The 57373-nt window shown below is 68.3% G+C and carries 49 protein-coding genes (1 of these 49 cut by a window edge); 20 read left to right on the top strand and 29 right to left on the bottom strand.

Annotated elements, in window-relative coordinates; translation table 11 throughout:
- Positions 1–423: 423 nt before the first annotated feature.
- Both HUA78_RS31090 and HUA78_RS31085 read left to right on the top strand, forming a co-directional pair.
- The gene (locus HUA78_RS31090; protein ID WP_254614407.1) at positions 424–1287 is read left to right on the top strand and encodes a TonB C-terminal domain-containing protein; all 864 of its coding nucleotides are present in this window, start codon (positions 424–426) and stop codon (positions 1285–1287) included.
- A gap of 53 nt (positions 1288–1340) precedes the next feature.
- Entirely contained in the window at positions 1341–1841 is a 501-nt protein-coding gene (locus tag HUA78_RS31085) for a hypothetical protein (RefSeq protein WP_174459170.1), read from the top strand.
- A 19-nt stretch (positions 1842–1860) separates the two neighbouring features.
- Here HUA78_RS31085 and HUA78_RS31080 read toward each other — a convergent pair whose 3' ends face one another.
- The gene (locus tag HUA78_RS31080) at positions 1861–3018 is read right to left on the bottom strand and encodes a fatty acid desaturase (RefSeq protein WP_174477788.1); all 1158 of its coding nucleotides are present in this window, start codon (positions 3016–3018) and stop codon (positions 1861–1863) included.
- A 323-nt stretch (positions 3019–3341) separates the two neighbouring features.
- On the opposite strand from HUA78_RS31080, the gene HUA78_RS31075 reads away from it, so the two are divergent.
- The 3 genes from HUA78_RS31075 to HUA78_RS45990 all read left to right on the top strand — a co-directional run bounded on the left by HUA78_RS31075 (position 3342) and on the right by HUA78_RS45990 (position 7080).
- Positions 3342–4559 carry a type I restriction endonuclease gene (locus HUA78_RS31075; protein WP_174459172.1) on the top strand — a complete coding sequence of 406 codons (1218 nt, stop codon included), beginning with the start codon at positions 3342–3344 and terminating at the stop codon, positions 4557–4559.
- Positions 4560–4582: 23 nt separating this feature from the next.
- Positions 4583–6379 (top strand): SIR2 family protein, encoded by a 1797-nt coding sequence (locus HUA78_RS31070; protein WP_174477787.1) that lies wholly within the window; start codon positions 4583–4585, stop codon positions 6377–6379.
- A gap of 302 nt (positions 6380–6681) precedes the next feature.
- A complete protein-coding gene (locus HUA78_RS45990) occupies positions 6682–7080 on the top strand; it encodes a hypothetical protein (RefSeq protein ID WP_174459174.1) in 399 nt (132 codons plus the stop codon).
- Between the two features lie 179 nt (positions 7081–7259).
- On the opposite strand, the gene carB is transcribed toward HUA78_RS45990, so the two are convergent.
- The gene (gene carB, locus HUA78_RS31060) at positions 7260–10514 is read right to left on the bottom strand and encodes a carbamoyl-phosphate synthase large subunit (protein WP_141641247.1); all 3255 of its coding nucleotides are present in this window, start codon (positions 10512–10514) and stop codon (positions 7260–7262) included.
- Positions 10515–10664: 150 nt separating this feature from the next.
- Here carB and HUA78_RS31055 point away from each other — a divergent pair, with 150 nt between their 5' ends.
- Entirely contained in the window at positions 10665–11543 is an 879-nt protein-coding gene (locus HUA78_RS31055) for a hypothetical protein (RefSeq protein WP_174477785.1), read from the top strand.
- Positions 11544–11595: 52 nt separating this feature from the next.
- Here the strand turns inward: HUA78_RS31055 and HUA78_RS31050 are convergent, their stop codons facing one another.
- The 5 genes from HUA78_RS31050 to HUA78_RS31030 all read right to left on the bottom strand — a co-directional run bounded on the left by HUA78_RS31050 (position 11596) and on the right by HUA78_RS31030 (position 16095).
- Positions 11596–12786, bottom strand: a complete 1191-nt coding sequence (locus HUA78_RS31050; RefSeq protein ID WP_174459176.1) for a pyridoxal phosphate-dependent aminotransferase — start codon at positions 12784–12786, stop codon at positions 11596–11598.
- 51 nt (positions 12787–12837) lie between these two features.
- The gene (gene coaD, locus HUA78_RS31045) at positions 12838–13320 is read right to left on the bottom strand and encodes a pantetheine-phosphate adenylyltransferase (RefSeq protein ID WP_141646023.1); all 483 of its coding nucleotides are present in this window, start codon (positions 13318–13320) and stop codon (positions 12838–12840) included.
- A 45-nt stretch (positions 13321–13365) separates the two neighbouring features.
- A complete protein-coding gene (gene rsmD, locus HUA78_RS31040; RefSeq protein ID WP_174477784.1) occupies positions 13366–13923 on the bottom strand; it encodes a 16S rRNA (guanine(966)-N(2))-methyltransferase RsmD in 558 nt (185 codons plus the stop codon).
- Between the two features lie 26 nt (positions 13924–13949).
- Positions 13950–14987 carry a hypothetical protein gene (locus HUA78_RS31035; protein ID WP_174477783.1) on the bottom strand — a complete coding sequence of 346 codons (1038 nt, stop codon included), beginning with the start codon at positions 14985–14987 and terminating at the stop codon, positions 13950–13952.
- A 112-nt stretch (positions 14988–15099) separates the two neighbouring features.
- Positions 15100–16095 (bottom strand): cation diffusion facilitator family transporter, encoded by a 996-nt coding sequence (locus HUA78_RS31030; protein WP_174459178.1) that lies wholly within the window; start codon positions 16093–16095, stop codon positions 15100–15102.
- A gap of 107 nt (positions 16096–16202) precedes the next feature.
- On the opposite strand from HUA78_RS31030, the gene HUA78_RS31025 reads away from it, so the two are divergent.
- From HUA78_RS31025 to typA, 3 genes are all read left to right on the top strand, one after another.
- Positions 16203–17786 (top strand): sigma 54-interacting transcriptional regulator, encoded by a 1584-nt coding sequence (locus HUA78_RS31025; RefSeq protein WP_141646027.1) that lies wholly within the window; start codon positions 16203–16205, stop codon positions 17784–17786.
- Positions 17783–18724: an alpha/beta fold hydrolase gene (locus HUA78_RS31020; protein ID WP_174459179.1), complete on the top strand. Its 942-nt coding sequence runs from the start codon at positions 17783–17785 to the stop codon at positions 18722–18724. The genes HUA78_RS31025 and HUA78_RS31020 overlap by 4 nt, the downstream gene beginning before the upstream one ends.
- Positions 18725–18937: 213 nt before the next feature.
- Entirely contained in the window at positions 18938–20785 is a 1848-nt protein-coding gene (gene typA, locus HUA78_RS31015; RefSeq protein ID WP_141646029.1) for a translational GTPase TypA, read from the top strand.
- A 195-nt stretch (positions 20786–20980) separates the two neighbouring features.
- Here typA and HUA78_RS31010 read toward each other — a convergent pair whose 3' ends face one another.
- Complete coding sequence (locus tag HUA78_RS31010) at positions 20981–21436, bottom strand: MarR family winged helix-turn-helix transcriptional regulator (protein ID WP_174477782.1); 456 nt, start codon at positions 21434–21436, stop codon at positions 20981–20983.
- 157 nt (positions 21437–21593) lie between these two features.
- Here HUA78_RS31010 and HUA78_RS31005 point away from each other — a divergent pair, with 157 nt between their 5' ends.
- On the top strand, positions 21594–22073 hold the full coding sequence (locus HUA78_RS31005) for a DUF1772 domain-containing protein (RefSeq protein WP_174462037.1): 480 nt from the start codon (positions 21594–21596) through the stop codon (positions 22071–22073).
- On the top strand, positions 22070–22831 hold the full coding sequence (locus tag HUA78_RS31000; protein WP_174477781.1) for an SDR family NAD(P)-dependent oxidoreductase: 762 nt from the start codon (positions 22070–22072) through the stop codon (positions 22829–22831). Before HUA78_RS31005 ends, HUA78_RS31000 begins: the two co-directional genes overlap by 4 nt.
- Before the next feature lie 12 nt (positions 22832–22843).
- Here the strand turns inward: HUA78_RS31000 and cglE are convergent, their stop codons facing one another.
- The 14 genes from cglE to HUA78_RS47320 all read right to left on the bottom strand — a co-directional run bounded on the left by cglE (position 22844) and on the right by HUA78_RS47320 (position 39651).
- On the bottom strand, positions 22844–23446 hold the full coding sequence (gene cglE, locus HUA78_RS30995; RefSeq protein WP_174466517.1) for an adventurous gliding motility protein CglE: 603 nt from the start codon (positions 23444–23446) through the stop codon (positions 22844–22846).
- Positions 23447–23614: 168 nt separating this feature from the next.
- Entirely contained in the window at positions 23615–25663 is a 2049-nt protein-coding gene (locus HUA78_RS30990) for a TonB family protein (protein ID WP_174459184.1), read from the bottom strand.
- 51 nt (positions 25664–25714) lie between these two features.
- On the bottom strand, positions 25715–26008 hold the full coding sequence (locus HUA78_RS30985) for a hypothetical protein (protein ID WP_141646035.1): 294 nt from the start codon (positions 26006–26008) through the stop codon (positions 25715–25717).
- 181 nt (positions 26009–26189) lie between these two features.
- Entirely contained in the window at positions 26190–27686 is a 1497-nt protein-coding gene (locus HUA78_RS30980; RefSeq protein WP_174459185.1) for a lipopolysaccharide assembly protein LapB, read from the bottom strand.
- Positions 27683–31345, bottom strand: coding sequence for a tetratricopeptide repeat protein (locus tag HUA78_RS30975; protein ID WP_174477780.1), 3663 nt, complete (start codon positions 31343–31345; stop codon positions 27683–27685). Before HUA78_RS30975 ends, HUA78_RS30980 begins: the two co-directional genes overlap by 4 nt.
- A 225-nt stretch (positions 31346–31570) precedes the next feature.
- On the bottom strand, positions 31571–33112 hold the full coding sequence (locus HUA78_RS30970) for a tetratricopeptide repeat protein (protein WP_174459187.1): 1542 nt from the start codon (positions 33110–33112) through the stop codon (positions 31571–31573).
- 25 nt (positions 33113–33137) lie between these two features.
- Positions 33138–34391 (bottom strand): outer membrane beta-barrel domain-containing protein, encoded by a 1254-nt coding sequence (locus tag HUA78_RS30965; RefSeq protein WP_174477779.1) that lies wholly within the window; start codon positions 34389–34391, stop codon positions 33138–33140.
- Between the two features lie 15 nt (positions 34392–34406).
- Positions 34407–35228 (bottom strand): outer membrane beta-barrel domain-containing protein, encoded by an 822-nt coding sequence (locus HUA78_RS30960; protein ID WP_141646040.1) that lies wholly within the window; start codon positions 35226–35228, stop codon positions 34407–34409.
- Between the two features lie 385 nt (positions 35229–35613).
- Positions 35614–36288, bottom strand: a complete 675-nt coding sequence (gene rplC / locus HUA78_RS30955) for a 50S ribosomal protein L3 (protein WP_141646041.1) — start codon at positions 36286–36288, stop codon at positions 35614–35616.
- 147 nt (positions 36289–36435) lie between these two features.
- A complete protein-coding gene (locus tag HUA78_RS30950; RefSeq protein WP_141646042.1) occupies positions 36436–37206 on the bottom strand; it encodes a hypothetical protein in 771 nt (256 codons plus the stop codon).
- A 65-nt stretch (positions 37207–37271) separates the two neighbouring features.
- Positions 37272–37745: a hypothetical protein gene (locus tag HUA78_RS30945; protein ID WP_174459189.1), complete on the bottom strand. Its 474-nt coding sequence runs from the start codon at positions 37743–37745 to the stop codon at positions 37272–37274.
- Positions 37746–37803: 58 nt separating this feature from the next.
- A complete protein-coding gene (locus HUA78_RS30940) occupies positions 37804–38880 on the bottom strand; it encodes a HupE/UreJ family protein (RefSeq protein WP_174459190.1) in 1077 nt (358 codons plus the stop codon).
- Between the two features lie 49 nt (positions 38881–38929).
- A complete protein-coding gene (locus tag HUA78_RS30935; RefSeq protein WP_174459191.1) occupies positions 38930–39496 on the bottom strand; it encodes a hypothetical protein in 567 nt (188 codons plus the stop codon).
- Positions 39493–39651, bottom strand: coding sequence for a lmo0937 family membrane protein (locus tag HUA78_RS47320; RefSeq protein ID WP_141649494.1), 159 nt, complete (start codon positions 39649–39651; stop codon positions 39493–39495). The genes HUA78_RS30935 and HUA78_RS47320 overlap by 4 nt, the downstream gene beginning before the upstream one ends.
- Positions 39652–39958: 307 nt before the next feature.
- Between HUA78_RS47320 and HUA78_RS30925 the strand changes: the two genes are divergently transcribed.
- The 7 genes from HUA78_RS30925 to HUA78_RS30895 all read left to right on the top strand — a co-directional run bounded on the left by HUA78_RS30925 (position 39959) and on the right by HUA78_RS30895 (position 49296).
- Complete coding sequence (locus HUA78_RS30925; protein WP_141647217.1) at positions 39959–40696, top strand: lytic transglycosylase domain-containing protein; 738 nt, start codon at positions 39959–39961, stop codon at positions 40694–40696.
- Positions 40697–40920: 224 nt separating this feature from the next.
- Positions 40921–41241, top strand: coding sequence for an STAS domain-containing protein (locus HUA78_RS30920; protein ID WP_141647218.1), 321 nt, complete (start codon positions 40921–40923; stop codon positions 41239–41241).
- 84 nt (positions 41242–41325) lie between these two features.
- Entirely contained in the window at positions 41326–42309 is a 984-nt protein-coding gene (locus HUA78_RS30915) for a MoxR family ATPase (RefSeq protein WP_141647219.1), read from the top strand.
- Positions 42306–43277, top strand: coding sequence for a DUF58 domain-containing protein (locus tag HUA78_RS30910; protein ID WP_174477778.1), 972 nt, complete (start codon positions 42306–42308; stop codon positions 43275–43277). Before HUA78_RS30915 ends, HUA78_RS30910 begins: the two co-directional genes overlap by 4 nt.
- A complete protein-coding gene (locus tag HUA78_RS30905; RefSeq protein ID WP_174477777.1) occupies positions 43274–45328 on the top strand; it encodes a DUF3488 and transglutaminase-like domain-containing protein in 2055 nt (684 codons plus the stop codon). The genes HUA78_RS30910 and HUA78_RS30905 overlap by 4 nt, the downstream gene beginning before the upstream one ends.
- 459 nt (positions 45329–45787) lie before the next feature.
- Entirely contained in the window at positions 45788–46675 is an 888-nt protein-coding gene (locus HUA78_RS30900) for an RNA polymerase factor sigma-32 (protein ID WP_141647222.1), read from the top strand.
- A gap of 158 nt (positions 46676–46833) precedes the next feature.
- Positions 46834–49296 (top strand): OPT family oligopeptide transporter, encoded by a 2463-nt coding sequence (locus HUA78_RS30895; protein WP_174467529.1) that lies wholly within the window; start codon positions 46834–46836, stop codon positions 49294–49296.
- Positions 49297–49375: 79 nt separating this feature from the next.
- Here the strand turns inward: HUA78_RS30895 and HUA78_RS30890 are convergent, their stop codons facing one another.
- The 4 genes from HUA78_RS30890 to HUA78_RS30875 all read right to left on the bottom strand — a co-directional run bounded on the left by HUA78_RS30890 (position 49376) and on the right by HUA78_RS30875 (position 51244).
- Positions 49376–49804, bottom strand: coding sequence for a hypothetical protein (locus HUA78_RS30890; RefSeq protein ID WP_174459194.1), 429 nt, complete (start codon positions 49802–49804; stop codon positions 49376–49378).
- A gap of 51 nt (positions 49805–49855) precedes the next feature.
- Positions 49856–50419, bottom strand: coding sequence for a hypothetical protein (locus HUA78_RS30885; protein ID WP_174462028.1), 564 nt, complete (start codon positions 50417–50419; stop codon positions 49856–49858).
- Positions 50420–50427: 8 nt separating this feature from the next.
- Entirely contained in the window at positions 50428–50826 is a 399-nt protein-coding gene (locus HUA78_RS30880; protein WP_141647226.1) for a hypothetical protein, read from the bottom strand.
- A gap of 79 nt (positions 50827–50905) precedes the next feature.
- Positions 50906–51244, bottom strand: a complete 339-nt coding sequence (locus HUA78_RS30875) for a hypothetical protein (protein ID WP_174477776.1) — start codon at positions 51242–51244, stop codon at positions 50906–50908.
- A gap of 178 nt (positions 51245–51422) precedes the next feature.
- Between HUA78_RS30875 and HUA78_RS30870 the strand changes: the two genes are divergently transcribed.
- Positions 51423–53186, top strand: coding sequence for a HEAT repeat domain-containing protein (locus HUA78_RS30870; RefSeq protein WP_174462027.1), 1764 nt, complete (start codon positions 51423–51425; stop codon positions 53184–53186).
- 4 nt (positions 53187–53190) lie between these two features.
- Complete coding sequence (locus tag HUA78_RS30865) at positions 53191–54501, top strand: HD-GYP domain-containing protein (RefSeq protein ID WP_141647229.1); 1311 nt, start codon at positions 53191–53193, stop codon at positions 54499–54501.
- On the opposite strand, the gene HUA78_RS30860 is transcribed toward HUA78_RS30865, so the two are convergent.
- The 3 genes from HUA78_RS30860 to HUA78_RS30850 form a co-directional block, all read right to left on the bottom strand.
- Positions 54482–55522 (bottom strand): RluA family pseudouridine synthase, encoded by a 1041-nt coding sequence (locus HUA78_RS30860; RefSeq protein ID WP_174467530.1) that lies wholly within the window; start codon positions 55520–55522, stop codon positions 54482–54484. The genes HUA78_RS30865 and HUA78_RS30860 overlap by 20 nt on opposite strands.
- A 10-nt stretch (positions 55523–55532) precedes the next feature.
- Positions 55533–55796 (bottom strand): hypothetical protein, encoded by a 264-nt coding sequence (locus HUA78_RS30855; protein WP_141647231.1) that lies wholly within the window; start codon positions 55794–55796, stop codon positions 55533–55535.
- Between the two features lie 84 nt (positions 55797–55880).
- A protein-coding gene (locus HUA78_RS30850; RefSeq protein ID WP_174477775.1) for a helix-turn-helix domain-containing protein crosses the window boundary here: on the bottom strand, positions 55881–57373 show its 3' portion. Its footprint extends 217 nt past the window's final position; 1493 of the gene's 1710 nt are visible here — the last part of the coding sequence; its start codon lies beyond the right edge, outside the window — the gene reads right to left on this strand; its stop codon occupies positions 55881–55883.

Raw genomic sequence — 57373 nt, 5'->3', positions numbered from 1 at the left:
CCGCCCGCCGAGCCCCCTCCTCCTGCTCGCGAGAACGCTGAAGCCTCAGCCCAGCCCCCAGAAGCGGCCTCCAACAGCGTCGCCTCGCGGCCCGGAACACCGCCCGATGCCGTGACCGAGGGGCAAGAACAGGCCCCCGAGGCCGTATCTCCAGACGCGCTGTCCCACCCGACCGCTGCACGTGACTCCCCGACGACAGCACCATCCGAGGGCTCCCTCGATGCGCGACCCGAGACACGTCCTCTCGCGATGGGCCCCACGGAGGCCAGTGCGTCTCCACACAACACCCCGCCTCCTGTCGCCGCGCGCGAAGAGCCCGAATTTCGGCACGCGGACACTCCCATGGGTTTGCTCGCCGGAGAGACCGCTCCTCGCGGTCCACGTCGTCCTGCGGACCAGCTCTTTCCCCTGCCCTCCACGCTCATGCCCGGAGGAGATTCCAGGCCCTCGGGCATCCCCATTCAGAGTGGGCGCACCCTGCGCCCCGGAGACGCAGGCCCGTCGCGCGAAGCCCTCGCCGCCGAGGAACGCGGACGTGTCAGTGGCCGAGTACAAGGCGTCATCGACGACCAACAGGCCACCCTGCGCGTGGCGAACGGGTTGATCGACCCGTACTTCAGTCGACTGCGCAAGGCGCTCGAGAAGGGCCTCGAGGACGCTCCGGTGTTCCCGGGCACGAGCCTGCTCCATCAGGCCAAGACCTCCTGGGCCTCGCAATCGAAGAACTACGGAGCCACGGGCAACCCGGGCGGCCCCACCCCCAACGCCCCTACCGGGTCAGAGCAACTCCAGGCCCTCCAGAATCGCTTGGGCGACTCCTCCGGCGACTATTCGATGGAGGGCCTGCGCGGTCGCGTCCAGGCGGGCGACGAGATGCAGAAACTCGCGGGCGGTGGAGGGGCGAAGCTCATCGTCACCCTTGAGTTGCATCAGGACTCGGATGGCACCTTGCGTGACGCGAAGCTCGTGACGCTGAGCGGCAATCCGGCCTACGACGCCTTCGTGCTGAATGGCGTGCCCTCCTCGCTCGCGAAGCTCGGTGCTCCTCCCGATGGGGCGCGAGGCGTGAAAGCCACTGGCATCCACACGCTCTGGTCCGTCGAGGGGCGCGTCGTCTACTTCCGCAAGCTCAAGGAGCTCAAGGGACAGGACAGCCTCTACGTCGCCTCAGCCGTGGCCGCGGGCCTCCTGGCGGGCCGCTTCGAGGAGACCACGGGCGAAATCGAGGTCATCGACTTCCGCAACCCGCGCTTCGTCTGTCAGCCCAGGCTCCTGCGGGTCTACTGACCCACCGGCCCCCCATTGGCTCGACTCGGGCGGGGGGACTAGGCTGTGCGGCCATGGCTCGCCGCAAGAAGGCTGATGAGATAGCCGACCGCGTCCGCAACCTGCTTGCAATGGACGCCGCCGGCATCATGCGCCGGCTGGAAGCTCGACGTGACGAGATGTTCGCCCTCTTCTCGCGCCTGCGCAGTCGAGAGCCGCTGCTCGACACCATCGCCTCGCGCTACGCCGACGGCGCGTTCGAACAGCTCATCCACCTTCCGGAGCAGGAACAGGCCGTCATCGACCGGTACTACAGCAACCTGGACGAGCTGCGCTGGTACTTCACGTACACCGAGGACATGCCCGGCACCGCGCAGGTGAACTTCATCAAGCTGCACAAGCGGCTGGAGGAGGCGTACCGAGTGTTGGTGGTGACACTCGGCCCCCCTGCCTCCGCGGATGGCGCACGAGTCGTCGACGTCGAGGTCCTCAGCCGAGAGGACAAAGAGAGCGTCCCGGAGAAGACCCTGGTCCGGCGCGCGCTCCCCAGGCAGCGCCGCGCATCACCAGGCTGACTCGCGGCGGGCACGGCACTCAGGCTACGTGGGCCTGGAGCACTTCCTCGGCGTCAACGGGCGCTTCCGAGCGCTCACGAGGCGCGAGCTTCCGCATGGAGGCCTTGCCCACCACCACGTCGATCATCTTCCGCACGCGCGTCCAGACACTCTCCTGCACGTAGGGGATGCCGTACTTCTCGCAGAGGGCTCGGACCTTCGGTTGCGCCTCGCGGTACTTGAGCATCGGCAGGTCGGGCCAGATGTGGTGTTCAATCTGGTAGTTGAGCCACAGGTGCGCGAAGTCGTTCAGGTCTCCGCCCGTCCGGTAGTTCGCGCTGCCGATGACCTGCTGGACGTAGCGCTCGCCCTTGTTCGCGGGCTTGTCGTCGAAGCGGTACAGGTCCTCGCCGGTGTGGTTGGGACCGACCACCAGGAAGGTGTGGACGCTGGTGAGCACGTCCGCCATCAACGAGTTGCAGAACGCGCTGAACGCGGCCCACGGGCCGATGACGAGGAACAGCGCGGGGAAGAGCACGAACTGGACGGCGGCATACGGCAGGTAGCACTGGAGCAGGAGTTCCTTCCACTCGGCGCCCGTGAGGGCCCCACCGTCACGGCGGCCCTTGCGGCGCAGGGCGCTCAGCGTCTCGGGGGCGTAGTACGAGGCGCGCCAGGTGAGCGCCAGCAGCGTGAGCTGGATGTAGCGCAGCGCTAGCGGCCGGGACGGGTTGCGCAGCGTGCCTTCGGCGTTGCGCTCCAGGAGGTCCGGGTCCGCGTCCTCACCGGTGTGCGAGTGGTGCAGGACGTTGTGCTCGAAGACCCAGGCCTCGGGCAGCATCCAGTCGAGCCAGTCGAGGTAGCGCCGGCCGCCCTTGGCGAAGCCCTTGCCAGTGCGTGACGCGGGCAGCCCCGGGACGCGGTCATAGCCTCGGTGTCCCACGTGGTGCATGAGGAGCCAGCGCGTGGAGCGGCCCAGGCTGAGCGCGGCGGCGCTGAAGGGATTGGGGGCGAGCCAGCAGGTGGCGATGCCGAGCAGCGTGCCCACACGGCCCCAGCGCTCGATTTTACGAAGGTGCTTCGCGTCCGCTTCCCCCAGGTTCGCGTCGAGTTCCTGCCGCAACGCCTTCAGCTCTCGGTGGAAACCCTCCACGTCCACGGTCGCGGGATTGAAGGCGGGGGGCAAGGACGACGACATGCGGCGGGCTCCTCGGACGAGGCGTCAGACAGGGGGGCGGAGCAACGCGTCAAAGGGTAGCCGCCAGAGAGGGGCCCGGGAAGCGTTTCCGACCACCCTGCCCTAGCCTGCACCTACCATGTGGGGCCTGGCCCCACGGCCAGAAGGCAGGACTCCTCGGGCCCCAGCGAAACTCCCTGCCCGGCAGGGTCAAATCCCAATGCGGTGTCAATGCCGACCTTGACGCCAGACATTGTGGATGCCTGGTGTTTGGGAATCGGGAGCGCGCTGCGTTAGCGTCAGCGTCCCGTGGCGACCCGCCACGCGGACTCTGGGGGAATGACATGGGCCTTGGTGAGGATTTGCGACTTCTCTCGGAGCAGGTCCGGAAGCGTCAGGCGTTCATCAAGGGCGAAGAGGCCACGAAACAAGCCCTCATCCTCCCCTTCATTCAAGCGCTCGGCTACGACATCTACGACCCCACGGAGACGCAGCCCGAATACGTCGCTGACTTCGCCAAGAAGCGCGGGGGCGTCATGGAGAAGGTCGACTACGCACTGCACCTGAAAGGGCAGCCGGCCCAGTTCATCGAGTGCAAGGCCACGGATGCCGCTCCGGAAGACCATGATGGCCAGCTCGCCCGCTACTTCAATGCCACGCCTTCCGTGCGCATCGGGGTGGTGACGAATGGCATTCGCTACCGGTTCTTCACCGACCTTCAGTCTCCCAATGTGATGGATGCGGTGCCCTTCCTGGAGTTCAACGTCCTCGCGTTCACCGACCGGGACGTGGAGCTGCTCCGTCCTTTCACCAAGGAGTTCTTCGACGCGACATCCATCCAGGGCCACGCGGAGGAAATCATCTTCGTGGGCAAGGTGACGGCACTCATCAACGAGCTGCTCCGAAACCCTTCGGAGAGCTTCGTCCGGTTCCTACTGGCCGAGGTCGAGCTGGTCTCGGGGCGCGTCACGCGCAGCGTCGTCGAGCGGTTCGTTCCCATCGTCAAGAAGTCCATCCAGACGACCCTGCTGGACATGATGACGAAGTCCATCCAGCAGGAGATCGCCCAGAACTCGCCTCCCCCGCCGACCGTCACGGCGATTCCGGCGGAAGCCCTCCAGCGCGCCGCGGAGGCCAGCGAAGCACCCGGCGTCGCCCAGGTCGAGACGACCGAGGTGGAACTGGAGATCTTCCGGATCGTCCAGCGCATGTGTTCCGAATCCGCGCTCAGGCAATCCATCAGCTACAAGGATTCGACGACCTACTTCGGCATCAACCTGGGCAAGGTGACGTCCTGGTTCCTGCGTGCCTTCACCAACGGGAAGAAGAAGTCCCTGGTGACGAGACTCCCGCTGGAGCAGGCCGCGATGCTGTCCCCTGGCTTCGAGGTCGAGTCGGCGCCGGATGGCATCGGCAAGAGCCGCGTCTACTTCAATGCGGCCACAGACATCGAGAAGCTCCGCTCCTTGGTCCTGGTCGCCTATGAAGAAGAGGCACGGCGCCAGAGCAGCTCCCCCGTCGACGGAGGTGGCTCCACCTCCGAATCCGCTTCCGGAGCCTGAAGCGTCGGAGCAGCGCACCGCACATGTCAGCAGAATCCACTGAACGACTGGAATCGCTTGATGCGCTCGTCCACGCGTTGAGCATGGGGCGCAAGAAGATCGCGCTTCTCGTGGGATCTGCCCTGTCCATGGCAGACAAGCCCGGGGCCCCTGGAGTCCCCGGCACCACCGAGATGCTCAAGGTCGCCCAACGGGCAGTCGGCACCGAACTCCAGGCGAAGTTCGAGGCCGCCATCGCCCAGGATGACGGCACCCAGAAGTACCAGCACGCCATGCGATTCCTGCTGAAGTGGCATGATCAGCAGACCGTCAACCAGGTCGTCCGCGAGGCCGTGCTTCAATCGCGGCTCGACCCAGCCGCCAGCGGCGTACGGCCCGATCAGGAGCTTGATCGGGACACGCCCGGATGGGCCCCTCCAGCGGCAACGCGGGATCTCGGCAGGCTGGTCGTCGCACATCGCGACCGCTTCGGGCCCATCCTGACCACGAACTTCGACCCACTGCTCACCATCGCCATTCGCCAGGCCGGCGGCCGAGTCTCCCAGACCATCCTTCATGCGGACGGGCGCCTGGATGCGGTCAGAACCGAAAGCGATGACCACGCTATCGTGCACCTGCACGGATACTGGAACGGCGCGGATACGCTCCACACCAAGGCTCAGTTGACCCAGGAGCGAAACCACCTCAAAGCCTCCATCCACACGCTCCTTCGCGAGTACACGCTCCTCGTCGTCGGGTACGGAGGATGGGACGACATCATCACTCGCGCCCTCGCGGAGTGTGGTTACGACACCCTCGCGAATGTCGACATCGTCTGGGCTTTCTACGAGTCAAAACCGGAAGAGATACAACATCGATACAAGCGGCTCTTCTCAAGCATAAGCTCGCTCTATGGCCGCGGGTGGTTTCGCGAGTACGGAGGCATCAACTGCCACGTGCTTTTCAAGGCCCTACATGACGCCATGGACCGTCGCGTGGGCGTCTCGACTCGGCCCGCCCTCCCCATCGTCGCTTCAGCACCACCTGCCCCGTCCAGCCCGACGATAGGCGACCGGGGAGCCGTTCTGCCCGCGCCTCCCCATGCGCCCTCCGTGCCCAGCCCCGCGCCTGAAGCTACGGTGAAGCGTCCCCGCAAGGCGCGCTCGGTCAAGGCAGCCAAAGACGCGACGCCTCCTCCTGAGTCCCGGCCACACACAGCCTGGCTCCTGGCGAGTCTGGCACTGGTCGGGGTGGTGGGAACCCTGGGCCATGAGTGGGTGACGCGTGCCCCTGAACGAAGCCCTCAAGGAGACCGGCCTGGGACCGGGCTCGACCCTGTCGTCCGGCAGCCCGCCAGGGTCGCACCTCCGCCACGTACCGAGAGCCCCATCACTCTCGCCCCAGTCCCCTTCGGTCCGCCCGCTACCCTGGAGGCATTGCGAACGCAGAATCGAGTCAGGCTCCTGGTGCGAAGTCCCCAGGGAATCCGAACGTCGGAGATGCCCGACAGAAGCTACGCATTCGTGTCCCTGGACCAAGCCTATCTGCTGCGCTCGGCCAGAATCCTCGAGAAGTCCTCGGCGGAGGCGTTCGAGATTCATCACCTCCAGGGCGACGCGTTCTGCCTGGTGGGCTACGTGCAACCGACCACTGCCAAGGCGCTGGACATGGGCCGTCCGGTCAATGTCGTCATGTCGCCCAGGGCCACTGCGGACAGAAATCAGGTCGTCAGCATCCCCTTCAAGCGAATCGTCACCATCGAATCCAGGACAGACGATGGACGAAGGGTCCTGCTCCTCAATCTCGAGGAGAGCGGCCGTCAGGCGATTTGGGGGCCCTGACGTCCCACCAATTCTCAAACTTTCAACGAAGCTCTTCCTCTTCAAATCCATCCATGTACAGAACCCTGGTCGTCGTCGTCCTGGCAACGCTACTCATCGGAGCAGACGAAGGCGGTTGCGGAGACTCCTCCGACCCCGTGCCACTTCCCCTGGTGGAATGCACACCCGACTCATGCACGGGATGCTGCCAGGGCACCACCTGCATCGCGGGCACCGCCACGAGCGCATGCGGAAACAGTGGTGTCTTCTGCTCGGCATGCCTCGGCCTGACCATCTGCAATGTCGAGCGCCGTGAGTGTGAGGTGGACTCCGCCGCTCTCATCGCCATCCAACCCACCCAGGCAGTCCTCTCTCCCCGAGACCCGACTGACGACAGCGACTGGGACCTGGACGGCTCCGTCCCCGACGTTGTCGTCGAGCTTCGCTGTCCGAATCCTGGCGGCGAACCGCTGGTCACTCGCACACCCGAGATCTCCAGCCTGACTCCTCAGTGGACCACGGGCGGCTGCAGCGTGTCGGCGGAGCTGCTGCTCACCCACCCCATTGAAATCAAGGTCTTCGACATCGACACCCTGTTCGACGACGAGGTCGCGACGCTCAGCCATACCCTGACGCGCGAAGAGCTCAAGGTAGGAACGATCTCCGTGTCCATGTCTCCTGCCATCAACTCGCTGACACTGACCTTCACACGGGCGCGTTGAGCCGAACTCCACGGCCCTCAGCGCCGCATACCCCACGATTGTCTTTCAGCCCGCCAAACTCCGCTAGACGGACTCTGCCTCTAAAACCCGCCTGGGAGAGCCGATGCGCGGAGGCATCAACGCAAACGGCCCCGCTCCCACGGGGGAACGGGGCCGTTCGGAACATCCCGAAGCGCGTCCTACCGCCGAGTCTTGCCCGGCACCGTGCTGGTGATGCCCAGGTACTCCTGCAGCGGCTTCACATCCAGGTCCGTGCGCTTGAGCGCCTCCAGCGCGCCCACCGCCATGCGCGCCGCCTGCACCGTCGTGTAATACGGCACCGAGTGCATCAATGCCTCACGGCGGATGGAGAAGCTGTCGGAGATCTCCTGCTTGCCGAAGGTCGTGTTGATGACCAACACAATCTCCCCGTCGACAATCTTGTCGACGATGTTCGGCCGGCCCTCCTTCACCTTCTGCACCACCTGCGCGTCGATTCCCTTCGTCGCCAGGTACTTGTGCGTCCCCGCCGTCACGATGAGCGAGAAGCCCATGGACCGCAGCCGCCGCGCCAAGTCCACCACCGCCGGCTTGTCGTCATCCTTGACCGAGATGAACACCTTGCCGCTCTTGGGCAGCTTCACCCCCGCCGCCAACTGGCTCTTGGCGAAGGCCGTCGCGTAGTCCTGCGCCAGCCCCATCACCTCGCCCGTGGACTTCATCTCCGGCCCGAGAATCACGTCCACGCCCGCGAAGCGCGCGAAGGGGAACACGCTCTCCTTCACCGCCACGTGCCGCATCTCCGGCTCCTGCGTCGCGTTGAGCTCCTTCAGCGTCTTGCCCACCATGCACAGCGCGGCAATCTTCGCCATCGCCACACCCGTGGCCTTCGAGATGAACGGCACCGTGCGGCTCGCACGCGGGTTCACTTCCAGGATGTAGATGGTCTTCCCCTGGATGGCGAACTGCACGTTCATCAGGCCCACCACGCCCAACTCCCGCGCGAGCGCGATGGCCTGGTCCTTCATCCGCTCCACCAGGTCCGGCGGCAGCGAGTGCGGCGGCAGCGTCGCCGCCGCGTCACCCGAGTGCACACCCGCCTCCTGGATGTGCTCCAGCACCCCGCCAATCATCACCGCACCCGTCCGGTCCGCGACCAGGTCCAGGTCCACCTCAATCGCGTCCTTCAGGAAGCGATCAATCAGCACCGGATGCTCGGGCGACGCACTCACCGCCTCGCGCATGTACCGCTCCAGGCTGGACGCGTCGTACACCGTCTCCATCGCGCGCCCACCCAGCACGTACGAGGGACGCACCATCACCGGGTAGCCGATGCGCTCGGCCACCTTGAACGCCTCCGCGTGGCTGCGCGCCACCCCGTTCTCCGGCTGCGTCAGCCCCAGCTTCTCGATGAGCGTGCTGAAGCGCTCGCGGTCCTCCGCCCGGTCGATGGCGTCCGGCGACGTGCCGAGAATCGGCAGGCCCGCCTTCTCCAGCGGCACGGAGATGCGCAGCGGCGTCTGTCCGCCGAACTGGACGATGGCGCCCACCGGCTTCTCGCGCTGCGACACCTCCAGCACGTCTTCAATCGTCAGCGGCTCGAAGTAGAGCCGGTCCGACGTGTCGTAGTCCGTGGACACCGTCTCCGGGTTGCAGTTGACCATCACCGTCTCGTACCCGGCCTCGCGCAGCGCGAAGGCCGCGTGCACGCACGCGTAGTCGAACTCGATGCCCTGACCGATGCGGATGGGCCCGCTGCCCAGGATGAGCACCTTCTGGCGGTCCGTCGGCGGCGCCTCGTCCTCTTCCTCGTAGGTCGAGTACAGGTACGGCGTGAAGGCCTCGAACTCCGCGGCGCACGTGTCCACCCGCTTGAACACGGGACGGATGTTGCGCGCGTGCCGGTGCGCCCGCACCTCCTCCTCCGGGTAGCCGAGCAGCTTGCCCAGGTACTTGTCGGAGAAGCCGTGCGCCTTCGCCTGCCGGAGCACCTCGTCCGGGAGCTGATCCAACCGGCCGTACTCCTGGATGGACTGGCCCTCGCGAACCAGCATCTCGATGTAGCGCAGGAACCACGGGTCGATGTTGGACAGCGCGTTCACGTCCTCCACCGTCAGGCCCTCGCGAAACGCCTGGGCCACGAACCAGGGCCGCTCCGGGCGCGGAATCCGCAGCGCCTCGCGCAGCACCTTCTCGCGCTCCTCCTTCTCCACGGGCAGCTCGGGCGGCTCCAGCCCCACGCGCCCCAACTCCATGGAGCGCAGCGCCTTCATGTACGCCTCGGGGAAGGTCCGGCCAATGGCCATCACCTCGCCCACCGAGCGCATGCTCGTGGTCAGCGTCCGGTCCGCGTGCGGGAACTTCTCGAAGTTGAAGCGCGGAATCTTCACCACCACGTAGTCCAGCGTCGGCTCGAACGAGGCCGGCGTGTCACGGGTGATGTCGTTGCGCAGCTCGTCCAGCGTGTAGCCCAGCGCCAGCTTCGCGGCGATCTTCGCGATGGGATACCCCGTCGCCTTCGACGCCAGCGCGCTGGAGCGCGACACGCGCGGGTTCATCTCGATGACCACCATGCGGCCATCTTTCGGATGGATGCCGAACTGGATGTTCGAGCCACCCGTCTCGACGCCAATCTCCCGGATGATGGCCAGCGACGCCTGCCGCATCCGCTGGTACTCGCGGTCCGTCAGCGTCTGCGCGGGCGCCACGGTGATGGAGTCACCCGTGTGCACTCCCATCGGGTCCAGGTTCTCAATCGAGCAGACGATGATGACGTTGTCCGCCGTGTCGCGGACCACCTCCAGCTCGTACTCCTTCCAGCCGAGCACGCTCTCCTCCACGAGGATGGTGGAGTTGGGGCTCGCCTTCAGGCCCGAGCGGCAGATGCTCTCGAACTCCTCGCGGTTGTAGGCGATGCCACCGCCGGTGCCGCCGAGCGTGAACGAGGGGCGGATGATGGCCGGGAAGCCAATCTCCTCCACCAGCGCCATCGCCTCCGTCAGCGTCGTCGCGTAGCCGCTCTTCGGCAGCGCCACGCCGATCTTCTGCATGGCCGCCTTGAAGAGCTTCCGGTCCTCCGCCTTGTTGATGGCCTCCAGCGAGGCACCAATCAGGCGCACCCCGTACTTCTCCAGGATGCCCTGCTCGGCCAGGGCCTTGGCCAGGTTGAGCGCCGTCTGACCTCCCATCGTCGGCAGCAGCGAGTCCGGCCGCTCGGCGGCGAGGATGCGCTCCGCCACTTCCACGGTGATGGGCTCGATGTAGGTGCGAAAGGCGAATTCTGGGTCGGTCATCACCGTGGCGGGGTTGCTGTTGAGCAGCACCACCTCCACGCCTTCATCCCGGAGAGCCTTGATGGCTTGAGTACCGGAGTAGTCGAACTCGACGGCCTGGCCGATGACAATCGGGCCCGAGCCAATCACCAGAACCTTGCGGATATCGGTACGCTTAGGCATCGGGGCGCCCCAATACCAACGTCTGACTCCGCATGCACGGATGTTATGTGGCACGTGACGTCCGTCCGCCCGGACGCCCGGTTTCCACAGCCGACTCCCAGACGCCCGGTGCCCAGGCTCTGCTACGCTCCGCCCGTCCTCGGAGGTCGCATGCGTCGCTGGTCCCTGGCCCTCATCCTCTCCCTCTCCGCGCCCGCGCTCGCCCAGGCGCCGGAGACTCCCGAGCCCGCCGCCGCGCCGCCCGCCCAGGAGCCCGCCCCCCAGGCACCCGCCCCCCAGGCACCCGCCTCCTCGGCCCCCGTGAAGGCCGAGCCCCCTCCCGCCCCGACCCCCAAGCCCGTCGAGGCCGCGCCCACCCCGGCCCAGCCCGCCGCCGAGACGACGCCTCCCCCCGCGCCCAAGCCCGCCGTGGAGAAGGCTCCTGCCCCCAAGCCCGCCGCGGAGACGACGCCTCCCGCGCCCAGGCCCACCGCGGAGAAGACTCCCGCGCCTCCTCCCGCGCCCAAGCCCGCGACAGCGGCCACGCCGCCACCCGCCCAGCCCATGGCGCCGCCCACGACGGCCGCCATGCCACCGCAAGCCCAGCCCAAGGCCGACCTCGCGCTGCCCCCGCCCGTTCCGGATGAGGGACCGGTGTCGGCGACAGAAGTGAAGATGCGCGACATCCAGACGAGCGCGCGCTTCCTCTTCCAGTGCCTGCTGACGGGCGACGTGCGCAGCACCGCCAACGAGCTGTTCTACCCGTTCCAGCTCGAGGAGAAGCGCTTCGGCACACCCGAGGAGCTGGTGGCCGCGTGGGTGAAGCAGCTGCGCCTCAAGCGCACGGACCTGGTCACCCTCTTCGACGTGGAGGTGATGACGCTGGAGGCGATGGAGAAGAAGTATGGCAAGGCCCCCGCCCGGCTCGGGCTGGACCTGCGCAACATGAAGGACATCTGGGTCGCCGTGGGCAACCTCTCCGGCCGCGCCGGCGTCTTCGTCTACAAGCCGTACGGCGACGAGCACCGCGCCTTCGCCTACACGGATTGAGCCTCACCCCGGCGACACCCTCTGGGGGACGCCGGGGCTCGAAGCCAGGGTTTCAGCGCAGCGCCTGGACCAGCTCGCCCAGCCGCGTAAGCCCCTTGCCGAGCACCTCGCGCGAGGTGGCGAAGCTCATGCGGATGTACCCCTCCGCGCCGAACGGGTCTCCCGGCACGGCGGCCACGCGGAAGTCGTCGAGGAGGATCTCCGACAGCTGCAGGGAGCCCGTCACGGCCTTGCCCTTGTAGGGCCGCCCGTAGAGGCCCCGGACGTCCGCGAGCGCGTAGAAGGCGCCCTCCGGCATCCGGCACCGCACCCCGTCCAGCGCGTTGAGGCCGCCCACGAAGAAGTCCCGGCGCGCGCGGTACTCCGTCACCATCATCGCGATGGTGTCCGGCGGCCCCTGCAGCGCCGCCAGCGCGGCCTTCTGGCCAATGGACGAAGCGTTGGAGGTGGACTGGTCCTGCACCAGCTGCATCGCGGACAGCACCGGCCGGGGCCCCGCCGCGTAGCCCATGCGCCAGCCCGTCATGGAGTACGCCTTGCTCATCCCGTTGACGACCACCAGCCGGGGCACCAGGTCCGGCGCCACGTCGCTGATGCCCAGCCGCTCGCCCGTGTAGAGGAGCTTCTCGTAGATGTCGTCCGTGACGATGAGGCAGTCATGGCCGCGCACGGCGTCGGCGATGCCCTCCAGCGCGGCGCGCGAGTACACCGCGCCCGTGGGGTTGCCCGGGCTGTTGATGATGACGGCGCGCGTGCGCGGCGTGAGCGCGCGACGGATGGCGTCCGGGTCCGGCGCGAAGCCGTCCTCCTCGCGCGTGGCGACGATGACGGGCGTGGCGCCCGCCAGCCGCACCATGTCCGGATAGCTGACCCAGTACGGCGAGAAGATGAGGACCTCGTCGCCCTCGTCCAGTACCGCCTGGCAGAAGTTGTAGAGCGCCTGCTTGCCACCGGACGTGACGAGCACCTGTTCCGGCGTGAAGCGCAGCCCGTTGTCGCGCTCCAGCTTGCGGCAGATGGCCTCGCGCAGCTCGGGGATTCCCGCCGTGGCCGTGTACTTCGTGAAGCCGGCCTTCAGCGCGTCGATGGCCGCCTGCTTGATGTAGTCCGGGGTGTCGAAGTCCGGCTCGCCGGCCGCCAGGGCCACCACGTCCACGCCTTGGGCCGCGAGCGCCTTGGCGCGGGAGTTGAGAGCGAGCGTTGGAGACGGCTTGATGGCCTGGAGCCGACGGGCGAGTTTCATGCGCGAATGCGTAGCGCGGCGGCGCCGGCCCGACAAGTGCCGCGAAGGGGGCTACGTCTTCCGCGCGAACTTCGCCTTCAGGGCCTCGTGCACGTTGGGCGGAACCAGCCCCGTGACGTCACCGTTGAAAGAGGCGACTTCCCGCACGAGCTGGGAGGAGATGTAGAAGTAGTCCTCCCCGGTCATCATGAAGACAGTCTCCACCGTGGGCGCCAGCTTGCGGTTCATGTTGGCGAGCTGGAACTCGTATTCGAAGTCCGACACCGCCCGGAGCCCCCGGACGATGACGCTCACCCCCCGGCGCTTGACGTAGTCCACCAGGAGACCGTGGAAGGCGTCGACCTCCACCCTCGGGTCCTTCACGGCGTCGCGAATCAAGTCGCGTCGCTCGTCCTCGGTGAAGAGCGGGGTCTTCTTCGGGTTCACCGCGATGGCGACAATGACCTTGTCGAACATCTTCAGGCTGCGCTGAATGAGGCTCAGGTGCCCGTTGGTGAGCGGATCGAACGAACCTGGGTAGATGGCGACCGGCATGTGACAGGGAGTCTCGAACGGCCCCGGATGCCGGTCAAGCAATGGTCAGGGCGCCCGGTAGAAGCTCACCAGGGTGTCCCCGAACCGACGCTGGTCCTCCAGGGTCAACCCCGCATGGGCATCCGGGGCATTCTCCCGCTTGTCGTGCTCCACCACGAGCATTCCGCCCGGCGAAAGCAGCGCCGCTCCCGTCACCCCGTCCAGCACCGTCTCGACGACGCGCGCGGCATAGGGCGGGTCCGCGAAGATGAGCTCGAAGCGCTCGTTGCGCCGCTGCAGGAACGCGAGCGCCCGGACCACCGGCTGGGCGAGCAGCTCCACCTGGCTCGTGAAGCCCAGCCCGTCCGTGTTCTGCCGACAGAGGGCCTGGGCCTCCCGGTCCTGGTCCACCAGCACCACGCTCCCCGCGCCCCGGGACAGGGCCTCCAGGCCCAGCGCGCCGGTGCCCGCGTACAGGTCCAGGACTTTCTGCCCGTCCAGGAACTGGCCCAGCACGTTGAAGATGGTCTCCCGTACACGGTCCGCCGTGGGGCGGATGTGAAGCGATGTGGACTTGGGGCCGGCAATGGCCCGGCCCTTCGCGGAGCCTGAGACGATTCGCATGGCGGCCCTTCTACACCGCGCGGCGGCTACTCGCCCCGGTTCTCCGCGAGGAAGCGCATGACAGCGTGGCCCGTGCCTACCGCGCCCAGCGCGGCGAAGACCTCCGACGCCTCCGCGAACGACAGCGCCTCCAGTCGCTCCCTCGCCTTCGGCTCCAGGGGCGGCAGGCTGTCCTCCAGCACGCTCAGCAGCTCCCCGGCCGCCACACCCGAGGCCGCCGACTTCTCCTCCACGCTCGCGCGGATGTCCGCGGACCAGGAGCCCAGCGCGAGCCGCTCGAAGGGGCCCACGCAGTCCACCTTGCGAGCACCGGCCGCGACATATGTCGGCAGCGTCCGGGGGAAGCCCTCGCGCACGTCGCCCACACAGACCGCCGCGCCGTACTCCGCGGCCAGGTCCACCACGGAGCGCAGCATGCCCACGTCCGGCTCGCCGCCGCCCAAATCGCGCTCCGAGACTCGCACGAAGCGCACCGGCACCTTCCACTGCTTGAGCCCCTCCAAGAGCGTGCGGTACGCGTCCAGCAGGCCGCCATTCGCCGGGGCCGGGGCGCTCAGCTCCAGGGACAGCTCCCGCTCCGTCACGGGGCCCACCAGCGCGTTGACGGCCTCCACGGCGGCGTAGGAGTCCAGCCGCGACAGGTCCAGGGACACCAGCGAGAAGCCCGCGTCCACCACCCGGAAGATGCCCTCGCGCAGCGGACCGATCGAGTCCTCGTCCGCCGTCGTCACCCGCACGGGGCCCGCCTGGAGGAACAGGGGCCGCGAGTGCTCCGCCTCCATCGCGGCCTCGTGTACCGCGGCGACGAAGCGCTCCGCCGCGCCCCGGTCCGCCGTGGGGTGGGGACACGCCAGTCCGAGCACCGCGTCCTCGGAGCGCGCCGCGCGCAGCAGTCCGGGCAGGGCGCCCTTCGCCTGCACCGGCAGGCAGGGCAGCGCCACGGGGACGCGCTCCAGCGCGCGCAGCGGCTCACGCGGGTTGAGCAGCGGAATGCGAGAGCCCGGGCCCACGCGGGCCACCGTGTTGCCGGGTCGCAATGACAGCACCTTGTCCAGCACGCTCATGGGGCGCGGAGAATCGTCCGCCCTCGGGGCCCAGCGCAAGATGAAGCTTGAGGGAGCGTCCGTTGCGCTACGCGGCCCCCACCCACGAGGGCAGGTCGGCGAGCGCCCGCTCTCAATGCACCTCGCCCAGATGGGCGTAGGTCTCGCTCTCTATCTGGATGGTGGTGTGGTCGATGCCGAACCTGTCGAACAGGTCATGCTTCACCGCCGAGAGAATCTCGTCGTTGTTGCAGACCATGGGGTCCAGCACCACCAGGTGCGCGGACAGCGCGTACACGCCGCTGGAGATGGTCCACACGTGCAGGTCATGCACCGCCGTCACGCCGGGCACGCGCAGGAGCAACTCCTTCACCTGCGGCATGTCCACGTGCGAGGGCACCGCCTCCATCAGCACGTCCACCGCGTCGCGCACCAGCCGCACCGCGCCCACCACGATGACCACCGAGATGACCGCGGAGATGATGGCGTCCACCACGAACCAGCCGGTCAGCGCCATGATGCCCGCGCCAATCAGCACGCCCACCGAGGACAGCGTGTCCCCGAGCACGTGCAGGAACGCCCCCCGGACATTCATCGAATGCGTGCGGTGCAGGAAGCCCAGCGCGCCCAGGTTCGCGAAGAGGCCCACGGTGGCCACCACCGCCATGGGCCCCAGCTTCACCGGCGTGGGCGTCTGGAAACGCTCCCAGGCCTCGAAGAGGATGAAGCCGGTGATGCCCAGGAGCAGCACGCCGTTGAGCAGCGCGCTCAAAATCTCCATCCGGTAGTAGCCGTACGTCTTCTTCACGTCCGCCGGCTTGCCCGCGAACCACAGGGCGACGAGGCTCAGCCCCAGCGCGGACACGTCCGTCAGCATGTGGCCCGCGTCCGACATCAGGGCCAGCGACTGCGTCAACCAGCCCCCCACCGCCTCCGCCAGGGCGATGGTCGCCGTCAGGACGAGCGCGAAGATGAGCCGCGTGCGGTCCTTGCGTCGCTCCTCCGCCACCCCACCCTTCCGGGGGCCGTGCCCATGCCCGTGCCCATGGTGATGATGACCGTGGTCATGCCCGTGGTCGTGGTCATGCCCATGCCCTGCCCCGCCGCGAGTGTGAGTGGAGGTAGTCACGGGAGAGAGAAGTGCGGATACAGCCCGGTCCTGAGGTATGAGAAGTGAGAAACGCGATTCCGACGGCCCGGTTCCCTCCCCGGTGCGCGGGCCGGACGGAGGTAGGGATGGACTTCGAGAAGCACCAGAGCCTGCACACCATCATCATGCTGAGAGATGTCATCCGCAAGTGGTGGCAGATGGAGCTCTCCTTCGCGGATCGGCATGGCGTGGTGCACGAGTGGCAGCGTGGGGACATTGCCCCGCCCCCCAATCCGTTCTGCCGAATCTCCCTCTTCTCGAAGGAAGGCCTGCGGCGCTGCAGCCAGTCGGTCCGGGTGCTGCACGAGAAGTTCCGGGGCAACAAGAAGGTGCGCCGCTCGCTCTTCCACGACTGCCACCTCAACTTCAGCATCGTGGGCGCGCCGCTCTACGTGGACAACGAGTACGCGGGCTGTCTCTTCGTGGAGGGCTTCGCCCGACAGATGCTCAACGCGCGCGACGTGGAGGTGCTGCGCTCGCGGCTGCTCCAGTTCGCGCCGCCGTTCTCCGACCTGGACCGCGCCGACGAGCGCGTGCCCGTCCTGGACGGCTCGGAGCTGGCGAAGCTGTCGGACCTGCTGGAGTTCGCGGCGCAGGAGATCGCCACCCACGAGTCGGAGCTGGCGCGGCGCGAGGAGCAGGCCCCGCCCCCGTCCCCCGAGGCGCTGGAGCGCTACCGCTTCGAGAAGATCATCGGCCGCTCCGGGCCGATGATGGAGATCTTCCGGCTGATGGAGAAGGTGGCCAACTCCGACTCCACCGTCCTCATCAACGGCGAGTCGGGCACGGGCAAGGAGCTGGTGGCGCGGGCCATCCATCACAACGGTCCGCGCAAGGACCAGCCGTTCGTGGTGCAGAACTGCTCGGCCTTCAACGACAACCTGCTGGAGAGCGCCCTCTTCGGCCACACGCGCGGCGCCTTCACCGGCGCGCTGCGCGACAAGAAGGGCCTGTTCGAGGTGGCCGACGGCGGCACCTTCTTCCTGGATGAAGTGGGCGACATGTCCCCCGCCCTCCAGGTGAAGCTCTTGCGCGTGCTCCAGGAAGGCACCTTCCTGCCCGTGGGTGGCACGCACCACAAGGAGGTCAACGTCCGCGTCGTCGCCGCCACGCACAAGGACCTGGGCGAGCTGGTGAAGCGGGGCGAGTTCCGCGAGGACCTCTTCTACCGCATCAACGTCATCCGCCTGCAGCTCCCGCCGCTGCGCGAGCGCCGCGATGACCTGCCCGTCCTCATCGACCACTTCCTGCGCAAGCACCACCGCGAGGGCCAGCGCACCCGAGGGCTGTCCACCGAGGCCCTGGCCATCCTCGGCGCCTACGCGTGGCCGGGGAACATCCGCGAGCTGGAGAACGAAATCGAGCGGCTGCTCGTGCTCGGCGGAGACCTGGAGATGCTGCCCGCGGAGCTCTTGTCCAGCCGCATCCGCGACGCCGTCGTCCCCGGCGGAGGGCCGTTCATCCCCCCGCGCGCCCACGGCCGGCTGCACGAGGCGGTGGAGGCGCTGGAGCGGGAGATGATTCACCAGGGCCTGTTGCGCACGCGCAACAACAAGAGCCGCCTGGCGCGGGAGCTGGGCATCAGCCGCTCCAACCTCATCTTGAAGATCGCCCGCTACGGGTTGGACAGGGGCCTGCCCGAGGACGACGAGGCGGAGGCGGAGGCATGAGCGCGCAGGCCGTCTACTTCCATCAGGACTTCCTGCACGTCCCGGACGGCGCGGAGCTGTACTACCAGGTCACCGGCGACGGTGAGCCGGGCGTGGTGCTGTGCGACGGGCTGGGCTGTGACGGCTTCGCCTGGAAGTACCTGGCGCCCTACCTCTCACGGCGCCACCGCGTGCTGCGCTGGCACTACCGGGGCCACGGCCGCTCCGGCATCCCCGAGGACCGCGAGCGCATCGGGATGCTGTACACCTGCGATGATTTGCAGCGGGTGATGGACGCGGCGGGGATGGAGCGCGCCGTCCTCTTCGGCCACTCCATGGGCGTGCAGGTGGCGCTGGAGTTCCACCGCCGCTACGCCAGCCGCGTGCAGGGCCTGGTGCTGTTGTGTGGCAGCTACGGCAACCCACTGGACACCTTCCACGACTCCACCGTCCTCAAGAAGATGTTCCCCACCCTTCGCCGGGTGGTGGAGCGCTTCCCCGAGCAGTCCGCACGACTCATCCACGCGGCGCTGCGCACGGAGCTGGCGGTGCAGCTCGCCATCTCCCTGGAGATGAATCGCGAGCGCATCGCCCGGAACGACCTGGCGCCGTACTTCGAGCACCTGGCCCGCATGGACCCCGTCGTCTTCGTGCGGACGCTCGACTCGCTGTCCGAGCACTCCGCCTGGGACCACCTGCTGCACGTGGACGTCCCATCCCTCGTCGTCGCCGGCGAGCGCGACAAGTTCACCCCCGGCTGGTTGTCCCGGAAGATGGCCGCCCGGATTCCCGACGCCGAGCTGGTCCTCATCCCCGACGGCACCCACACCGCCCCCCTGGAGGCCCCGGGGCTGGTCGAGGTCCGCATCGAACGCTTCCTCCGCGAGCGGCTGGGCATGCCTTCCACCCCCGGCTCCCTGGGCGGCAAGGCCTGGAATTCCTCCCCAGTGGGTTCCTGAGGGTGACGCCCGGGTGACGAGATGCCCCGGATACCCGGCCTTTACCCTGTCGGGCGGGGTGTACCCCCTGGCTGAACGTCCGGGGAGCATCCGCGCTCATTGCAGGAGCCGCACTCACGGCATATAAGCCCCCGCCTTCCGGGTTCCGGTGGGGATCGGGAGACCTGTCCACAACGCGGCTTCCCCCCCGCCATTCACCTCAGTTTGGTTCGTATGATTCCTCGCGAAAACATCCGTAACGTCGCCATCGTCGCCCACGTCGACCATGGCAAGACCACGCTCGTCGATCACCTGCTGCGGCAGGCGGGCACTTTCCGTAGCAACGAGCACGTCGCCGAACGGGTGATGGACTCCAACGACCTCGAGCGCGAGAAGGGCATCACCATCCTCGCGAAGAACACCGCGGTCAGCTACAAGGGCATGCAGATCAACATCATCGACACCCCGGGCCACGCCGACTTCGGTGGTGAGGTGGAGCGCGGTCTGCGCCTCGTCGATGGCGTCATCCTGCTGGTGGACGCGGCCGAAGGTCCCCTGCCCCAGACGCGCTTCGTGCTCACCAAGGCGCTCGCCATGGGCCTGAAGACGGTGCTGGTCATCAACAAGATCGACCGTCAGGACGCTCGCGCTCCCGAAGTGTTGGATCTGGTCTACTCGCTCTACATCGACCTGGGCGCGGACGATAAGCAGTTGGAGATGCCCGTCCTGTACACCGTGGCCCGTCAGGGTCAGGCGTCCACGTCGCTCGAGGTGCCCGGCAAGACGCTGGAGCCCTTGTACGACGCCATCATCAAGCACATCCCGCCCCCGTCCGCGTCGGAAGAGAAGACGCCGCAGCTGCTGGTGGCGAACCTGGACTACGACGACTACGTCGGCCGCCTCGCGGTGGGTCGCGTGCAGGCCGGTCGCTTCACGCCGAACATGCCCGTCTCCGTCGTGCGCGAGGGTGGCAAGGTCGAGCAGGGGAAGATCGTCAAGCTGTTCGGCTTCTCCGGTCTGAAGCGCGTCGAAATCCAGGACGCGGGCCCCGGTGAAATCGTCTCCATCGCCGGCATCGAGGACGTGTCCATCGGCGACACGTTCGGCGACCCGGAGAAGCCCGTGGCGCTGCCGCGCATCACCGTGGATGAGCCCACGATGATGATGATCTTCAAGGTCAACGACGGGCCGCTGGCGGGCAAGGAAGGCAAGTTCGTCACCTCCCGCAACCTGCGTGAGCGCCTGTACCGCGAGGCCTACCGCAACGTGGCCGTGCGCGTGGAGGACACGGAGACGCCTGACGCGTTCCGCGTCGTCGGCCGTGGCGAACTCGCGCTGGCCGTCATCATCGAGAACATGCGCCGCGAGGGCTACGAGCTGACCGCCTCCAACCCGGAGCCGATCACCAAGCACATCGACGGCGTGCTGCACGAGCCGATGGAGCTGGTGTTCTGCGACGTGCCGGAGACCAGCGTCGGCGTGGTGACGGAGCGCATGGGGCCTCGCAAGGGCCGCATGTCGGACATGGCGCCGCTGGGCTCGGGCCGCACCCGCCTCCAGTTCCGCATCCCCGCTCGCGGCCTCATCGGGTTCCGCTCGGAGTTCCTCACGATTACGCGTGGTGAGGGCATCATGAGCAGCCAGTTCGACGGCTTCGAGCCGTGGTTCGGCTACATCCCGAAGCGGCAGAACGGCGCCATCGTGTCGGACCGCCTGGGCGACACCGTGCCCTACGCGCTGTTCAGCATCCAGGAGCGCGGCTACCTGTTCGTCCCCGCCGGCATCACCGTGTACGAGGGGATGATCATCGGCGAGCACGCTCACCCGTCCGAGCTGAACGTCAACTGCTGCCGCGAGAAGAAGCTCACCAACATCCGCGCCGCTGGCCGCGACGAGAACGTCATCCTCGTCCCGCCCCGCGAGATGGGGCTGGAGAAGGCCCTGGAGTGGATCGCCGACGACGAGCTCGTGGAAGTGACGCCCAAGTCCGTGCGCATGCGCAAGAAGTCGCTGGCCGTGGGCGAGCGCTACCGCGCCGAGCGCGACCGCAAGCGTGAAGAGCGCGCGGCCGACGCCGAGTAGTCCCGACGCCGGCCCCAGGCCGGTGTAGCACCCAGGGCCCGTTCCCGATTTCGGGGGCGGGCCCTTCGTGCGTCCGGGCTCAAGGGGTGGCTGGCCGTCCGGATCGGGTCCACGTCCAACCCCTCGCACTCCGGTGACACGCGCACCGAGGCTCCCGTGGTGGAGCGCACCCGGGCGGGGCCTCCGTGGTTCGGGTCAGCGGTCGCCGGTTCCTCGTGGGGGTGCCAGTCGCTCGAAGATGGCGCGCAGTTGCTCCAACTCCGCCACGTCGAGCTGGAGCAGCTCGGGCGGTGGCTCGTACATCCCCTCCTGGAGCTGACGCCGGGCCTTCGCGCCACGCGGGGTCAGCGCCACGCGCTTCACCCGCCGGTCCTTCGGGTCCGCTGTCCTCGCGGCCAGCCCTCGCGCCTCCAGTCGGTCGACCATCCAGGTCGCATTGGAGGCATCACACCCCCACTCCTCCGCCAAAGCGCGCATCACCTTCCCCGCTCCCGCCTCGAGGCTGGAAAGCGCGCGAGCATCGTTGGGCGTGAGGCCCAGCCGCTCCAACACCCGGTCTCTCTGGGCGCGCGTGCGCATGAAGAAGCCGAAGCAGTGTCGCCAGACCTCTTCCGCCAGCGCTTCCTTCCGTTTCGAGCCGTCCCCAGCCATGGACCGAATGTGCCTCGCACCCACCTCGATTGCGAGGCCTCCTTCACATAATTTAACGGATTCAATAGTTGAATGACTTCAACCTTCTCCCAATCATCCCGGTGACGACGGGCCGGGGATTCGGTCTTCGCCGACGCCGGGCCCGACGGAGGTCACCATGGGGAAGAAGCGGTCACTCTACATCCTGCTGTACTGCAGCTTGTTGTTCGGGCTGGTGCTCGGCGCGGGCATCAACGAAGCCCTGTTCGTGATGCCGGCCTGGTTCCAGGCGCCCCCCACGTCCCTGCTGCTGATTGGTGAGCGGGCCGGGAGCGCGATGGCCTTCTGGCTGCCTCTCCAGGCGGCGTTGCTCGGGACGCTCGTCGCATCCCTCGTGCTCAACTGGCGCTCACCGGTTCGCCGCAAGCTGCTCGCTGGAGCCCTGGGTGCCTACGTCCTGGTCTGGGTCCTGTCGGGGGCGATCTTCGCCCCGGAGATCAACGCCCTGGCCGCCGCGGGGGCGCAGGGGCCCTACGACGGGGAGCTGGCGGCGCGCGGACAACGCTGGCTCCAGCTCTCCTGGAGCCGCCATGTCGTGCTCGCGCTGGGCTGGGTCCTGGTGGGCGGCGCCATCTCGAAGTGGGAGGCGGCGTCATGACGAGCCACGGCCCGTTGAGTGGCAAGGTCGCCATCGTCCTCGGCGCCAGCCGGGGCATCGGCGCGGTGACGGCCCGGACGTTCGCGGACGCGGGCGCCTCCGTGGTGCTGGCGGCGCGTTCCGAGGACGCCCTGCGCGCGCTCGCCGCTGACATCGAAGCGCAGGGAGGCACCGCCCTCCCCGTCCCCACGGACCTGGGCGACGAGGCGTCCATCGAGGCCCTGGTCCGCACCACCATCGCGCGGTTCGGTCGGCTGGACGCGGCCTTCAACAACGCCGCGGATGGGCACATGCCCGCGCCCCTGGCGAAGCTCTCCGTCGAGGACCTGGACCGCGCCTGGCGCATCAACGTGCGAGGCTTCTTCCTCGCCATGAAGCATCAGCTCACCGCGATGCTCGCGTCCGGCGGGGGCGCCATCGTCAACATGGCGTCCACCGCGGGGCTCCAGGGTGTCCGGGGCATGGGCGGCTACAGCGCGACCAAACACGCCATCATCGGGCTCACGCGCTCCGCCGCGCTCGACTACGCGGACCAGGGCATCCGGCTCAACGTCGTCGCCCCGGGGCCCATCCTCACCGGCCGCATCCAGCAGCTCCCCGAGGAGCGCCGGGCACCCATCGTCCGCGCGGTGCCCATGGGACGCATCGGGACACCGGAAGAGGTCGCTCGGGCCGTGACCTGGCTGTGCTCGGACGCGGCGTCGTTCGTCACGGGAACGACGCTCGCTGTCGACGGAGGCAGGCTCGCGGGCGCCTGAGCGCGGTGGGGCTCAGAACGTGTACTTCACCTTCGGGAAGATGGCGAAGGAGGTGATGTTGGGGCCGATGACGTAGCGGGCCAGCAGGTCCGCGCCCACGGAGAAGTGGTCCATGCCCGTGGCGTACTCCAGCCCCACGCCCACGCCCGCGTTGGGCGAGCTGATGGCCCGGCCTGGGTTTCCCTCGTCCGGGTCCACCGGCGCGGGGTCCATCCGCGTGTAGCCAGCGACGAGCTTGGGCGTCAGGTACAGCCGGTCCATCAGCCGCACGTGGTACGCGGCCGAGACGTCCAGGAACTGCATGGTGAAGTTGTCGGAGAGCGCGCACGTCTCCGTGCCCGGCAGATAGCCCGCGAAGCAGTTCTGCGCGGACGAGCCCATGCCGAAGTGCGCGCCCAGCGAGATGCGCTCCGTCAGGTCATAGCCCACCCCGAGCTGCAGGTAGGTCTGCGCGTTCGAGTACGCGTTCTCACCGCCCACGGTGAAGAACACGCCGATGTTGGTGTCGGTGTAGAAGCCGCGGCGCGGCTGAAAGTCCACCCCTTCCGGGGGCGTGGCCGCGAGGGCCGGAGTCGACAGCAGCGCAAGCGCGGCAACCAGCTGGGACTTCTTCACGGGTCCTCCCCACGCGGTGCCCTCCCGGTCCAACCGGAAGCGGCGCCGGACGTTAGTGACGCCCCCCTCACTTCGGCAATGAGGGGCTGAAATGAAAGTGGCGTGGACCGTTCCGTCCACGCCACTTGAGGGACGCTCAGGGCGTCCCGACAGCGCCCGCGTCCGCTATCAGCCCTCGCCCTCGGAACCGGCGGGCGAGAACATCCACGGATACGTCACCGCCACCACGCCGCCGCCCTTGGGCTCCGGGAACTTCCAGCGACGGATGCGGGAAATCATGCACTGCTCCGCGCGGGAGTTGCCCAGCGTCGACTCGGAGACGGTGGCGTCGGAGACCGCGCCCGTCGGGTCGATGGTGAACGCCACCGCGACCTTGCCCGCCAGACTCGGCTCCTTGTTCAGCTCCGACTCGTAGCAGTACTTGATCTCATTCTGGTGCCGCCGGATGACCTTGGCGATGACGTCCTTGTCCAGGCCGCCGACCACGGTCGTCTTGCCGGGGATGACCTTGGTGATGGACTTGCCACGGCCGCCCAGGTCGATGCCGCCCGAGCCACCCGCGCCACGTCCGTCCCCCTTCGTGCCCAGGCCACCGATGCCCATGGCCGTGCCGCCACCACCGGTGCCTCCGCCACGAGAGCCCAGGCCACCCACGCCCTGCGCGTCACCCATGGCCGCGCCGCCCTTGAGGCCACCCAGCGCGTTGTTCAGGCCGGTGCCGAAACCGCCCGGGCCGAACACGTCCGAGGCGCCGCCCTTCATGCCCTTGAACGCGCCCAGCAGGCCGACCTTGCCCACCACCTGGCGGTCCTTCTCCTTCTTCGTCTTGTCGACGACGGGCGTGCCGGGCTTGGACGGAGCCGCTTCCGCCTGCTTCGCGTCCTCCTTGCCGAACTTGCCCTCCTCGTCCTTCGCCTTCACGCCCTCCTCCACGCCGGTGAGCTGGAGCTTCTTCTGCTCGAGCTTCTTCTCCGGCGTGACGAGGAACTTCGCCACGCGCTGCTGGGACTCGAAGATGTCGTCGTGCGGCGCCCGCTCCGCGCGCGGTGTCAGCGCCATCGCCAGCACCACCGCCACGCCCGCCATCAGGCAGATGGTGGCGATCTTGAAGAACGTGTAGTCCGCCTCCACCAACGCGTTGGCCGCGATGACCGGCGACGGTTTCACGTACCGCGCCACGAAGGCCACCGTGCCGAGCGACACCTCCACCCGGTCATGCAGGCCCAGCTTGAAGACCTGCTCCTTGTCCTCCGCCGTCCCGGTGAGCTGCCCCGCCGCGCGCAGCGCGTCCTTCGACTTCACGTTCCCACGCTCGGTGACGATGGCACCCGAGCCCGCCGGCACGTGCACTTCCAGCACGTCCCCCCGGCTCACCGCCAGCTCGTACCGCTTGCCCACCGAGGGCACATAGACGTTGAAGAAGTTCTTCTTCCCTTCGCCGATGGTGACGGGGACGCCGTCTTTGAAGTGTTGTACCTGCAACAGCGTGTCGCCCCACAGCATCGACACCTGGAGTACCTTTTCCCGGGCCGTGGGCATCGCCTCGAGCGGGAGCTGCTCCTGCAGGTGGGGAAGCACCGCGCGCCTGGGCGCCGCGGCGACGGGTGGCACCGGAGCAGGCCGTTCCACCCGGGCCGCTGGAGGCGGAGGTGGAGGCCCCACGCGATTCACCGCGGGAGGTGCCACCCGCTCGGTGCGCAGTCCACCCACGGACTGGGCAGGCTCCGAGCGAGGGCTCGTGAAGACGAACCCTCCGCGCGTCTGGCCTGCTCCCGCCGAGGGCGGTGTCACCACCTGCGGTATCGCCATGGGCACCGGTGTCGGCGCCCGCTGCGTCACCGAGCCCTGGAAGCGCGGTCCGGACACCTTGGCTCCCGCGGGAGCCTGGCGCTCGGGTGGGTCGCCTCCGAAGAGGACCTCCACCCGCGTGCCGCCCACGCGAAGCACGTCCCCGGGTTTGAGCGCCGTGGGGATGACCAGCTTCTGGCCACTCACCTCCGTGCCGCCCTCGCTCCCGAGGTCGATGGCCGTGACCGAGCCGTCCTTGTCTACCTTGAGCATCACATGGAGATTGGAGACCCGCGGATCCTGAATCTTCACCGCCGCTTGGGCGCCCGACCCCACGATAACGCTCTCCGCCTCCGACACGGTTTCCACCGTGGAGCCATCAGGCCCCGTGATTCGAAGGGTCAAGCCGTTGTTCTTCGCCGCCGCCATGAGGATTCTTCCTTCTTCCCTTCCGCTCCCGAAAACGCCTGACCGCCGCCGCTAGAGGTTGTCGACGGACTTCTGAAGCTCCGGGTCGAAGTTCTCCCGGACCTTGATGAGACTCTGGAAGTCCGTCTTCTTGCGGTGGAGCACGTACGAGCCTTCCGGCTTCGTCAGCTCGCCCTCCACCGCGACATCGGTGAAATCGATCACCGTCTTCTTCCGGAAGACCGTGCGGTCCTCCTCCTGGACGATCTTCACCGTGTCCTTCGATTGACCCTGCTCCTGCGCCATCGCCACTGGCGCACTGAACAGCAGCCCCACCACCGTCACCGTCGATGCCAGACGCCTCATACCCAGCCCTCCTGTTGCTTCCTCGGGTGTGACAGCGGGTTCTCGAAGAGGTACCCGCGAGTCCTTGCACGGGGCGATCCAAATCCAAGTCCCTGAATCCTATGGAACTCGCTCGCCGCCTTCCACGTGGGGGCCTGGAGGATGGAAAAAACTTCCCCCAGACCCTGTCATCCCTGCCGTCCTACTTCGTGGGCGGAGCGCTCGCACCCTGGGGCGCCGGCACTGGTGCGGGAGCAGACGTGCCCGTGCCCTCACCGCTCGGCTGCGCGGCCTCCGCTGGAGCGCTCTCGGTTGCCTCGGGCGTCGTCGCCCCTTCGACTGCCCCGGCGCCTTCCGCGGGGGGAGGCGTGGCCTCCGTGGGCGCGTTCGCGTCCTGCGGGAGCTGGTTCAGCATGGAGCCCGCGCCACCGGTGGCTTCGTCCTTCTTCTCGCCTTCCGCGCCGGCGGTGGCGGCCTCCGGCGGTGGGGCCTTGAGCATGTTCTGGAGGCCCTGGACCTTGGCGGTGATCATCTGCCGCTCTTGTTCAGTGGTGGACTCCAGTGACTTGCAGCGGTCCAGGAAGGCCACGGCGCGCTCCCAGCCCGTGCGGTCCGAGGCGAAGGCCCAGCCCGCGCCGCACACGGCCTCGGGCAGGTCCGCACGATTGGCGAGCACCTTCTCGAACGCCTCGCCCGCCGCGATGCCCTTCTTCGAGTCGCGCCCCTTCTGTCCATCCAGCGCCCAGGCCAGCGACAGGCGCGCCTCCGTGGAGTCCGGCTCCAGTTCGAGCGCGCGGGTGAAGGCCCGCTCGGCGCCCGCGTAGTCGCGGTAGCTGAGCGCCAGGGCACCGAGGTTGAGGTGGCCCGGGGCGTACTTCTCGTCGAGCGACACGGCCTTCTGGAACTGCGCGAGCGCGCGCGGCCGCTCGTCGAGCTTCAGGTAGACCATGCCCAGCAGGTTGTAGAGGGACGGGTCCTTCTCCGCGTGCTTGCGCGCGGTGCCCACGAGCAGCTCCGCGAGGCGGTACTTCTCGCGAGCGTAGGCCACGTACGCCAGGTTCTTGTACGCGTCCGGGTGGTCCTTGTTGCGCTCCAGCACGCGGCGCGCGGTGAGCTCGGACTGGTCCAGCTTGCCCAGCTGTCGGTAGGTCGCGGAGAGGCCGTTGAGCAGCGCCGCGTCGTGCGCGTGACCGGGTGCCTTCAGCGCCTTCTCGAAGAGGGCAATCGCATCATCCCCCCGCTCCTGCTTGCGGTAGACGCTGGCCAGGTTGACCACCGAGGGCGTGTGCGCCGGCTCCAGCAGGAGCACCTTCTCGTAGGCGTTGCGCGCGTCGTCCACGCGGCCCTGGCGTTCGGCGATGACGCCCAGGTTGAACTGCGAGTTGAGGCTCTGCGGCGACTTCGCCAGCACCTTCTCGAAGCCCTGACGGGCGGCGTCCAGGTCTCCGGCTTCATAGGCCTGGAGGGCCTGGGTGAAGTGGTCGGAGGCGCTGGCCTCCTTCGCCTCCGGCCGCGCGAGCTGGGAGGGCGTCGTCGAGGAGGCCGGCGCGGAGGGCGCCTGCTTCGTCGGCAGCGCGGAGGGCTTCTGCTGAGGACCCGAAGCGCACCCGGCCGTGAAGGCCAGCGAGCCGACGACGAGCGAGCGGAACCATTTCATCGGCATCATTCCCGTGGAAGTCTTCGACGTGTCGCGAGTCATGGCCGCACCTCCTGCACCGCGGCCGTGGGTGCCTGCGTTCTGTCCTCGGAGGCTGGCGGCTTCGGAGCGCCCTCCTTCGGCTCGGCGGGAGCCGTGGGGGCGTTCGAGTCCGGGGGCGGCGCCGGCGTGGCGGTGGCGCCCGCGGCTCCTCCGGGTTCCTTCGCGAGGTCGGCCGTCGCGAGCGTGTCGCTGCTGCGGTAGCCCACCTGCCGCACCTGCGCATAGGCGCCCGGGTGGAAGCGGTTCACCTGGTCCTGCGCGGCCAGCGTCCAGGGGCCGTAGAGCCCCAGCTCGTAGGACTTCTCCAGCGCCTTCTCCAGCGCCTCGTTGGCCTTGTCCTCGAGGGGCAGCGCGAGGTTCTCCAGCTCCGCGCGGTACATGCCGAGCTGGTCCTCATCGAGCCCCGTCGGGTCCGGCGAGTCCATGATGTTGCGAGCGAAGTCCGCGTAGGCCAGGCCGATGCGCGTCAGCGAGGCGATGCCCCACTCGCCCGAGCCCGTGGAGAGCACCGCGAGGTACTCCTTTTCAATGCGCTGGATTTCGCGCTGCTTGGCGGCCAGGTCCCTGCGGATGGTGCTCACCCGAGTGAAGCGGATGTCCGAGTAACGCTTCCACGTGGGCTCCAGCGCCAGGAAGCGCGCGTGGGCGTACGCGTTGAGCGTCGCATCCTCCTTGCGCACCGCCTCGGGCAGCCGGCCGTACGAGCGCACCAGCTCCGCCTGCACGCGCTCCTGCTCGCGCGCGTTCTTGAGCTGCTGCCACGCGAGCAGCTCGTGGTAGCGCGCCAGGTAGAGCTGCGCGGGCGTCGCACGCGAGTCCCGTCCGTAGCCGTCCGCGAAGGCGGCGAACGCACGGGCCGCCTCGCTCCACTTGCGCTCCTTCTCCCAGACGAGCGCGCCCGAGTAGGCCACCTGCGGCACGTCCTTGCGCTCACGGAAGCGCATCACGTAGGCGTTGTAGGCGGCCACGGCCTTCTGGGCCTCACCGGCGCCCTCCCACCACACGCCCGCGTTGAACTGGGCATCCGCCACCCAGGCCCCCGCCTCGGCCTCCAGCGCCTTGCGCTCGGCCGCCTTCTGCGAGCGGCGAGAGTCCGCGTCCTCCTCGCCTCCCGGCGTGTCGCTCTTCTTCGCCGTCGTCTTGGCGCGAGCGTCCTTCGACTTCTTTCCCTCGGCCTCGCCGGCCTTGAGCGAGGCGTCGTACTGGGCCACGAAGGACTCGGCCAGCGTCGCGGCCCTGCGGTAGTCGGCGACCTTCTCGTAGAGGCCCGCCAGCGTGTAGCGCGCCTTCAGCTCGAAGGGGCTGCGCGGGTATTCGGCCAGGACGCGCTCACCCGCCTCGATGCCCCGGTCCAGCTCGCCGGCCTCCTGGGCGATGGACATGGCGTAGACGAGCGCGCGGTCCGCGTTCTCCGACCTGGGGAACTCCTTCACGAACTTGAGGAACTCCTCGGCGGCCTTCCTCGGGTTCTTCTCCTGCTTGTAGACGACCTCGTCCACCCACTTGTAGTGGCTGCCCTCCACCACGCGGCCCACGCGAAGCGCGAAGTCGGAGCCGGGCTTGGCCAGCTTCTTGTTGTCGAGGAACTTGCGCGACAGCGTGGCGAGCTCCAGCCACTCCTGGCGGCTCTCCAGCACGTACATGGTGAGGTCCGCGGCGTCACGCGAGCGACGCTCCTCGGGGAACTTCTCGATGATTTCGCCGAAGCGCCGCGCCGCGTCCACGAAGTGGCTGCGGTCATAGAGGATGACGGCCGCCTGGTAGCGCAGGTCGATTTCGTCCTGCGTGTCCGGGTAGAGCTTCACGTACGTGTCGCACGCGGAGACCAGCCTCTCCTCGAACTTCGTCAGGGACTCCTCTTCCTTCTCCTTCGCGTCGCGCTTGACGATCTTCTGCCGCGCGACGTCGCCCTTGTCCTTCTTCTCGTCGACCTTCTGGCCGTCCTTGAGGTCGCTCTTCGCGAGCTGACCGCGCTCGATTTTGACCAGCTTGTCGTAGGCGAGGATGGCGTTGAACGCGGCGCTCTTGCGGTAGCTCTCGCTGGAGACCTCTCGCGCGGAGTCGCGGTCCGGAATCTTGAACGCCACCACCGCGTCGTACTCGGCCGCCGCGGCCTGCCACTCCTCGAGCGCCCAGAGGATTTCCGCGTAGAAGAAGCGGAGGTTGAAGGCGGAGTCCGCCACGTACTCCGGGTTGGAGCTGGAGGCGAACGCCTCCACGTACTGCTTGTAGATGTCGCGAGCGAGCCGGTACGTCTCCACCTGGCGCGTCTTCTGCGCCTCCTGGTGGTACTCCGTCACCATCACCCGCATCGCCTCTTCCGTGACGTTGAAGGCGTTGCGCAGCACGGGGGCCTTGCCCTCGTTGGACTTCCACCACTCGCCACCCGGGCTGTAGAGGTCCACCATCCGCTTCATCTCCTTGCGGACCTGTTGCCGCTGGCGCAGACCCTCGAAGGCGCGGACGACGGCCTGCTGGTACTCGGGCGCGCTGACGCCCATGGGCTCGTCGTCGATGAGCGTGCGGTAGAGCAGGATGGCGCTGTCGAAGTGACCCGCGTCCACCAGGCCCGCGGCCGTCTTGGCGATGAGCCGGCCCTGGCGCTTCGCCGGCGCCTTCTCGCGGAAGTAGGAGACGGCCTGCTTGGGCTGATCCAACTGGACGTAGAAGACCGTCAGGTCATTGAGCGCCTCGGTGCGCAGGTCACCCAGCTCCGGCTGCTTCGCGGCGTAGTCCACGACTTCGTGCAGCTTCTTCAGGCCCGCGTCGTAGTCGCCAGTGTTGTAGTCGCACCAGGACAGCTTGTAGACGGCGTAGCCGTAGATCTTCGGCACTCCGGAGTCGCGGGCCTTCTCGTAGTTGGCCTTGGCGGGGATGAGCTTGTTCGACTCGAAGTAGTGATTGCCGAGCTGGATGTACGCGTCCGGCACGAACTGCGAACGAGGGAAGTCCTTGATGAGTTCCTCGTAGCGGGCCACGGCGTCGTCACGCCGGCCCAGCTCGTAGAGGTTGTAGCCCATGGAGAAGAGGACCTCGTCGCGCTGCGGGTACTGCGGGTATCCCCGGAGGATGTCCTCGTAGATGCCCATCGTCTCCGTGCGGTAGCGCTCGCTCTCGCGATGGTCCTGCTTGGGGGCCTCCAGCTTCTCGCCCCGCGCCTGGGCCGCGTCGAACTTCTTCTCCTCCGCGAGGAAGCGGTCCATCTCCAACTGGTAGAGGTACTTGGACTTCTCCCAGTACAGCTCCGACAGGCGGTAGAGCATCTCCGCCTTCTGCTGATTGCCGTCCTGGAGTTTGGGGATGAGGCGCTTGAAGGCTTCAATCGCCTCGTCGCGCTTCTTGTCCGCCAGCGCGTTCTTGCGCGAGTCCGCGATGCGAGGAATGTCGGCGAACTTGGCGGTGGCGGGCTTCACGCGCGCCGGACCGCGCCGCACGTCCTCCGGCGCGACACCCGGCGGTGGCGCCGCCTTCTCCTCCGCCTTCTTCGCCTGGGCGCCCTTCTTCGCCGCGCCCGCCGCACCGGAAGTCTTCGACGCCGACGACGCCGCGGGCTTCTTCATCGCCTTGCGCGCTGGCGCTTCCGCCGCCTCTCCCACCCCGCCGCCAGTAGCGAGCGCCACGCCCACCGCCAGCGCACCGAAACGAAGCACCACCTTCATGCGAGCTCCCGACTGTGAAGCCGCCCCGACCACCGAGCAGCCGTTCGCCCGGGCACGAGGGACGAACGAAAGTAGACGCGCACTCCACGAATGAGAAGTGGCGTGGAACGCCTCTTGCGATGGCATGCAGCGCACCAACAACGCCGAAGGGGACCACCCCGGCACCTGATGTGCGCCAAGGAGGTCCCCTCGTGGACGATGTCTGGGCAACCGTGGCCCATGGCGTCACGGCTGTTGTTGCTCGGCTGTCTTCGCCGGGCAGCCACGCTTCAGCGTGTACTGGTAGTAGCCAATCTCGTCGATCCAGAACTCGCCCTGGAACTTCCAGTAGTTCCACGCCGCGCCCGGCATCTTCGGGCGGTACAGCGACTGGCGCGTAAGCAGCGCCTTCTGGTCCACGCCCGCCTGCAGCAAGTCCTTCTCGTCCAGCGCCGTCTGCACGCGGATGATTTCGGCCTGGTCGGAGAAGGTCCGCAGGTTGTCCGCCGCCTCGCGAATGCGGCTGCGCGCCAGCGTGCCGCCCACCTGGAGCAGCGTGCCGCGCACGTCCTCCAGTGAGGCCACCGTCTGCGTCGCCAGGGGCGTGCCGCGCCACGGGCCACCGCTCAAGTCCCGCTTCTCCTCATCCAGCTTCGCCAGCACGCGCATCACCTCGCGGATGCGCTCGTTGTTGCGCAGCCACAGGTACACCGGACGCGGCAGCCGGCGGTTCTCCGCGGCCACCAGGTTGTAGGCCTGCACCAGGTCGCCATCCTCGGCGGTGAAGGGCTCCAACTGCTTGGCCATGGGGCCATACAGCTCGTCGAAGGCCGCCAGCGTCGTCTTCACCTCGTCGTAGAGGCACGAGTAGTAATAGACGGTCGACTTGAGGATCCACGACTCCGGCTGGAAGGCCCCGGCGAACTGCGGCGCATGCAGCGCCTGGAGGCTGCCGAGCGCGCCACCGAAGTCCTCGTTCTGGAAGCGCGCGAAGCCGTTCTCGAAGAGGGACTGGTCCCAGTAGCGCGTGTAGCGCGGCACCTTCTCGTAGGCGACGGTGGCGTCGGCGTACTCGCCACGGCGGTAGTGCAGCCGGCCCAGGCCGATGAGGGCCAGGTGCTGCGTCGCCTTCAGCTCCACCTGCGGTTCCTTCGACGACAGCGAGGCGTTGAAGGCGGCCAGCGCCTCCTTGTCCAGCGCCTCGCCCTCACCGGGACGGCCCGGGAAGCGCGGGTCCGCGAGCACCACGCCCAGCAGGTAGCGAGCCTTCGCGTAGACGCGGCTGTCCTTCGGCACCGCCTCCAGCAGCGAGCGCGCCTCCTCGAAGCGCATGCGGCGCTGGCTCACCGTGCCCACCAGGTAGTTGATGCGGGCGAGCACTTCCTTCGGCAGCGTCACCCACTTGTCCCGCACCTCCTCCGAGTACGCCTGGTTGAGGATGCTGGGGATGAGGTTCTGCTCGTCCAACTGCTGCTGCATGTCCACCAGCCCCTCCACCGCCTTGAGGTACGAGGGGTGCGAGGGCCCGGCGTTGACGATGGCCGCGTAGGAGATGAAGGCCGAGACGGGCAGGCCCTTCTTCGCCAGCGACTGCGCGAGGAAGAACTCCGCCTTGCCCTTCGTGTCCGCGTCACCGCCGGACTCCGAGGCCTGGAAGAAAAGCGGCGCGGCGGTGTCGAAGTCACCGGCATTGAAGGCGGCCAGCGCGCGGTTGTAGCCACCCGAGTCCTGCTGGGCGGCCACCGCGAACGGCGCCAGGACGACGAGGATGTGGAGCAGTCGTTTCATGGCGAGTCGTGCCTTCATGGCGAAATCAGAAGAGGAACGAGAAGCCTGCGTAGAAGCTGATGTTGTTGAGGACGTCGGAAGACGGCTCGGCCACCAAATCCCGGCCGAGGATGATGTCCTCGCGGTAGTTCTTCTTCGTCTTCGGATCCACGCCATCGAACTTCTCGTACTTGCAGCTGCCACTGAGCTGCAGCGAGCTGAACTCCTGGCCACCGGCGCGCGCGGCCTCCAGCGTCTCGAAGTCCGCCAGGTTGCAGCCATCCACCTTGTCCACGCGCGCCGTGTAGATGAGGTCCCTCACCTCCAGGCGCAACGCGTACGACTCGCCGAACTGGAGCCGGAACCCACCGCCCACCGAGCCGAGGAACTTGTTGCCCGTGTCACCGAAGCGCGCCGGCACGTTGTAGCGCTGCCCGTCGACCTCGTTGGAGACCTCCGGTCGGATGAGGTGCCGCGTGGAGCCGACGCCCGCGCCGCCGCTCAGCACCAGGCTGAACTGCGCCAGCTTGTCGTCGAGGAACGCGAACTTCCCGTACAGCGGCGTCACCTCCACGCCCGCCTGCGCGCCCCAGACGAGCAGCAGCGACGAGGCGGCCTGGGCTTGCTCGCGCACCTTGTCGATGAGCTCCAGGTTGAAGTCGCTCTCGTTGGTGTGCCAGTTGTACTGGCCCGTCACCTGGAGCGCGAAGTTCTCCTGCAGGTGGTAGCTGTAGTGCAGCGCCGTGCCCGCGTGGTTGGTGTACTTGCCGTTCACCTGGACGACGGCCGGGTACAGCGCCAGCTCGTGCTTGCTCTCGTCCGCGAAGCGCTTCTTCTGGACGATGTGCAGCGACACGTTCGGGTTGTAGAGCGGCGCGCCATTCACCAGCCGCTGCTGCTGGACGTCCGTGGTGCGCGGCGCCTCGTCCGACGAGGCCACCACCGGCGCGTCTTCCGGCGTCACCGGCGCGTCGACATCGCGCGCGCGCTCGGGCTCGGACAGCACGGGCTGCTCGTCCTGTGCGTCATCCATGGGCGCGAGCGCGGGCTCGACCTTCGGCGCCTCGGCGGCCTCCATGGGCACGGTGGGCTCCGGACGTGACGTCGGAGCGCGAGGCACCTCCGGCTTCGGCTCCGGGGGCCGCGCGGGAGGCGGAGGCACGGACGTCTCCGCGCCCGGCCCGGGCACGGACGGAGCCTCTTCCGCCTGGGCGAGCACGACAGCGGGCGTCGGGAAGCGCGGAGGGGCGGCCTGGGCCGCCGCCGCGACGAGGAGCGCGAGGGACAGAATCGGTCGCATGGTTTTCAGGAGGCCCTAGAAGGAAAAGGTGTAGCCGAGGTCGAACTGCACCAGGTGCGTGAGGCCGGGACTGGAGGCGACATCACCCGTCACCCGCCCCGCCTCCCAGTCGTCGCGGACCAGGTTGACGCGGTAGTTGTCGCGGAACACCCAGTCGCGCAGCTCCAGCCGCACGCCGTGCTTTTCGAGGATGAAGAAGCGGAAGCCCACCGCCGCGGACACCACCGGCGCCACGCGCGTCTCGCGCACCCAGTAGTTCTCCGAAGCGGAGCCCCGGTCGTCCAACGAGGTGCGGTTGTCACAGACGCCCAGATCCCGATCCACCACCTGCGAGCACTGGATGACGGAGTTGCGCTGGAAGCTGCCCACCCCGCCGCCCGCCCAGACGTACGCCTGGAAGTGCGCGGGCAGGTCGGACACCAGGCTCAGCTTTCCGTAGATGGGCGCCCACCGGACGCCGGCCACCCCGTGGAAGTTCATCTCCCAGAGGTCCTCCAACTCGTCGGTGACGCGCTTGTCCTCGCGCGCCAGGAAGCTCTCGGAGATGGAGCGCGCCAGGCCCGTGTGGCGGCTGGCCGCATAGCCGGCGCGCGCCTCCACGGCGAACGTGTTGAAGAGGTTGTAGGCGACGCCGGCGGAGAAGAAGTAGTGCGCCGTCAGGTGCGTCTGGAGGGGCAACCCCACCCCCAGCGACGCCTCGAGGTGTCCGCCCGGCTCATACAAACGATTGCGGACAACGACGTTGTCGAGGACAGCCTCGTCATCCTGCGCGGCGGCCCCAGTGGCCGCCAGCCAGATCAGCAGTGGAGCAAAGACGCGGAGCGTGCGTGCGTTCATGGTTCCTGCCCGGCCCAAGGGGATGGGCCGCCGTGTGCGGGAGTCCAAAGCCTCCCCCATCCAGGGCGCCTGCGTCACCCGACGCCAGGTGCCTTCGTGGCGCATCCATGTGCGCACGGCTTCCACTCACGACAAGCCACGGAACCCACGGGGCGGAATTATTTTCACCCTCGGGCAACCGCGCCGCCCACCGGTCAACGTTTCGGGGCGGAGAAACGCCCACGCCTGGGCACGACACAGGCCACGGCTTCCCACCGGGAGCACCCCCGTGCCCCTCCGGCCTCAGCGAAGCCCGCAAAAGAAAACGCCCCGCCCGGATGCCCGACGAATCGGGCCCGGAAGCGGGGCGTCAGGAGCGCTTCAGAAGAAGACGCTCAGCAGCGGATCAACCGCGGCGCGCGGCCTTGTGCTGCTCGCGCATCGCCACCTTGATGCTGGGGCGCAGGAAGACAATGGCGTTGTTGTGGCCGGGGACGGCGCCCTTGACCAGCACGAGGCCCTTCTCCAGATCCACTTCGACGACGGTCAGGTTCTGCGTGGTGACCTGCTCCACGCCGTAGTGACCCGGCATCTTCTTGTTGGGGTACACGCGGCCCGGCGTCTTACGCTGACCGATGGCGCCCGGGTGACGCTGATACTCGTGCGTACCGTGCGTCTTGGTCTGCGAACCCTTGAAGCTCCAGCGGCGCATGACGCCGGAGAAGCCACGACCCTTGGTCACACCCGTGACATCCACGAGCTGACCCTTGGAGAAGAGGTCCGCCTTGACGGCGTCGCCGACGTTGAAGGAGGTGGCCTCCTCCACCGTGACGCGGAACTCCTTCACGTGGCGGCGATACGGGACGTTGGCCTTCTTGAAGAAGCCCCGCTCGCACTTGTTCAGAATCTTCTCGCGAATCTCACCAAAGCCCAGGGTGACCGCGGAGTACTGATCCTTCTCCGGGGTACGCTTGCCCACGACCTGGCAGGTGCTCACGTCGATGACCGTCACGGGAACGAGGTTGCCCTCGTCATTGAACACCTGGGTCATCCCGATTTTCTTGCCAATCAGACCCTTCACGTCGTCCTCACACTGCCAGCGCGCGTAGGCGCGGAAAAACCCAATAAAATCAATGATCTGGCCCGCGAACTACACTGCGGTCCCCAGGAAGCGGCGCAATGTAGCAGACATACCCCCCACGTCAAGCACTACGGGCGGGGGGGTACCTCACTGAGCGCGATCAAGCCTTGGGTAGAAGGCCGCGAGCTGCGCGTCAGCGATGCGCTGAGCGTACACGTCCTCGCCCAGCAGGAACAGCGCTTGATCCAGATAATCCTCGGCCGCCTTCACCTGTTCCTCCAACGTGGCGATGGTTTGATCCACTTCCGCCATGCGCTGGTCGTGCTCGGCCAGCCGGGCCTCGGCCTCGTCCTCCATCTCCAACAGGCGCTTGTGCGCCAGGATGCCGGGGGCGCCGGGCTGACCGGGCTCCGGGGTGAGGGCGGTGGACAGCCGGAGGTCCAGGTCCTCGACTTCCCGGCCGAGCCGCATCTGGGTGAGGCGGTTCTTCTTGAGGTTGGTGCGCGCGACGTCGATGCGGGCGACGTCCTGTCGCGTCAGCTCCATGTCGGCGATCTTCTTCTCCAGCTTGATGAGGCCATCGGCGGCGTAGCGCAGCTCCGCGCGCCGGGTGGCGAGCGTCTTGCGCAGGTCGTTGACCTTGCCGTCGATGGCGTCCACCGCCTTCTTCCATTTGCGGACGATGGCCTGGTGGCCGACCTTCTCCGCTTCCTGCTCGTCGAGGAACGCCTGATAGGCGGCGTCCTCATCGTTCATCTCCTGCTCGAGCGCCGCCAGTTCGTCACGGCGCGCCACCACCGCTTCCTCCGCCTTGTAGACACGGTCCATGGAGCGGGGGCAGTTCGGCTTGCCCGGGAGCCTGTCCCGGGCGAGGTCGCCGAGCTGAAAGATGAGATCGTCGTAGCTCTCCTTCGCCATGGGCGGATTTCTACGCCCAACACGCGGGGACTGTCACCGGGAGAGCGAGCGCCCGACGCGCGTTTTCAGGAGTCGGCGGGCGCGGCGGCGGCGGTGGAGCTGGCCATGGTGGACGCGGCCAGGGCTCCTTCGGCCAGGGCGAGCAGCTCCCGGGCACGGTCCTGCTCCTCGGTGCGGTTGAGCTCGCAGACCCACGCCGAGGACAGGTCCGCCTGCTGCCGGGCCAGCTCGGCGGTCGTCTCGTAGCGCGCGGCGGACGCTCGGGCGAAGGCGCCCTCCCGCCGCAGCTCCAGGAGCGTGTCCGCGTCCAGCTCGATTTCCTCGGGGGGCACCGGCAGGGGCCCCCGTCCCAGCGCCGCCAGTCGCGCGAGCAGCCGCGAGGCGTGCGCCCGGCAGAACGCGGCGAGCACCATCAGCCTCGCGCGGACCCTGGCGTCCATGATCCGCTCGGCGAGCATCGTCATCCGCCGGGCGGAGACGACCTCCGCCTCCCACGCGGCCGCCAGTGCCGCGGCCAGCCGGGTATGCCTCGCACCCATCTACGTCCCCCGATCCCTACCCACTTCGAGCCCAACGTAGGGATGGGTGCCGCCGGATTCAACCGAGTGCGCGCTCGACCATCCAGTACCCACCAGCGGCGAGGATGCACACGGACAACACTCGCACCGCCCCGCGGTGCACCGCGGGCCTGCGCTGGAGCATGCGAAGAGGCGGCAGCAGCACCACGACAACCAGGGCCTGCCCCAGCTCCACGCCCAGGTTGAAGCCCACCAGCCCCTTCACCACCGAGTCCCCCAGGCCATAGCCCGCCAGCACGCTCGCGAAGCCGAAGCCGTGCACCAGCCCGAAGAGGAAGGTGATGAGCGCCCGGTGGCGGTGCTCGCGCAGCACCAGGTTCTCCACCGCCACATAGATGATGGACGCGGCGATGGCGGCCTCCACCCAGCGCACCCGATCTCCGTCGAGCACCACCCAGCCGAGCGCGGTGGCCCCCAGCGTAATCGAGTGCGCCACGGTGAAGGACGTCACCAGGAGCAGCACCCGCTTGAGCCCGCCTCCCACCAGCAGCACCGCGAGCAGGAAGGCGAGGTGGTCCACGCCCTCGAAGATGTGGCGCAGGCCCAGCCCCACCCAGCCGCCAAACCCGCTGACGGCCGACGAGGCCCCCTGCCCCGGCCCGGGAATGGCCAGCGACGGCTGCGCGGCGTCCGCGAAGAGCGCCCCGGGCATTTCCCCCTCCACCGCGCTGCCGAGGATGACCCGGTAGCCCGCGGGCAGCACCGACAGGACGGCGTAGCGCTGCTGGAGCGGCCCCTCCGGACACGTGAAGATCGCCGACAGCTCCACGAAGGTCTGCCGGAGGAGCGCCGCGTGGGACGTGCGCGCGCAGGGCTGGCCGCCGGCGGTGAGCGGCATCGCGTCCCACACGCCGACTTCCAGCGAGGGCCTGCGGGCGTCGAGATCCGCCTGGGACACCGTGCCGTCCCCGTCCGCGTCGGCCGGGACGAGCAGGCCCAGCGTGCCCGCGGTGAGGGTGACGACCTGGCGCACCTCGGCCTCGGCGGGCCCGGCGCGACGCACCTGGGTGTAGAGGATGTCGGCGTCGTGGGCGGAGGCGCCGCTCGGAAGCAGCAACAGGCCCGCGAGCAGCGCTCCCCAGGGAAACTTCGTCATGGCGCGCGAGCCTGCCGCCCCGGCGCGCCCGCGTCCACCGCACCCCGGTCTATTCCGGGATGATCTCCAGCTGGACCTGCTGCCGACCACTCAGGCCGCCATGCCGCGCGCCGCAGCGGGGACAGAAGATGAGCTGATCCCACTCCCAGAGCAGCTTCACGTCCTCCCCACAGCACAGCATGGGAATCACGCGCAGCAGCTCGTCCGGCTCCGGCTCCATGGGGCCCGGCAGTGACTCCGGCGCCACCGCGACGAACGTGGGACTGGGGTTGAGCGACAGCGTGCGCGAGACGTGCGCGAGCTGCTCGTAGCGGACGTGATTGGCCCACGCGCGCGCCACCGACTCCAGATGTGTCTGCTGCGCCGGGGTGAGGAAGCCGTCCGCCTCCGCGCGATGGCCACAGTAGGGGCAGCGCCACACGGGCAGCCCCTCCTCGCTCTCGTGCGCGTTCTCCAGCGCGAAGAACGCCTGCAGCTTGTGCAGCAGCGCGCGGGCGTCATGCGGGCCTGGCCGCGTCTTGAACGGGCGCATGCAGCTGGGGCACTCGCGGCGCGTGAAGCCCGCGGTGTCCCGAGGCAGCTCCACGCCCTCCGCCTCCAGGCCCTGGCCGCTCATGACAGCGCCGTCCGCCGGCCCCGCGACACCACGCCCACCACGAAGGCGAGCAACGCGAAGAGCAGGAACAGGTGCACCCAGTACCCCTCGGTGGAACCCGCGGTGAGCCCCAGCCCCCACAGCACCATCAGGATCATCCCTATCGTCCAGTACACGCGGCACCTCCCCTGTCCCCTACCCGGACCGGCGCAAGCTAGGAACGCGAATGCCCACCGGCAACCCAGGGCCGCCTCCCGTCCTTTTCACAGGAAGCAAAGTTCCCTGTCCGGGCATTTTTTCCGACCGGTGAGAAGCCGCTCACCCCGTGAGGCCGTCGGAGTTCCAAGAGATCTAAAGGAGATAGAGGCGCGCAACCCCCGCCAAGGACGCTGGCATGGCGCCTGCTTGGGTGTCTCCCCGTCGGAGTCAACGCGAGTGAGTGACTCCGTGAGCGCTGTGGCACGGGTTGCTGGGGAGGGTGGGATGAGGGGTTGGACGGTGGCGGTGACGACGGCTGCGATGCTGGTGGGAACGGGTGCCCAGGCCTTTCCGGTGCAGGTGCCTTCAGGTCCGCAGGGTGAGCCCGCGGAGGTGACGCAGCTGCGCACCCGGCTGGAGCAGCGGGAGCTGGAGCTGAAGACGGCGCTGGCGAAGCTGCAGGCGTACGAGGACGAGGCGCTCCACGCGGAGGCGGAGCGGCTGGGCGTGGTGGAACTGGTGAAGGCGTCGGGCCTGCCAGTGCACCAGCAGCGCCGGCTGTCGGTGGCCATCGTCCGCGAGGCCCAGCGCAACAACGTGGACCCGCTCCTCGTGGTGGCCGTCATCAAGTGCGAGAGTTCCTTCAACAACTACGCGGTGTCCCACGTGGGCGCCATGGGGCTGATGCAGGTGATGCCGGACACGGGCACGTGGCTGGCGGACAAGGCCGGCTTCCGGCTGGGCCGCAGCACCAACCTGTTCGACGCCGAGACGAACGTGGCGCTGGGCACCGCGTACCTGGCCAACCTCATCGAGCGCTTCGGCTCCGTGGAGAAGGCCCTGGTCGCCTACAACGCGGGCCCCGGACTGGCCCGGCGCATCCTCGCGAAGAAGGAAGCGCGCACGAAGTTCATGGCCGGCTACCCCACCAAGGTGGTGAAGGAGTTCCGGAAGCTGAAGGCCCACCAGGAGCGTCAGCTCACCCTGGCCGATCAGCAGAAGACGATTGACCGCCAGGGTTGATCGCCAGGCAACACCCCGGGCGCCCGTCACCTGACAGTCGCGTAGAAGTTGCCAACCCAGAGCTGAAATTCCTTCCCGTTCCAGTGCAGTGTTCGCGCCCGGCGGTGCACCCCATGGATTTTCCATGGGTTTTCCGGTCGCTGGACTGGCCCGGAATGTGCTCCTGCCGCCGTGCCCAATTCGTTGGCACAGCGCGCACACGGCATCCAAGGGAGAGCACAGCAATGGCGGGTTTGCAGATCCACCGCGAGGACGTCGCAGGTCACGTCACCCTTCGTTTGGAAGGGATACTGGACGGGAAGACGGCCCAGGAGGTCCAGACGTCTCTGGAGGGGCTGAAGGGGTGTGAGGTGGTGCTGGACTTCACCCATCTGCGCGAGTTCAAGGACAGCGCGGTGGGGGTGTTGACGCGGAACATGGCGAACTCGGTGAAGCTGCGCGGGCTGGCCACGCATCACGAGCGGATGTTCCGCTACTTCGGGGTGGGCGCCAGCGTCGCGCCACGGCGGCCATACTACACCCCGGAGGACGTGCTCTCCCTCTGAGCCGACAAGGGAGCGGGCGTCCCTGGAGGGCGCCCCGGAGTCTGGCGTGTTGGCACCCGGAGGAGTCGGCTAGAGTGGCGGCAGATGAACCAGCCCGCCCGCGTTCTCGCCGCCGCCGCCCCCTCCCCCGCAACCGCGCGCACGGCGATGGAACGCATCGCCGCCGAGCTTGGCCGGGCCGTCCAGGGCAAGGAAGCCCAGGCCCGGCTGGTGGCGACGTGCCTGGTCTCTGGTGGGCACCTGTTGCTGGAGGACGTGCCGGGTGTCGGGAAGACCACGTTGGCGGAGGCCCTGGCCCGCGCGTGCGGGCTGAGCTTCGCGCGGGTCCAGTTCACCGCGGACCTGATGCCGGCCGACATCCTGGGCGCGCAGATCTTCCACGCGCAGACGGCCACCTTCCAGTTCCGCCCCGGTCCCCTCTTCCGTCAGTTGGTGCTCGCGGATGAGCTGAACCGCGCCCCGCCCCGCACGCAGTCCGCGCTGCTGGAGGCCATGGCGCAGGGCCAGGTGTCGCTGGATGGGAGCACCCACGCGCTACCCTCGCCCTTCACCGTGGTGGCCACGCAGAACCCGGTGGACTTCTCCGGCACCTATCCCCTGCCGGACTCCCAGCTGGACCGCTTCATGCTGCGCCTGTCGCTGGGGCACCCCGCACCGGACGTGGAGGCGAAGCTTCTGGCCACCCGAGGGCGCGCGCCGCCCCTGGATGCCGTGCAGACGGTGTCCAGCCCCGAGGAAGTGGCCCAGCTGCGGGAGCTCTCCGCGGAGCTGCGGCTGGATGGCACGGTGGCCGACTACGTGGTGCGACTGGCGCGGGCCACGCGTGAGCACGGAGACATCGAGCGAGGCGCCTCCACCCGCGCGGTGCTGGCGTTGGGCGCGGCGGCTCGGACGCAGGCGCTGTGGGAGGCGCGTGACTTCGTGACGCCGGGGGACGTGCGGGCGGTGCTGGTGCCGTGCTGGGCGCACCGCGTGCTCTTGCGCAGCGCCGTGCAGGGCGTGGCGGCGCGGGACGAAGCGGCACACCTGCTGGAGGAGCTCACCCGAAAGGTGCCGGCGCCGCGGTGAAGCTCCGCCTGAAGCAACGCTGGGCGCGCCTTCGCGTCTGGCTGCGGCCCCCGCGCACCCTCAAGGTGACGCGCATCGGTCGCACCTACCTGGTGGTGACGTTCGGCGTGGGCCTGGGCGCGCTCAACACCGGCAACAACCTGCTGTACCTGCTGTTGGGCCTGCTCTTGAGCATGGTGGTGGTGTCCGGCGTGTTGTCGGAGCGGTGCATCCGGGACATCTCCGTGCGGCGCGTGGGCACGGACGCGGCCTTCGCCGCCGAGCCCTTCGCCTTCCGCTGGGCCGTGTCCCGCAAGCAGGGCCATGCCTTCGCCCTCACGTTCTCGGAAGCGGACTCCCCGCTGGTGGGCGGGGGCGGCGTGGGCTACCTGCCGGCGAACGTGGAGCACGTGGTGCGGGCCGACCTCACCGCGCCTCGACGGGGGCCGGTGCGACTGACGGGCGTGCGCGTCACGACGACGTGGCCCCTGGGCCTGTTCGCCAAGACGCGCGTGCTCCCGCTCGAAGGCCTGCTGCTCGTCTACCCCCGGCGCGCCTATGCGTGCCAGGAGCCGGGGGACGCGGAGCGCGGGCCCGCGGGCGACGCGGGCAACCCCCGCCGCAACGACGGCAGCGGAGACGTGACGGGCCTGCGGGAGCTGGCCGAGGGTGAGGACGCGCGCCGCATCCACTGGCTCAAGAGCGCGTCTGCGGGGAAGCTGCTGCGCGTGGAGCGCGAGCGCGAGGAGCGCCGCACCTGGGTGCTCGCCGTGGAGCCGGGACTCGAGGGCGCGGCGCTGGAGCGCCGCTGCGAGGAAGTGGCCGCGCTGGCCCACCGGCTGCTCGAGGAGGGCCATGAGGTGGGGCTCAACACCACCAACCAGCGGCTGCGCTCCGGTGCGGGCTCCGCTCAGGAGAAACGCATCCTCCGGGCCCTGGCGTGGCTGGGCTTCGAGGGGCTTCGCGAAGAAGAAGAGGAGGCGGCATGACGCGGGGCACCCGGCTGCGACTGGTGCTGCGGGACGTGGCCTCCGGGTGCGCCTTCGCTTCGATGGCCGTATCGGGCCAGCTCCCATTGTGGACGCTGGGCCTCTTCGCCTTCGCTCTGGTGGCGGCCCTGTTCGGCAAGCGCCTCTTCGCCCGGCGCGCGAAGCTCACCGCGCTGCTGCTGCTGGGCGTGGCGGCCGTGCTGGCGGTGAATGTCACGTCCGGGGCCCTGAACCTGGTGGTCGCGGCCTGTGCCTTCGCCGGCCTCATCTCCGCGCATCGGCTGCTGTCCGCGCCGGACCCGGCCACGGATGGGCAGGTGCACCTGTCCGGGCTTCTGATGGTGGCCGGTGGCGCGGCGCTGTCGGGCGAGCTGGTGTACGGCCTGTTCCTGGTGGCCTTCAGCGTGCTGTCCAGCGTGTCGATGGCGCTGGGCGTGGTGGAAGCCGCCGTGCCGGAGGGCGAGCCCATCCCGGTGCGCGCCGTGCTCCGCCCCCTGGGCACGGGTGTCACCTTCGCGGTGGCGGGGGCGATGGCCTTCTTCATCCTCTTCCCCCGTCTGAACTGGAACATGACGGGCCCGCGCGCCGCGCCGGGGTTGGGTCCCGCGACCGCGGGCTTCTCCAACACCGTGCGGCTGGGCGGCGCGGGCACCATCAAGGACAACCCGCGCATCGTCCTGCGCGCGACGCTGAGCCCGGACCCCGGCGTGGACGCGCTCGGCTCCTACTGGGTGGGCCGCACCTACGACATCTTCGACGGGCTGGAGTGGACGAACGCGGGAGGCGTGCGTCGCGAGCGCGAGCCGCTCCTCACGCTGCGCCCCGGCGGGGACAACCTCATCCACCAGCGCGTGGAGCTGCTGCCCGCGTACGGCGCCCGCACGCTCATCGCCCTGGAGACGCCGTCGCGGCTGGGCAACGCGGTGGCCAATGGCAGCACCGGCAGCCGGCGCACCTCCCTCCAGGAGCTTGCGGGCGGCGAAGCGCGTTTCCTGGAGGCGGGCGTCTCCTACGCATACGAGGCCTACAGCCTGCCTCCGGGCGGCAGCGGCGACTCCTTCCGGAAGCTGCCCTCCGAGGAGCAGGACGCGCTGCTGGCGCTGCCGGAGGCGTTGGATCCTCGCGTCGCGCAGACGGCGGCGCGCGTGCTCAATGGCGAGCGAGAGCCCCTGGCCGCGGCGCAGAAGCTGGCCACGTGGCTCCAGCGCGAGCACGCGTACACGCTGGAGCAGAATGGCGAGCGGGAGGATCCGCTGGCGGACTTCCTCTTCGACCGCAAGGCCGGACACTGCGAGCACTTCGCCACCGCGCTCACGCTGATGCTGCGCACCCAGGGCATCCGCGCGCGGCTGGCCACGGGCTTCTTCGGCGGAGAGCGCGTCAATGACGGCTACGTCCTGCGGGCCGGCGACGCGCACGCGTGGACCCACGTGCTGGTGCCCGAGCGAGGCTTCGTCACCGTGGACGCGACACCGCCGGCCCACCGCCCCAGCCAGGGCTCACGGCTGCTCCAGCGGCTGCTCGGGCTGTATGAAGCGCTGGAGTCGCGGTGGCGCAACTCCGTCGTCGACTACTCCTTCCGGGACCAGGTGGACGTGGCGCGCGCGCTGGTGCGCCCGCCGAAGGGCGCCGAGAACACCACGAGGAGCCGCCTGCCTCCTGCCCGGGCCTGGGGCGCCGCCCTGGTGGCGGGCATGGTCGTCTATGCGGCGTGGCGACTGGTGACGCGGCTGGCGGGGCGGCCTCGCCCGCACGCGGCCACGCGCTTCGTCGACGCGGTGGAGGCGATGCTCGTCCCGGCGCGACTGGTGCGTGGCGAGGGCGAGACGCTCGAGGACCTGGATGCGCGGCTGGCTCGCGAGGGACATCCGCTGGCGCTCGCGCTGGCACCCGTCACCCGCCGCTACCTGGAAGCACGCTTCGGTGGACGCCCCCTGCGCCAGGGCGAAGCGGACCAGTTGCTGCGCGCGCTCCAGCAATCCGTCGCGGCCCACGTGAAGCTGGAGGCCCAGCGGGCCCGCGCGTCGGAGCCCCGGGCTCGCGCGTCCTGACGCTCGCGAGTCCGGATGCCCCTCGGGCGTCCCTTCGCGCGCGGAAAATGCTCCCGGCCAGCATCCGGCGCCGTCGTTAGCCGTTCTTCACGGGAAGACGACAGCGGCCCAGGCGGCCCTGTCGCCAGGGGTCCCCTTGCCTGGCTGCTGGGCGCCCCTCGTTCGCTTCGCGTCAACGGCCGAAGAGCCCTGGCGCTCCTCTTGAGGAGGCGTGTCGTGCACAGACGGGCACATTCTACAGCCGAGAAGTCGCGGCGAGTTCCCAGAGCGGCCGTAACCGTTACAGCCCTCCTTCTTTGTACATGAGCGCAGCATCCGCCAACCCCCCGCAGACATTGGGGAAGGTGTGGGACTTCGCGCTGGCACCGCGGTTGCTCCTGACAGCCTTCGTTCAGTCGTCAAGCGGTCCGAAAACCTAGCGGCCTCGTCAGCGGGGCCCCACGTCGGGAGAAACCATCCATGCAGGCGTCCACCGAGCAGTCGTCCAACTCCGGCTCCCTGGCGATGTACCTCTCGGAGATCAACCACTACAACCTCCTCACCGTGGAGGAGGAGCAGGCACTTGCGCGCAGCTTCATCCGCGGCGAGCTGGCCGCCGGCCACCGGTTGGTCACCTCCAACCTGCGCTTCGTGGTGAAGGTCGCCTACGAGTACCGCTCCTACGGCATCAAGATGTCGGACCTCATCCAGGAGGGGAACATCGGCCTGATGAAGGCCGTGCAGAAGTTCGACCCGGACAAGGGCATCCGCCTCATCTCCTACGCGGTGTGGTGGATTCGCGCGTACATCCAGAACTACATCCTCAAGAGCTGGTCGCTGGTGAAGCTCGGCACCACGCAGGCTCAGCGGAAGCTGTTCTTCAGTCTGGCGCGCACGCGCCGCGAGCTGGAGAAGTTTGGCAACGGCGAGGCCGTGGTGAACGTGGAGGAGATTGCCCGCCGCCTGCACGTGAAGCCGGGCGAGGTGCGGGAGATGGAGCAGCGCATGGGCGGCCGGGATTTGTCCCTGGACGCGCCCATGGGCGAGGACGGTGGCAACAGCCACGTGGACTTCGTGGTGAGCGCCGCCGCGCCGCAGGATGACGAGTTCGCGGACAAGGAAGAGGCCGGCCTCATCAACGCCCGCGTCCGCACCGCGCTGATGCGGTTGGACCCCCGCGAGCGCTTCATCATCGAGCAGCGGGTGATGAACGAGCGCCCGATGACGCTCAAGGAGCTGGGCGAGCATTTCGGGTTCTCCCGGGAGCGTGCCCGTCAGCTGGAGATTCGCGCCAAGGACAAGCTGAAGGCGGAGCTGGCGGCGCTGATGGCGGAGGTGGATCCGGACGCCGCGGCGATGCAGCAGTGAGCCGTGTCTGACGCGGCAGGTCGGTCCCGCTGAGTGCGGGACGCCAGGCGCCTCCTCCCCACTCGGGGTGGGGGCGCTTGTCATTTGTGGGCCATCACTTCGCTGGCGGGCGGGGCCCTGCTAGAAGGGGCCGGATTCCCTCGTAAGGAGCCTTTCGCTTGGCCCACGGTACCCCGCCGGTCGTCGACGAGCGCGTCCCGATCTCGCAATCGCACGCGCCGCACCTGCACATCCCGTACGTCCCACCTGAACAGTCGCCCACGGAGATGACGATTCGAGCCCTGGTGCTCGGCTCGGTCCTGGGCATCGTGTTCGCCGCCTCGTCCGTGTACCTGGCCATCAAGGTCGGCCTCACGGTGTCGGCGTCGATTCCGGTGGCGGTGCTCTCCATCGCCATCTTCCGGGCGCTGGGCAAGTCGAACATCCTGGAGAACACCATCGTCCAGACGACGGGCTCGGCGGGTGAGTCGCTGGCCTTCGGCGTCGCCGCGGCGCTGCCCGCCCTGCTGCTCCTGGGCTACGACATCAGCCTGACGCACGCCTTCCTCGTGGCGGCGCTGGGCGGTGTGCTCGGCGTGCTGATGATGATTCCGCTGCGCCAGGGCCTCATCGTCCAGGAGCACGGCAAGCTGCCCTACCCTGAAGGGACAGCCAGCGCGGACGTGCTCATCGTCGGTGAGCAGGGCGGCACCAACGCGCGCACGGTCATCATCGGGTTCCTGGTGGGCGGCATCTACAAGTTCGCCTACTCCGGCATGAAGCTGTTCCGCGAGGTGCTGAGCACGCCGCTCAAGGGCCTCAAGAGCGCGACGCTGTCCACCGAGGTGAGCCCCGAGCTGCTCGGCGTGGGCTACATCATCGGCCCGCGCGTGGCGGCCATCACCTTCGCCGGTGGCGTGCTGAGCTACCTCATCCTCATCCCCGCAATCTCCTTCTTCGGCGCGGGGCTGGACCAGCCGCTGTTGGTGCACAACGGCGCCCTCATCCGGGACATGTCCCCGGACCAGATTCGCAACGCCTACGTGCTCTACATCGGCGCGGGCGCCGTGGCGACGGGCGGCCTCATCAGCCTCATCCGCTCGCTGCCGACCATCATCGGCGCGTTCAAGCGCGGCGTGGAGTCACTCAAGGCTTCGCGCGGGCAAGGCGGCGGACCGCAGCTGCTTCGCACCGAGCAGGACCTCCCCATCACCGTGGTGCTGGTGGGCAGCGTGGCCCTGGTGCTCCTCATCTGGCTGGCGCCGCCGCTGGAGGTGAACTTCATCTCCGCCATCCTCATCATCGTCTTCGGCTTCTTCTTCGTGACGGTGAGCGCGCGAATCACCGGTGAGATTGGCAGCTCCTCCAACCCCATCTCCGGCATGGTGGTGGCCACGCTGCTCGTCACCTGCCTCGTGTACCTGCTGCTCGGGTGGACCAGCTCCGAGGACCGCTTCATGGCCCTCACCACGGCGGCCATCGTCGGCATCGCCGCCTCCAACGGCGGCACCACCGCGCAGGACTTGAAGACGGCCTACCTGGTGGGCGGCACCCCCAAGAAGCAGCAGATCGCCCTCTTCGTGGGCGTGCTGACCAGCGCCATGTTCATCGGCCTGGTGCTGGTGACGCTGAACAAGGGCGCCACCGTGACGATTCCGGAGCCGCACCCCGGCGTGCAGGTCACGGAGATGACCCAGGAGACGCGCACGCAGTACACCTTCCCGTGGGCCGTGTCCGCGCAGTCCCTGACGTCGCGCGGGCTGGACGAGGCCGCGCTGCGCAAGGCGGCCTGGGCGCAGGGCTATGACCTGGCCTCGCAGGGCGGAGCGATGGAGCTGCGCAGTTGGCGGCAGGTGAGCGCGCAGGACGTCAGCGGCGTGACGCTGAGCCCCACGGGCGGCTCGCAGGTGAAGGTGTCGGAGCTCGGCGCCATCACCGAGGGCCCCCAGCGCACCTTCAAGGAAGGCTACGTGCGCGGCGCGGACACTCCGGTGCCCGCGGGCAAGTACCTGGTGGATGACGGCGGCAGCATCCAGTACGTGGTGGACCCGGGCATCGGCGGCCGTATCAGCTCCTACGAGGGGCAGGCCCTCACCCGCTACGCCGCGCCCAAGGCGCAGCTGTTCTCGCTCATCATCGACGGCATCCTCACGCAGCGGCTGCCGTGGGACCTGGTGCTGCTGGGCGTGTTCATCGCGCTGATGCTGGAGCTGTGCGGCGTGTCCTCGCTGCCCTTCGCGGTGGGCGTGTACCTGCCCATCAGCAGCAGCGCGCCGCTCTTCGTCGGCGGCATGGTGCGATACCTCGTGGACCGCCTGCGCGGTGGCAGCGAGTCCGACTTCTCGCCGGGCACCCTGCTCTCCTCCGGCTACATCGCCGGTGGCTCGATTGCCGGCGTGCTCATCGCCTTCCTCGAAATCGCCACGGATGGCGCGGGCTCACGCGCCATCAACCTGCCGGCCGTGTTCGGCCACGAGGGCGCCTTCGGTGGCTTCCTCAACGCGGTGGGCGAGAGCGAGCTGGCGAGTCCCCTCTGGTCCAACCTGTGGGGCCTGCTCTTCTTCGCCGGCCTGACGCTGTTCCTGCTGCGCTCCGCCCTCAAGGGCACCAGCGCCGCGGTGTCACCGCCGCCCGGTAAGTAGGCCTGTGAGGTGACGGCGCTCCCTTGGCTGGGAGCGCCGTCCCTCCAGACACCGTTGAAATCCGAAACGGCTGGCGGCCTTAGAAGTTCGTGTTCTGCGAGCTGTTGACGAGCCTGAGGTAGTCGCAGGTGCCGCTCGCGTCCCAGCTCACCCGGAAGAAGCCCCGATTGCTCAGGGCCTGCTCCCAGAGCGCGGAGACGGCGGCGTTGGGGATGCAGGTGTAGACAACCGGGCTGGTGCCACCTGGCGGGGTGGACCACGAGTCGAAGCTGCGCGTGCCGGTCATCAGGTCTTCACGGAAGGACGCGGACGAGGTCGACGTCGCGTCCTCACGGAAGCCGACGAAATTGCCGTAGCAGAGTCCCGAGCCATCCGCGTTCTTCTGGCAGAAGACTGTCTGTGATTGGAGTCCTCCCCACGCGACGGGAGCGAGCCCCAGGACAGCGAGCGCCACCCCAGGGAACAGAACTCCGCGGAGAAGGGGCTGCGAAAAAGAGAGCTGCTTCATGTTGTGACTCCTGAGCCTTGCGTCGTTCGACTGCTCAAAGGGAAGTGAGACTTACGGCAGGCCATCGAAACCCGGCGCGGGGACGAGCCGGTCCTGGTTGATGGCGACGACGAGTTGCTTGCGGAGCGCGTCCGCCTCGGGGCGACCTCGAAGGTGGACGAGTTCACGTCGAATCTCGAGAACGTCCTCGGCTGTCATGCGCCCGCTGGAGACCACCCGGTCCACCATCATGCCCGCACGCGCCACGGCCTCGCGCTGCTCCGAAGACGGCTCTGGCGCGGTGGGAACGGGAGCCTCCGGCTCGGAAGAGCCCGCGACGGGCCCTCCCGACTCCTTCAGCAAGGTGGCCACCCGCAAGGCCATGGCCTCCTGGTCCTCGACGGAGAGACGACTCTCCCGCGGAGCGAGGATGGTGGCGGTGCCCACCGGGCTCGCTCCAGTCGCGTGGGAGCTGGACTCCAGCGCCCGGCGCAGCGAACCCACTTCGTCGGTGAGCTGCTCCATTCGCTGCGCCTGGGATTGCTGTGCCTGGCTCACCGCGAGCCAGCACCCCACGGCGCACCCCACCGCTGTGGTCAGGCTTGGAAGCCAGCCACGCAACACCTGGGTTGTCATGGAGTGGATCAGAAATGCGAGTACTGGCTGCCGTTGATCAGGAACAGCGAATAGCACTCACCCGCGGCCGACCAGTAGATGGAGAAGAAGCCCCCGTGGTTCATGGCCTTGCTCCACTGCGCCGCCGTCGCCGTATTGGCCGTGCAGTTGAAGTACGTCGTCGTCGCGCCCGAGGTGAGGGCCGCGGAGAAGTACGGCGCGGCGTTGCTCACCCGGGTGAAGGACGCCTGGGTGCTGGCGCCGACGTGGTTGCGAAAGCCAAGGAGACTGCCGTGGCACCGACCGGAGCCATCCGCGTTCTTGTAGCAGTTCGCGGACTCGGTCTCGAAACCAGCGAAGGCAGCGGGAGCGGCCAACAGCGTCGCGACACAGAAAGCCGAGGCTCCGTGCTTCAAGACATCATGCATGTGAATTCCTTGCTCAAGGGAGGCCAGGTGTTTCTGGCCCCTTGAAAAGAACTCTACGAAGAGCCTCTGACACACCACTTCAGAGCGGCGCGATGGAGTCCGGCACCTGCTCCCGCTCGGGCGCCGCCTGCGTGGACGTGGTGCCCTCCGCGCATACGTACTCCGTGCGCAGCGGCGTGACGAAGCCCACCGTGCCCACGTAGACGAGCGCGCCCCACCAGGGCCAATACACGTCCACACGCGACACCCCGTGGCGACACTCCGCCGCCGACACGTTGGCCGTCGACAGCCCGTACACCAGGCTCACGCCCGTGCGCGCCTCCGGGAGCCCTTCTCGCGGTGCGCCCGTCCGCACGCTCATCCGGAAGCACCCCGTCAGCCCCAGCAGCAACACCCCACAGGCCATGACTCGCAGCATGCGCTCGACACTCCTCCCGGTACGCCGGCCCACGCAAGATACCCGGTAATTCCAGGGCGACGGCGTCGAGGTAGACCCATGTCATCCAAGTCCGCGAACTTCCAACCGCCGCCGGCTGGGGCCCCAGAGGATTTCGCGGTAGGCTGGTGATACCGCCCGAGCGGAGAGTTGCACGCGCATGGCCCATCCCCAAAAGACCCAGGAAGCGAGCACGGAGCCGGAGCAGACGCCGGAGGTCCGCGAGAAGGTGGAGCTGGCGCGCACGTTCGCGTTCCACCTGCTCAAGGGCATCAAGCAGATTGGCATGTACCGCCACAACGATGCGCGCTTCCCGGAGTTCCTCGCCAAGGCGCTGGAGTCCATCACCCAGTACACCGAGAAGTACGGGCCCCTGTCGCTCAAGGTCGAGCAGCAGAACCTGACGCTGCACAACGACTCGCTCTTCACCGAGGACACGCCGCTCCCGTACAAGTTCTTCCGCGACGGCATCCGTCAGCTCATCTTCCGTCCCGGCCTCGTCGTGGAGGAGCTCGTCACCTTCACGATGATTTCCCTGTCGGAGCCGGAGCGCGGCGCCGAGGACGTGCTGGCCCAGCTGTGGCGCGCGGGCATGGAGCACGTCGAGTACGTCGTGGTGGAAGGCTTCTCCATGGAGAACGCCAGCGAAGACGAGGTGCAGGTCGAGGTGGACAAGGTGGTGGGCTACCTCTACGCGCGCCTGCAGACGAACTCGGACGACTACCTGCGCTTCGCTCGCGTGTCCGCGGAGGACCTGGACGCGAAGCTGGACGGCGTGGAGCAGATTCGCGGCCTCGTCGTCGGCGGGCGGCATGCCTCGGATGACCTGAAGGCGAAGCTCCAGCGCGAGGTGTCGGAGGAAGAAGGCGCGCGGCTGTTCCCCAAGCTGGTGAGCGCCGTGTTCCAGGTGGTGGAAGGCGGCGTCGAGGACGGCGCGCTGCTCGAGGAAATCTTCGTGCAGTTGCTGGACATGCTGCTGCTCCAGGACGACTTCGGCACCATCAATCAAATCGTCCTCAAGCTGCGCGCGCTGTCGCAGAAGGAAGGCGGCGCGCCGCTGGAGAAGCTGCTCGAGTCCTTCATGCACAAGATGGGCGAGGAGCAGCGGTTGATGCGCCTGGGCGAGTCGCTCAAGGGCTCGCGTCCCAAGCACCCCGCGGACGTGACGCGCTACCTCCAGGCGCTGGGCCGCGACTCCGTCATCCCCCTGCTCACGGTGCTGGAGACGTTGGAGATTCCGGAGAACCGCGCGCTGTTGTGTGACGCGCTGGCCGTCGTCGCGCGAGAGCTGCCGGAGCCCTTCGTGGCGCGGCTGGTCTCAGACCGTCCGCAGACGGTGCGCGACATGGTGTACGTGCTGGAGAAGAGCAACCACCCCGAGCGCATCAAGATGTTCGGCCAGGTGCTCAAGAGCCCCAACCTGGTGGTGAAGCTGGAGGTGCTCAACATCATCGGGCGCGGGCGCACCGGCGAGGCGCGCCGCCTCATCTTCGAGGCGCTCGCGGACCCCGTCTCCCAGGTGCGCATGGTGGCGGCCCGGATGCTGCCGGAGTTTGATCGCGACAAGGCGTTCTCCGACTTGATGCGCCTGATTCGAGAGCCCGCGTTCGACAAGAAGACCCCCGACGAGCGCACCGCGTTCTACGCGGCCGTCGGTGCGACGGGCACCCCGGGCGCGCTCTCGCACATGCAGCAACTGCTGGCGGTGAAGCCCTCGTTGCTCAACAAGAAGCGCGTGCTGGAAGACAAGATGCTGGCGGTCGCCGGGCTCCAGGGCGCCTGCTCCATCCAGAGCTACAAAATGATGCAGGCCATCGTCGAGGACCGCACCCAGCCGGTGGAACTGCTCACGGCGGCGCGCAAGGCGATGTACCAGACGCGCAAGACGCTGTTCGGTGACTCGGCGCTCCCAGAGGAGGCATAAGCCCATGGCTGAGAACCTCAAAATCACCCAGAGCCAGGACGAGAGCACCAACGAGTTCGGCCGCGAGCACAACGAGAAGCTCCAGGCCCTCTCGCGCTCCATGGTCGCCGGCCTCTACATGCTGGTGCGCTCCGTGAAGATGTATGACCCGGAGAACGGCGTCTTCCAGAAGCCGCTGCACCAACTCCAGGACATCATCAACCAGATCATCGGCAAGGAAGGCCGACTGGAGCTGGCGGGCGTCAAGGACTCCTTCTACCTGAACAGCATGCTGGTGAAGGTGGACCTGAACTCCATCGAGAACCAGCGATATCTCCTGACGGAGATGCGCGCCAAGGACGTCGGCGGCTTCACGCTCACCAAGCCGGTGACGGTGCCGGACCTGAAGAACTTCATCTGGATCTTCAGCAAGGAGCAGTCGAGCACCTCCGAGGAGGACGGACTCGCCGGCCGCAAGCTGCTCAACATGCGGGTGGCCAAGTTCTCCAAGCTCAAGGAGAAGCTCGACAAGGACATGAACAACGTGGGCGACCAGAAGGTCGATCGCAAGAAGTACGCGATGACCGTCTACGCCCGCTCGGTGTTCTTCCTCAGCAAGTACCTGGAGTCGGTGCGCGCGGGCAAACCCATCAACGCGTCCAAGGCCCTGCGGCTGGTGCAGGACTTCGTGGACATCAGCTACGAGCAGAAGACCCACTTCCTGGGCATGACGACGATGCGGCGCGAGGACGACTACCTCGTGTACCACCAGGTCAACGTGTGCCTGATGTGCATCGTCTTCGGCGCGGAGCTGGGGCTCACGAAGCCGCAGCTGCGAGACCTGGGCTACATCGCCCTCTTCCACGACGCGGGCATGACGACGCTGCCGGAGGAGCTGGCCACCAAGCGCGGGGCGCTGACGCCGGAGGAGCGCGTGGCGGTGCAGCGCGCGCCGCTCATCTCCGTGCGCAACATCCTCATGGAGAAGGGCTTCAGCCGCTCCACCCTGCTGCGCGTCGTGACGACCTTCGAGCACAAGACGGACTTCGGTACCGCGGTGCGCGACTCGCGCGGCAACATCCAGATGATCATCCCGAAGACGAACCTCGGGGCCTACGCGAAGATCATCGCCATCTGCGACGCGTACGACGCGCTCACCTCCAAGCGCCCCTACCGCGATGCGTACGGCCCGGAAGTCGCGCTGATGCTGATGTGGACGGAGATGCGCAACAAGTTCGACCCCGAGCTGCTCGAGGTCTTCATGCGCGTCATGGCCATCCAGCCCGTGAAGGTGCTGTCCAAGCGACAGCAGTCACTCAGCGTTTCCGGCTTGTAGCCGCCGCGCGCTTCTTCGTCGTCTTCCGGGCGGGAGCCTTCTTCGGCTTCGCCTTCGGCTCGGGCTCCGGTGGCGCCTGGGGACCCCGCAGCAGCTCGAGCGCGGCGGTGAAGTCCTCGGGAAGGGGCGCCTCCAGCGAGAGCGCCTTGCCCGTGCGCGGGTGCGCGAAGGCCAGCTTCCACGCGTGCAGGGCCTGGCGTCCCAACCGCTCCTGCGCGGCCGCGGACTCACCCTTCGGCTTGCGCCCGGCGCCGTACAGCGTGTCCCCGAGCAACGGGTGGCCGGCCTCCGTGAGGTGGACGCGAATCTGATGCGTCCGGCCAGTGAGCAGATCCACCTCCACCAGCGCGGCGCCGTCAAAGGCCTCGAGCACGCGGAAGACGGTGATGGCCGGCTTGCCCTCTCGCACCTTCCCGGTGAAGCGCTGACGGTTCACCGGGTGGCGGCCATAGAGCGTCTCGATGCGCCCTTGCGCGGGGGGCACGCCATGAACCAGCGCCAGATACGTCTTGGTGACTTCGCGCCCCTTGAAGGACTTCTGGAGCGCGACGAGGGCCCGCTCGCTCTTGGCGACGACGAGACAGCCCGTGGTGTCCTTGTCCAGGCGGTGGACGATGCCGGGGCGCAGCTCGCCGCCGACGCCGGCCAGGTCCTTCACGCGATGCAAGAGCGCGTTGACCAGGGTTCCCGTCGCGTGTCCCGCACCCGGGTGCACCACCATGCCCGCCGCCTTGTCCACGACGACGAGGTCCTTGTCCTCGTGCAACACGGACAGGGGCAGCTCCTCGGCCTGAGGAGCGGCGGCCACGGGGGCCGGAACGTGGAGGGTGAGGAGCTCGCCACCGCGAAGGCGCATCGCCGCCTTCACGGGCCTGCCGTCGACGAGCACGTGCCCATCGTCGATGAGGCCCCGGATGCGCGAACGCGTCAGGTCGGTGAAGACGGTGGCGAGGTACTGGTCGATGCGCTCTCCGCGTGAGGCCGGCGGGGCGCGATGATCTCGGGTGTCGGGCGCTGCCACGTGGAGCGGACTACCAGATCTTCGACTTCACGTGCGCCTTGGAGCGCAACACGATGTCGTTGATGGCGCGCTCGAAGAAGTTCGCGTTCGTGTAGACATCCTGGCTGACGCGGCTCTTGTAGAGCTCACGTCCCTCTTCCAGCTCCTCCTTGAGGACCTCGAAGAGGTTGTCCTGCTCGATACCCTTGATGATCTTCTGCTCGTTGTAGAGCGAGATATCCGAGGCAATCGCACGGGCGAGCCGCATCGCCTTGATCTTTTCCTCGTCCGTCATCGTCCTCCCTACATAGGCACCGCTCGGAGGGGAGTCAACTTTCCTTGTGGTGCGAGCGCAGGTTGGCAGCTCCCCGGGTCAGCATCACTTCTTGCCCGACTTCTCAGAAGCCAAGCCCAGATAGCTCCTGGACACCTGGAGCGGATCCAACCCCAGCTCACGGGCCAGGTTCATGAGGATTCCTCGCAGGTACACAGGCGGAGGCAGCAGCGTGTAACGGTCCGCCTCCACGTTCTCCAGATGACGCAAGGAGATACGGGTGCGATCCGCCACCTGATGGAGCGTGAAGCCCCGAGTCTCCCGGACCCTGCGCAGCAGCTCGCCGTTGAACTCGGCGTCGGCGGGGATGTCCGGGAGGCGCGGACGGACGTCGCGCACGCGGGCGGAGACCTGGGCCAGGGCGGCCTCGGCCGTGGCGATGGCCGAGTCCTGGGAGAGCACCTGTGCCTCTCCCAGCTGACGACCCGAGCCACCCCGGGTCTGCGCGGACGCCCCCGTGCCGGACGCCGTCGAAGGCATGGAACGAGATGTGCCCGTCGACCGACCTGTCGTTGGCGTCACGACGATGGACGTGGCCGGCTCGGGCGCGGGGGGCTCCGCCGACACGGGTGCGACCGGCTGCGCGGAAGCGTCCTGCGCGTTCGACGCAACGGGAGCCTCGTCGACCGGGGGCTCCTCGGCGGGTGCTGGCGTCGATGCGAGGGGACTCGCGGGAACCTCGGCGCCTTGAGCCTCCGCGCTCGCACCAGCCGACTCCGCCGTACTCGTGCTGGATCCCTCGGTGCTCGACGCCGCCTGGGCAGCGACCGCACTCGCGCGGATGGCAGCCTCGACGCTTGGCTCGGTCTGGGCGCTCGTCGCGCTCGCGGTGTCGGGAGCCTCGGTGCTCGACGCCGCCTGAGCTGCCACCGAACTCGCGCTGTCGGGAGCCTCGGTGCTCGACGCCGCCTGGGCAGTTACGGCACTCGCGCTGTCGGGGGCCTCGGTGCTCGACGCCGCCTGGGCAGTGACCGCACTCGCGCTGGTGGGCGCCTCGATGCCCGGCACCGACTGGGCGCTCGTCGCGCTCGCGGTGTCGGGAGCCTCGGAGTTCGACGCCTCGGCGGCGGCACTGGCCGGAACGACGGCCGACGACGTGGCGGCGGACGAATCCGCGCCTGGTTCCACCCAAGCGGAACCCGCCGCTCTCGACTGCGCCACGACGCGCTCCGCCGTCCGCGCCTCCACCACATTCGCCGGGACAGACTCACCGCGCGCGGGCGCGGACCCGACGTCCACCCTGCCCGCCGCGGGCATGTCCACGAACCCACCGCCGAACGGCGCGGACTGCAAGGAACTGGTCACGTACGACAGCGAATAGCCACTGACGAAGCTGGCCCGGAACGCCGCCGGCCCACTCAGCTCGGGCTCCGGCTCCTCCGTCCCCTTCCCTGCCTCGGAGGCAGAGGACGAAGCCGACGACTCCACCGCGCTCGCGAGCGCCTCGGCCGCGCGCTGCACGGGGCCGGAGTCCTTCGCGGGTGCCGTCACGGCCTCGGCCACCTTGCGCGCGGGCAGGCCCAGGTCCTTGTCGTACT

Source organism: Myxococcus sp. CA033 (assembly GCF_013336625.1).
Classification (GTDB): domain Bacteria; phylum Myxococcota; class Myxococcia; order Myxococcales; family Myxococcaceae; genus Myxococcus; species Myxococcus llanfairpwllgwyngyllgogerychwyrndrobwllllantysiliogogogochensis.
This window is presented reverse-complemented; position numbering and strand designations above follow the sequence as displayed.

Bases quoted from the DNA above. Each gene is read 5' to 3' on its own strand.
- HUA78_RS31020 (WP_174459179.1), top strand. From the start codon at position 17,783: ATGAGCGCGCAGGCCGTCTACTTCCATCAGGACTTCCTGCACGTCCCG.
- HUA78_RS30915 (WP_141647219.1), top strand. From the start codon at position 41,326: ATGAACCAGCCCGCCCGCGTTCTCGCCGCCGCCGCCCCCTCCCCCGCA.
- HUA78_RS30945 (WP_174459189.1), bottom strand. From the start codon at position 37,745: ATGGGTGCGAGGCATACCCGGCTGGCCGCGGCACTGGCGGCCGCGTGG.
- coaD (WP_141646023.1), bottom strand. From the start codon at position 13,320: ATGCCGGTCGCCATCTACCCAGGTTCGTTCGATCCGCTCACCAACGGG.
- rsmD (WP_174477784.1), bottom strand. From the start codon at position 13,923: ATGCGAATCGTCTCAGGCTCCGCGAAGGGCCGGGCCATTGCCGGCCCC.
- HUA78_RS31090 (WP_254614407.1), top strand. From the start codon at position 424: ATGCCCGGAGGAGATTCCAGGCCCTCGGGCATCCCCATTCAGAGTGGG.
- HUA78_RS31055 (WP_174477785.1), top strand. From the start codon at position 10,665: ATGCGTCGCTGGTCCCTGGCCCTCATCCTCTCCCTCTCCGCGCCCGCG.
- HUA78_RS30990 (WP_174459184.1), bottom strand. From the start codon at position 25,663: ATGGCGGCGGCGAAGAACAACGGCTTGACCCTTCGAATCACGGGGCCT.
- HUA78_RS30880 (WP_141647226.1), bottom strand. From the start codon at position 50,826: ATGCATGATGTCTTGAAGCACGGAGCCTCGGCTTTCTGTGTCGCGACG.
- HUA78_RS30980 (WP_174459185.1), bottom strand. From the start codon at position 27,686: ATGACTCGCGACACGTCGAAGACTTCCACGGGAATGATGCCGATGAAA.
- HUA78_RS30890 (WP_174459194.1), bottom strand. From the start codon at position 49,804: ATGAAGCAGCTCTCTTTTTCGCAGCCCCTTCTCCGCGGAGTTCTGTTC.
- typA (WP_141646029.1), top strand. From the start codon at position 18,938: ATGATTCCTCGCGAAAACATCCGTAACGTCGCCATCGTCGCCCACGTC.
- HUA78_RS30855 (WP_141647231.1), bottom strand. From the start codon at position 55,796: ATGACGGACGAGGAAAAGATCAAGGCGATGCGGCTCGCCCGTGCGATT.
- HUA78_RS31000 (WP_174477781.1), top strand. From the start codon at position 22,070: ATGACGAGCCACGGCCCGTTGAGTGGCAAGGTCGCCATCGTCCTCGGC.
- HUA78_RS30935 (WP_174459191.1), bottom strand. From the start codon at position 39,496: ATGAGCGGCCAGGGCCTGGAGGCGGAGGGCGTGGAGCTGCCTCGGGAC.
- HUA78_RS31010 (WP_174477782.1), bottom strand. From the start codon at position 21,436: ATGGCTGGGGACGGCTCGAAACGGAAGGAAGCGCTGGCGGAAGAGGTC.
- HUA78_RS30965 (WP_174477779.1), bottom strand. From the start codon at position 34,391: ATGCGACCGATTCTGTCCCTCGCGCTCCTCGTCGCGGCGGCGGCCCAG.
- HUA78_RS30905 (WP_174477777.1), top strand. From the start codon at position 43,274: ATGACGCGGGGCACCCGGCTGCGACTGGTGCTGCGGGACGTGGCCTCC.
- HUA78_RS31075 (WP_174459172.1), top strand. From the start codon at position 3,342: ATGGGCCTTGGTGAGGATTTGCGACTTCTCTCGGAGCAGGTCCGGAAG.
- carB (WP_141641247.1), bottom strand. From the start codon at position 10,514: ATGCCTAAGCGTACCGATATCCGCAAGGTTCTGGTGATTGGCTCGGGC.
- HUA78_RS31070 (WP_174477787.1), top strand. From the start codon at position 4,583: ATGTCAGCAGAATCCACTGAACGACTGGAATCGCTTGATGCGCTCGTC.
- HUA78_RS31080 (WP_174477788.1), bottom strand. From the start codon at position 3,018: ATGTCGTCGTCCTTGCCCCCCGCCTTCAATCCCGCGACCGTGGACGTG.
- HUA78_RS30940 (WP_174459190.1), bottom strand. From the start codon at position 38,880: ATGACGAAGTTTCCCTGGGGAGCGCTGCTCGCGGGCCTGTTGCTGCTT.
- HUA78_RS30985 (WP_141646035.1), bottom strand. From the start codon at position 26,008: ATGAGGCGTCTGGCATCGACGGTGACGGTGGTGGGGCTGCTGTTCAGT.
- HUA78_RS30970 (WP_174459187.1), bottom strand. From the start codon at position 33,112: ATGAAACGACTGCTCCACATCCTCGTCGTCCTGGCGCCGTTCGCGGTG.
- HUA78_RS31050 (WP_174459176.1), bottom strand. From the start codon at position 12,786: ATGAAACTCGCCCGTCGGCTCCAGGCCATCAAGCCGTCTCCAACGCTC.
- HUA78_RS30950 (WP_141646042.1), bottom strand. From the start codon at position 37,206: ATGGCGAAGGAGAGCTACGACGATCTCATCTTTCAGCTCGGCGACCTC.
- HUA78_RS31005 (WP_174462037.1), top strand. From the start codon at position 21,594: ATGGGGAAGAAGCGGTCACTCTACATCCTGCTGTACTGCAGCTTGTTG.
- HUA78_RS31035 (WP_174477783.1), bottom strand. From the start codon at position 14,987: ATGAGCGTGCTGGACAAGGTGCTGTCATTGCGACCCGGCAACACGGTG.
- HUA78_RS31025 (WP_141646027.1), top strand. From the start codon at position 16,203: ATGGACTTCGAGAAGCACCAGAGCCTGCACACCATCATCATGCTGAGA.
- HUA78_RS31085 (WP_174459170.1), top strand. From the start codon at position 1,341: ATGGCTCGCCGCAAGAAGGCTGATGAGATAGCCGACCGCGTCCGCAAC.
- HUA78_RS30960 (WP_141646040.1), bottom strand. From the start codon at position 35,228: ATGAACGCACGCACGCTCCGCGTCTTTGCTCCACTGCTGATCTGGCTG.
- HUA78_RS30870 (WP_174462027.1), top strand. From the start codon at position 51,423: ATGGCCCATCCCCAAAAGACCCAGGAAGCGAGCACGGAGCCGGAGCAG.
- HUA78_RS30920 (WP_141647218.1), top strand. From the start codon at position 40,921: ATGGCGGGTTTGCAGATCCACCGCGAGGACGTCGCAGGTCACGTCACC.
- HUA78_RS30900 (WP_141647222.1), top strand. From the start codon at position 45,788: ATGCAGGCGTCCACCGAGCAGTCGTCCAACTCCGGCTCCCTGGCGATG.
- HUA78_RS30975 (WP_174477780.1), bottom strand. From the start codon at position 31,345: ATGAAGGTGGTGCTTCGTTTCGGTGCGCTGGCGGTGGGCGTGGCGCTC.
- HUA78_RS30875 (WP_174477776.1), bottom strand. From the start codon at position 51,244: ATGCTGCGAGTCATGGCCTGTGGGGTGTTGCTGCTGGGGCTGACGGGG.
- HUA78_RS30865 (WP_141647229.1), top strand. From the start codon at position 53,191: ATGGCTGAGAACCTCAAAATCACCCAGAGCCAGGACGAGAGCACCAAC.
- HUA78_RS30885 (WP_174462028.1), bottom strand. From the start codon at position 50,419: ATGACAACCCAGGTGTTGCGTGGCTGGCTTCCAAGCCTGACCACAGCG.
- HUA78_RS30925 (WP_141647217.1), top strand. From the start codon at position 39,959: ATGAGGGGTTGGACGGTGGCGGTGACGACGGCTGCGATGCTGGTGGGA.